We start from the raw sequence: 56056 nt of genomic DNA on the forward strand, positions 1-56056 counted from the left end.
CGTTCCCGAACCTGTCGGACGAGTCGTGGTGGAGGTGGGTCGATGAGCCTGCGAGTTGAACGCGAGAAGAAGACTGACGACGCGGAGGCGACCGTGAAGACCTCGAGCCCCAGCACGATCGAAGACGAGGAAGCCGACGTCGTCGATCTCCCGGACGGCGACGACGAGCCCGACGAGGACGCCGAAGCCGGGCCGGAGAAACCGAAGACCGGCCTGAAGGACGTCATCCGGGCCAAACTGCCGAAAACCCGCAAGGTGCGCGTCATCCTGCTCGTGGTCCTGCTGCTCCTGGTCGGCGGCGGGGTAGGCGGCTACGTCTGGTATGACTCCCAGCGGCTACCGGACGACGCGGCCTTCCGCGTCGCGGGCCGAACCGTCACCGCCGACCAGCTCAGCGGTGTCCTCGAGACCTGGCGGGCCATGTACGGGGTCCAGCCACCACAGGACGAAGCGACCCTCGGCAGGTTCCGCAAGGACTCCGCCAAGGCGTACGCGGTGAGCTTGATCCTGCAGAAAGCCGCGCAGGACCGCGGGATCGTGATCGGTGACAAGGTGGCGCAGGACGCTCTGGCCAGGTTGATCTCGCAGCAGCTCGGCGAGGGGACGGAAGCTCACGACAAGTTCGTCCAGCAGCTGGGCAACGTCGGCACGTCCGAACCGGCCGTGATCGGGGAAATCAAGCAGCAGCTGGCTCTCTCTCAACTGTTCGACGCGGTGACCAAGGGATCCGGCGACGTCAGCGAGCAGGAAGTGAAGGACGCCTTCGCGACGCGAAAGGACCAGCTGGGCACCCCGGAGCAGCGCAAGATCGGCAACATCGTGGTCCGGACGAGGGAAGAGGCCGACCAGGTCATCGCCGACCTGTCGCACGGAGCCAAGTTCGAAACCGTGGCCCAGCAGCGCAGCATCGACACCGCGACGCGCGACAAGGGCGGCGACCTCGGCGCGCTTTCCCGTGGCCAGCTGCAGGACGACTACGGGAAAGCGGCTTTCGGCGCAGCGACGGGGACGGTCTTCGGTCCGGTGCAGAACCAGTTCGGCTGGAACGTCGGGCGGGTCGATGAAGTGACGGCTCCGGTGCCGGCGACCTTCGAAAAGGTGCACGACAGCCTCAAACAGCAGCTGCAGGTGGAAAAGATGCTCGCCGTGTGGCGTTCCTGGCTGGGAGACCAGATCAAGGGCGCCGGCGTGGAGTACGCGGACGAGTACCGGCCGGACGATCCCGACGCCGCACCGGACGTAAAGCCGGGCGAGAGCCCGGTGACCGGTCAGCAGGGCGCGGCGAACCCGGGCCGGCCTTCACCAGGACAGCCGGTTCCTTCGCGATGAGCACGGCTGCCCCGTTCCTCGTCTTGGCGGTTCTGCTTGTCCTTTTGGGACGGTGGGGCAGCAGGCGCTCAGTGGAGCTCGTTCCGGCGAACTTGCCGATGGCCGAGCGCGAGCGGCGCGCGAAAGTCGTCCGCCGAGGCGCCGTCAGCGCCTACGTGGTCGCGGCCGTCTTCGTCGTCGTGTCGGTTGCCGCGTTCTTCTAGCCGGCGGGCGCCGAGCCTTGTCAGCCCGGGCTCGGCGCCTGCTTACCAAGCAAGCCGTAGTGACCGGCCATGCCGGCGGCGACGATCCGGTTCGGAGCCCCCAGCTTGTTCAGGAGCGAGGCGACCAGGCGCTTCGCGGTCCGCTCGGAAACCAGCATGCGTTCGGCGATTTCTGCGGTCTCCAAGCCGCGGGACAGCAGTACCCACAGGCGAATCTCTTCCACCGCCAGCTGACCGAAGATCTCCTCCGGCGGGTGCCGCACCGCGTCGAGCAACGCGGTGAACAAGGTGTCCTCGACCACTCGGAAGCCGGCGGCCACGGACAGCAGGGGAGCGACCAGCACATCCGGATCAGCCGACTTCGGCAGGAATCCGTCGGCGCCGGCCCTCAGAGCTTCTTCGGCGAGCTTCAGGTCCGACGTGCCTGACAGCGCGACGACTTTCGTATCGGGATGGCGGGACTTGATGTGGCGGATCGCCGGAATCCCGTTGACAGGCGGCATGGCGAGATCGACCATCGCGATGTCGGCGCCGCACGAGCCGACGAGCGAGGCTGCTTCCTCCGCGCGGTTCGTCGTACCACCGATCTCGAACCGGTCGCCGGCTTTCGCCTTGAGCAGCAGAGCTAGGCCCTGGGTGAACAGGTCGTGGTCATCGACAAGCACCAGAACGAGTTTGTGGTCTTGCATGGCTCTCCTCGTCGGAAGATGACAAAATCACTATACGAGGCCACCGGCAGAGGCGCTGGCGGCAGCATCGTGGAGGCACCGATGTCGACCGTACCGTGGTGGCGTTCCGTGCGGTCGAGCACGATCCTCCAGACGGATACGTTCCGGGAAAAGGACATCCGGATCGTGGAACGGGTGCCCGCCAGCGTCCGGATCGGCGTCGTGATGTCCGTCGGGCTGCTGCTCGCGCTCGGGCCGGACTCCGTGCGGCACCACCTCGCGATCGGGTTGGTGTGGCTGGCTGTCGGCAGCATCTACGCGCTCATCGTCTTCTGGGATCCCTCGATCGAGTTACGCAGCATCCGGTCCGCTTCGGTGGTGACCGGCCTGGACTCGGTCCTGTCGCTGGCCGTCATCACGTTCACCGGAGGTGCGAGCAGCGTCGCGGTGTCGCTGCTGTTCCTGGTCATCGCGGCCGCGGCGATGCGACTGTCCTTCGTGGCCACTGTGGCCGTGTCGATGGCCCTCGGTGGCGCCTACTTCCTGGTCGCGATGCTGATGGACGCCGATCAGACGTCGTCGGCGATCCGCATGCAGTCCGGGTTGTGGTGGCCGGTCTACCTGGTGTTCACCGCAGCCCTGACAGGCGGCTTCGCGCTGTTGACCGAACGGGCGACACGAGCACACAGCGCCGCCCGGGCACAGGCGATCGCGGAACGGGCGGCGGCGGAAGAGGAACGGGACCTGCGTGCCCGCCTCCTGAAGTCCTACGAGGCCCAGGAAACCGGCTTGCACGTCATTCTGCACGAGTTCCGCACTCCCATCGCCTCTCTCAAGGCGCTGACCGACAACCTGGTCGAGCGAACCGGTACGGCGGCGGCCGAAGACGACGACAGCTGGACCAGCCTGCGGCTGCTGGCGGCCCACGCGGGCCACCTTTCGTCGATGATGGACGCGCTCGGCGACGTCGCCGCGAGCCGGCGGCCCACCTTCAGCACCGGGCGTCGCAGGGTCGTCGACATCAAGGAGTTCTTGTACGCGGCCGGAGACGCCGCCGGCCTGGCGGACTCCGAGCTGCAGATCACCGTCACGCCGCCGGGTGCACAGTCCCGCCTGGACGCACAACTGCTGCGACGCGTCATCACCAACCTCGTGGAAAACGCCGGACGGCACAGCCGGGGCACGCCCGTCGAGGTCGTCGCGCGGCTGGGACGAGGACAGCTCCGGGTCATGATCCTCGACCGGGGGCCGGGTTTCCCGGCCGAACTCGCGCCCATCGTCACCGAGCGGTTCGTTTCCGTCGGCGAACGCCGTGGCACCGCGGGCCTCGGACTGTGGATCGCCGACCAGATCGTCCAGTCGCTCGACGGCCGGATCCGGTTCCGGCCGCGTTCGGGTGGCGGCTTGGTCGTCTGCCTCGAAGTGCCGGTCGACTGAGCACATCTCGCCGTTCCGGCCGGGTACTTCTTTTTTTCTGACGTCTTTGGCGTCCGTTTCCGTGTGCGTGGTCCGCGCGGTTCGGCGGGGTTGGCACGCGCGGGCCATCGATGGCTCGCGCGATCGGTGTGCGTCGCGCCGGATCTTGTGATGATGACACGAGTCCTTCACCTATGAGGAGTTGACGTCAATGAAGACGAAGGCTGCGGTCCTTTGGGGACAGCACGAAAAGTGGCAGGTCGAGGAAATCGACCTTGATCCACCGAAGGACGGCGAGGTCTTGGTCAAGCTGACCGCCAGCGGGCTGTGCCACTCCGACGAGCACCTCGTCACCGGAGACCTGCCCTTCCCCTACCCCCTGGTCGGCGGCCACGAAGGCGCCGGTGTGGTCGAGGCCGTCGGCCCCGGCGTCACGGACATCGCCGAGGGCGACCACGTGGTGATGACCTTCCTTCCCGCCTGCGGCCGGTGCTCGTACTGCGCGCGGGGTCTGGGCAACCTCTGTGACGCCGGCGCCGCCGTGATGCTCGGCCCGCAGCTGGACAACACCTACCGCTTCCACGCCCGCGGCGAAGACGTCGGCCAGATGTGCCTGCTCGGCACGTTCTCCGAGTACACCGTCGTGCCGGCGGCGTCGGTCGTGAAGATCGACGACGGCATTCCGCTGGACAAGGCCGCGCTCGTCGGGTGCGGCGTGACGACCGGTTTCGGCAGCGCGGTCCGATCCGGCGAAGTGCGGGCCGGTGACGCGGTGGTCGTCGTCGGCGTCGGCGGGATCGGCGTCAACGCGATCCAGGGTGCCCGGATCGCCGGCGCCCGGCTCATCGTCGCGATCGACCCCGTCGAGTTCAAGCGCACCAAGGCTCTCGAGTTCGGGGCCACCCACACGGCCGCGTCGATGGACGAGGCGTGGAACACCGTCAGCGAGCTGACCCGCGGCCAGCTGGCCGACGTGTGCGTGATCACCACGGACGTCGCCGAGGGCGCGCACATCACGCCCGCCCTCTCGCTCGTGGGGAAGCGCGGCCGGGTCGTCGTCACGGCCATCGGCCACCCCGAGGAAACGTCGATCACGACCAGTCTCATCGAGCTGACGCTGTACGAAAAGCAGCTCCGTGGTTCGTTGTTCGGTTCGTCCAACGGCCAGCACGACGTGCCGCGGCTGCTCGAGCTCTACAACGCCGGGCTGCTGAAGCTCGATGAGCTCATCACCACCGAGTACTCCCTGGAGGACGTCAACCAGGGCTACGAGGACATGCGCAACGGCAAGAACATCCGCGGCCTCATTCGCTACTAGTTCACCCGGTCCGCCCGCAACGGCTCAAATTCGTGATGAGAGACATCCCAGGAGCGTAGATGTCAAGCAGCGATGTTCTCGGGGTGATGCGACCAGGCGGTTGTCTCGTCGTAGAGGGTGCCGGTTTTGAGGCAGCCATGCAGGATCCCGACGAGGCGGTTGGCGAGCTGGCGCAGAGCGGCGTTGTGGCCGGCGCCGCGGGCTCGGTGCCGGTCGTAGCAGGCGCGTGCGCCGGGCGAGCGTCTGAGCGCGCTGAACGCCTGGGTCAGCAGGGCGTCGATGAGCCGGTCGTTGTGCACGAACCGGGCCAGCGCGACCTTCTTCTTGCCCGAGGCTCGGGTGATCGGAGAAGTCCCGGCGTAGTTCTTGCGGGCCTTGGCGGTGGCATAGCGGTCGGGGTCGTCGCCGAACTCTGCGAGCACCCGGGCGCCGAGGATCGGCCCCAGACCAGGCTGGGACGCGATGATCTCAGCGGCCGGGTGCTGCCCAAAATAGGCCTCGACCTGCCCCTGCAAGGTCTTGACCTGAGCGTCCAAGACGGTCAGGACCGCGATCAGCGCCTGGACCGAGGCGGCGTGGGCAGCGGCCACGACATCCGGCTGGGTGAGGTGCTCGGCGCGCAGCGCGGCCTGGATCTCCGCCGCTTTCCCGGCGATGCTCTTGCGGCGCGCCCGCTTCAACGCGCCGCTGATCTGCGCGATCGTCAGCCGGGCGGCCTGAGCCGGGGTGGGGGCTTTGGCCAGCAGTTCCAGAGTGTCGGCGGCGTCGAGGTCGGTGAACGCGACCAGCGCGGCGGGAAAGTAGTCCCGCAGCGCGTGCCGCAACCGCTGGGTGTGGCGAGTCCGTTCCCAGATCAGGGTTTTATGGGTACGGGTCACGACCTTGACGGCCTCGGCCCGCGCGGAGTCCCCGGCGACCGGCCGCAACTCGTGGCCGTGGGTGCGCACCATGTCAGCCAGCACGTGCGCGTCGCCGGCGTCGCTTTTAGCGCCCGAGACTCCCAGCCGGTCGCGGAACCTGGCCGCCTGCAACGGGTTGACCGCCAGCACCGTGTAACCGGCAGCGACCAGCGCCGCGACCCAGGGTCCTCGGTCGGTCTCGATACCGACCAGCACCTCGACCTCATCGGCGTCGTCTCCGGCCAGCTCACCGATCATCGTGTGCAACCGAGTCATCCCCGTCACGCCTTCGGGCAGCCGGGCCTTGACCAGTCTGCGGCCGGAGCCGTCCATCACCTCCACATCGTGATGGTCTTCAGCCCAGTCGTCTCCTACGAACAGCCGCAACGATCCTCCCGATCTCGATCACCCTTGAGCAGCCGGCGGGAGAACCATCAGCGACCTAATCAAACAGTGCTCCCGCCGGTAACACGCGGGGCACGACATCCCAGTAGCGATCAACTCTCCCAGCCAACCAGCAGGGGCACGGTCTCTCATCAGGACTCACGCGTCCAGGACTGTCGAGTGCTCACCTGCCGGCCGGCTACCGACCAGGAGTCTGCCGGATGGCTCACTCCCAGAACTGATTAGGACAGTTTCATGGCTATCGAACGCAACATCGAGCACGGCAAGCGCACGGGCTTCGGCAGTCTGAGCGAGGGCGGTCTCCGCATGGAGTCGTTCCCGATGCGCTTGTTCCGCAAGGGGAACAAGAAGTTCTGGAACCCCGAAGACATCGACTTCTCCCAGGACGCCAAGGACTTCGCGGCGATGAGCCCCGACGAGAAGCGGCTCACGTCGATCCTGGCCGCCCAGTTCATGGCCGGCGAGGAGTCCGTGACCCAGGACCTGCAGCCCTTCACGACGGCGATGGCCGTCGAAGGCCGGCTTGCCGACGAGGCCTATTTGACGCAGTTCACCTTCGAAGAGGCCAAGCACATGCAGGCGTTCCGCCTGTGGTTCGACGCGGTCGGTCTCGGCACCGACCTCCACGAATTCGTCGAGTACAGCGGGGCGTACACGAAGATCTTCACCGAAGAGCTGCCGAAATCGCTGTACGCGCTGACGACGGACCCGTCTCCGGCCGCCCAGATCCGCGCGTCCGTGACCTACAACCACGTGGTCGAAGGTTGTCTCGCCCTCACCGGCTACTTCGCGTGGGCCAAGGTGTGCAAGAGCCGCAACATCCTGCCGGGCATGCAGCAGGTCGTGAAGTACATCGGCGACGACGAGCGGCGTCACATGGCGTGGGGCACCTTCACCTGCCGGCGCCACGTCGCCGCCGACGACCGCAACTGGGACGTCGTCGACGAGCGGATGCAGGAGCTGCTCCAGCCGGCGCTGCAGCTGATCGTCGGGCTGTTCGACGCTTTCGGGGACAACACGCCGTTCGGCATCAACATCGACGAGATGACCGACTACGCGCTGGACAAGGTCAACCGCAGGCTCGAGTCGATCGAGAGCGCGCGGGGCTGCCGGGTCGAGGAAATCGACGAGGACTACTCCCCGATGCAGCTCGAGGACAAGTTCGCCGCGGAAGACGAAGCGGCGGTCGAGCAGGCGCTGACGGCCGTCGGCTCCTGACCCGTCGAGTTCTCACCGGTAACCAGGTCGACGCCGACCTCGAACCCAAGGAAGCACCGGCATGCTGCAGGACACCTCTGCGCAAGAAGCGAACACGAACGTCGACCTGCTCTTCATCGGCGCCGGGCCGGTGGGTCTCTTCGGCGCGTACTACGCAGGATTCCGCGGCCTGAGCATGGCGGTGGTCGACGCCCTTCCCGAGGTCGGCGGCCAGGTCCAGGCGATCTACCCCGAGAAGAAGATCTACGACATCGCCGGTCTGCCGGGCGTGCCGGGGCAGGAGCTGATCGGCAATCTCGTCCGGCAGGCCGCGCCGTTCACCCCGCAGTACCTGCTTTCGCAGCAGGTACTGCGGCTCGAGCGCCGTGACGGCGGGTGGCGGGCCACGACGTCGGCCGGCGTGGTGGTCGACGCACGCGCGGTCGTGATCACCTCCGGCGTCGGGGCGGTCACCCCGCGGCCCATCCCGGCAGGCGAGGACTTCCTCGGCCGAGGCCTGTGCTACTTCGTCCCGCGGCTGGACGTGCTCGACGGTAAGGACGTCGTGGTGGTCGGCGGCGGGGACTCCGCGGTCGACTGGGCGCTGGCGGCGTTGCCGCGTGCGCGGTCGACGACACTTGTGCACCGCCGACGGCAGTTCCGCGCGCACGAGCACTCGGTCCAGTTGCTCCACGAGTCCGCCTGCACCGTGCTGGTCGACGCGAACGTGACCGAACTGCGTGGGCAGGACCGGGTGGAGAGCGTCGCCATCAAGGTGGCCGGTGAAGCCGAGGTCCGCGAGACCAAGGCGCAGGTCGTCGTCGCCGCGCTCGGGTTCCTGATGGACCTCGGCCCGATCAAGGATTGGGGGCTCGAACTCGAGGGCCGCGCGATCCGGGTCGACAGCAGGATGCGGACCAACCTGCCCGAGGTCTTCGCGGCCGGCGACGCCGCGACCTTCGACGGCAAGGTCAAGCTCATCGCCGTCGGCTTCGGCGAAGTGGCGACCGCGGTCAACAACGCGGCCGTGGCGCTCGACCCGCAGGCCGGGCTCGCGCCGGGGCACTCGAGTGACTTGACGATTCCCGCCCAAGTCGGCGCCTGAAGCACACCGACACCTATCGAACGACCCCGAGGAGGTGGAACTGATGGCTTTCGTCATCGGAGAACCGTGCGTGGACGTGAAAGACATGACCTGCATCGAGGAATGCCCGGTCGACTGCATCTACGAGGGCGAGCGCATGCTCTACATTCACCCCTCCGAGTGCATCGACTGCGCGGCGTGCGAACCGGTCTGCCCGGTCGAGGCCATCAAGCCGGCCCAGCACGTCGACGACCGCTGGCGGCCGTTCCAGGAATCGGCGAAGTCGGCGTTCGACGTACTCGGCAGCCCGGGCGGGTCCACCAAGGTCGACCGCCCGATCGAGGACACGGAGTACGTGAAGAACTTCGAAAAGAACTAGCCGCGACACTGCGCGCTTCGGACCGGTGTCGGCGGCGAGCGGGTCACAAAGGAGTTCCGGATGACGTCAACGGCGACGATTGACTGCGAACGTGTGGACGAGGCCAGAGGGCACGGCCAGGCCTCCTTGGCGCGTTCCGAAACGGATCCATGGTCTCTGGTCCGTGCCTCGCAAGAGGGTGATCACCGGGCGTTCGGCCTGCTGTACAGCCGCTACTCGGTGGACGTGTACCGCTTCGCGCGAGGACGGCTGCGCGACGAACACGCTGCCGAAGACGTGACCAGCGAAACGTTCCTCCGTGCGCTTCGCAGCATCGGCACGGTGCGGTACTTCGGGTCCAGCGTCCGGGCTTGGCTGCTGACGATCGCCAGGAACCTCATTCTGGACCACGTGAAGTCGGGACGCTTCCGGCACGAGGTGATGGTCTCGGAGTTTTCCGAGCAGGAGCAGGCCGTCGTGATTCCGGAGTTCAGCGTCTTCGCGCAGCCCTGCCGGGACGAAATCGCCCGGCAGATGTTCGAGTTGAGTGAGGACCAGCGGATCTGCCTGCGGCTGCGGTTCTTCGACGGTCTGTCCGTGTCGGAAACCGCGCAGGTCATGCAGCGGAAGAGCAGCGCCGTGCGCGCACTGCAGCACCGCGCCGTCCGGCGGCTGGCAGAGCTGGTCGACCCGGTCGCGGTGGATTGAGACCCGAGGTGGGAACAAAAGTTGCTTCGTGAAGAACCCAGTCAGAAAGGCGTTCGCTGATGACGATGGTGTCAGTCGAGATTCCGCCGGCGGTGCGTCCCTTCCTGGAGAACGCGGCCGCGAGCATCGTCATCGGTGCCGAGAAGACGACGGCGGCCGGAGGGGGCACGATCCCGACCACGGACCCCGCCACGGGCGCACTGCTGGCCAACATCGCGGCCGGCGGCAAGACGGACGTGGACCGCGCCGTCGAGGCCGCGCACAAAGCCTTCGCCGGTTGGCGGCGCCTCAGCCCGGCTGCGCGCGGCCGCGTGCTGCTGGACGTCGCCGACGCGATCGACGAGTACGCCGAGGAGCTGGCCACCCTCGAGACGCTGGACAACGGGAAGCCGCTCACCGAGTCGACCTACCTCGACGTCAGCCTCTCCGCGCAGATCTGGCGGTACTTCGGCGGGTGGACCACGAAGCTCGGCGGTCAGACACTGCCGGTGTCGCCCGCGGTGGGCGAGGCCCTGGTCTACACCCAGCGTGAGCCGCTCGGCGTGGTCGGCGCGATCGTGCCGTGGAACTTCCCGTTGATGATCGCGTCGTGGAAGGTGGCACCGGCGCTCGCCGCGGGGAACACCGCGGTGCTCAAGCCTTCCGAGTTCACGTCGTTGAGCGCACTGCGGCTGACCGAGGTCGCACTCGAAGCGGGGCTGCCTCCGGGCGTGCTGAACTTGGTGACGGGTCTGGGACCGGAAGCCGGCCAGGCCCTCATCGACCACCCGGGCGTCGCGAAGATCTCGTTCACCGGGTCGACCGAGACCGGGCGGCGGATCGTGACCGCCAGCGCCGGGAGCCTGAAGAAGCTCACGCTCGAGCTGGGCGGGAAGTCCGCGAACATCGTCTTCCCGGACGCCGATGTCGAGGCGGCGGCGCAGGGTGCCCTCAACGCCATCTTCCTGAACCAGGGTCAGGTGTGCTGTGCGGGCTCGAGGTTGTTCGTCCACCGCGACATCCACGACGAGGTCGTGGCCGCCCTCGCCGCGGAGGCGCGGGGAATCCAGCTGGGCCACGGCCTGGACGACGACACCCAGATGGGTCCGTTGATCTCGGCGCGGCAGCTGGATCGGGTGGAAGGCTTCGTCGGCGCGGGTGTCCGCGACGGCGCGACTCTGGTGTGCGGCGGCGAACGGCCCGGAGGCGCGCTGGCCGGTGGGCACTTCCTCGAGCCGACGATCTTCACCGACGTGCGGGACGAGATGTCCATCGCCGCTGACGAGATCTTCGGCCCGGTGCTCTCGGTCCTGAAGTTCGACGACGAGGACGAGGCGGTGCGCCGCGCCAACTCCAGCGTCTACGGACTCGCCGCGGGCGTGTGGACCAACGACCTGAAGCGAGCTCACCGCGTCGCGCGTGATCTGGAGGCGGGCACGGTCTGGGTGAACATGTACAACATGATCGACCCGGCGGCTCCCTTCGGTGGCTACAAGTCCTCGGGCTACGGCCGTGACCTCGGCGAGGAGTCGCTGCTGGGGTACACGCAGATGAAGTCGGTCTGGATCGGGATGGACTGAAACCGCCGTCCGTCCACATTCCACAGTTTTCCGCAAGAAACTCAGCGAGGAGTGCAAAATGGGTGCGTTCAAGGACGACTCCGAGGTCTACAAGTACATCGGCGGTGTCTTCGAGAACGGTCTGGCCGACCCGGAGGTGGGGCCGAAGCTGAAGGGCTCCGGCGTCGTCCTCCAGATCACCTACACCGACCCCGACTCGGTCCTGACGGTCGACTTCCCCTCCGGTGAGGTGCACACGGGCCCGAGCGACCTGACGCCGCACGTCGAACTGTTCATGACGGCCGACACCGGCAACCGGTTCTGGCTGGGCAAGGTGAACCTGTCCGTCGCGATGGCCAAGGGGCAGGTCCGAGCGAAGGGTCCGGTCTCGAAGATCCTGAAGCTCGTGCCGGCGGCGAAGTCGCTGTTTCCCGCCTACGAGTCGTTGCTCGAGCGTGACGGCCGTGACGACCTGCTGAAGGCGTGAGCGGCGGACAGAGTTCCGATGACGACGTCGTCGGCGTGACGGAGGTCAAGTAATGCGCAGCACCATGCAGGGCACGCCGCTCACGGTCGCGTCGATCCTGCGGCACGGCGCGGAGGTCCACGGCGACCGGCGGGTGATCACCGCGACGGGTGACGGGTTCCGCCGGTCGAGCTACGAGCAGGTGGGCCGGCGGTGCGGTCAGCTCGCCAACGCGTTGCGCCGCCTCGGGATCGCCGGCGACGACCGGGTGGCGACGTTCCAGTGGAACAACCAGGAGCACCTGGAGGCGTACGCCGCGGTGCCTGCCATGGGCGCGGTGCTGCACACGCTCAACATCCGGTTGTCCGCCGAGCAGATCCGCTTCATCGCCGGGCACGCCGAGGACAAGGTCGTCATCGTCGACTCGTCGCTCGTGCCGCTGCTGGCCCGCGTCCTGCCCGGGCTCGATACGGTCAAGGTCGTGCTGGTCACCGGCGACGACGGTGACCTGGCACCGCTGGAGGGCAGCGGCAAGGCGGTGCTCCGCTACGAAGACGTCCTCGGCGCGGAGTCACCGGAGTTCGCGTGGACCGACGCGGACGAGGACGCCGGGGCAGCGATGTGCTACACCAGTGGCACGACGGGCGATCCGAAGGGTGTGGTGTACAGCCACCGTTCGCTGTACCTGCACTCGGTGGCCGCCTGCACGGGCAACGGACTGGGCATCGCCGAGCAGGACCGGATCCTGCCGATCGTGCCGATGTTCCACGCCAACGCGTGGGGCCTGCCGTACGCGGCCTTGATGGCCGGGGCGGAACTGCTGATGCCGGACCGGTTCATGCAGGCGGCCCCGCTGGCCAGGATGGTCCACACGGAACGGCCCACCGTGGCCGGCGCGGTCCCGACGATCTGGAACGACGTGCTCCTGCACACGGAGAAGGACTCCGGCCTGGACTTCTCGTCGTTGAGGCTGGTCGTCTGCGGCGGGTCCGCCGTGCCGCGCGCTCTCATGGAGGCCTTCGAGAACCGGCTCGGCGTGACCATCCTGCAGGCGTGGGGCATGACCGAGACCTCCCCGATGGCATCGGTGGCCCGCCCGGCGGTCACCGCCGGCCCAGCCGACGCGTGGCGGATGCGGGCGACGCAGGGACGCCCGGTCTGCGGTGTCGAGATGCGGATCGTCGGCGACGACGGCACGCCTCAGCCGCGGGACGGGCAGGCCGTCGGCGAGCTGGAGGTGCGGGGGCCGTGGGTGACCGGTTCGTACTACCAGGTCGACGACGACGCGCGCTTCCACGACGGATGGCTGCGCACGGGCGACGTCGGGCACATCAGCGCCGAGGGCTTCCTGACGCTGACCGACCGGATGAAGGACGTCATCAAGTCCGGCGGTGAGTGGATCTCGTCGGTCGAGCTCGAGTCGGCCCTGGCGGGGCACCCCGACGTGTTCGAGGCGGCGGTCATCGCCGCACCGGACGAGCGCTGGCAGGAACGTCCGCTGGCGGCCGTCGTCCTTCGCGAGGGAGCGACCGTCTCGCCGGGGGAACTCCGATCCTGGTTGTCGGACAAGCTGCCGCGGTGGTGGCTGCCCGAGCGGTGGACCTTCGTCGAGGAGATCCCCCGCACCAGCGTGGGGAAGTTCGACAAGAAGGTGCTCCGCGGGGACCACGCGGACGGCCGGTTGAAGGTGGAGACCCTCGACTGACCTTCTGCGCCATGAAGTTCGCGGTGTAGCCGGCTGTGAGGAGGTGAACGCATGGAGAGTGCCCCCGGCGCCTCGAAGATCGAATTCGACGGCGTGACGACGGTTCTCGGCGACGAACCGGTGCTGCACCGGCTTCGGCTGTCGGTGCCGGACGGGCAGGTCACGGTGATCCTCGGACAGTCGGGGTGCGGCAAGACGACTCTCCTGCGTCACCTCGTGGGCCTGCTGCCGCCGACGGGCGGCAGCGTCCGGCTGGACGGACGTGACGTCTGGTCGCTGACCTCGGCCGAGCTCGTCAGCGCTCGTGGCGGGATCGCGGCCGTCCTCGGCGGGTCACACCCGTTCGACAGCTGGCTGTTCTCTTCGATGAACGTCTACGAGAACGTCGCTTGTGTCCTGCGTCGTGCCGGTGCGACGGACGATGAGGTGCACGCGACCACCGCGCCGTTGATGCAGGAATTCGGCCTGGCGGCCTTCGCGGGTTCCTTCCCCGAGGAGATCCCCGCGCACGCGAGGCGCAGGGTGCTCCTCGCGCAGGCGTTGGTGTCCGGCATGCCGCTGATCGTCCTCGACGACGTCGACACCGCGTTCGATTCCCGCTACACGGGCGCCATCGTCAGGGCGATCAAGTCGGTCAACGAGAAGGCGCGGGCCACGGTACTGATCACGACGCACGACCTGGACTTCGCGCGGGAAGTGGCTCACGAGGTCGCCGTGCTGTGGAACGGCAAGATCGTCTCCCACGGGCCGCCGGACGTCCTCCTGCGCGGCGTGCGGACCGGCGAAGAGTTCGGCAGGCGGTTCTTCCGGAGTGACCTCGCCGGGCCGCTGTGCAGGGACGTCGTCGAAGGCGGCTTGCGAGGCGGCGAGCCGGCGAGGCGGTTCTTCGCGATCGATCCCGACCTGCCGGTGTGGTGCGTGGTCGCGCTCCTGCTGCTGGTGATCGTCTTCGTGTTCTGGTCCAGCGCGGGCACCGTCTTCGGCGGGTCGTGACGATGGGTGATCCGTACCTGCGGTGCGTCCGCACGGCCGAGCTGGCGGCCTTGGCCCATGCGATCAGGATCGTCGACGACCACGGCGATCTCAACCACCGCTACCAGGCACTGATCGACGACTCGCAGGTCGTGCTGGAGGGCAACCGGATCCGGTTGACCCAGGCACGGGGCCTGGCCAAACGGCTGGTCGTCCTGGCCAAGGCGGCGGGAAACGCAATGCGAGCCCAGCTGACGAGAACCGAACGAGACGTGCTGGACGCGGGCCTTGCCCAGGCGGACGGGCTCATCCGGACCGCCGATTCCGGCGCGTAGTGGCGAAGGGCCGGGATCGGCCGGAGTGTCGAGGAGTGGAAATGACGAATACCGAATGCCGGTGCCGGTGCGCTCCCGCGGGGCACCAGGCGAGCAACTGCGCGGGTCTGGCGCGCCCGGGCAAGTTCGTGCCGTTGGCCGGCGCGCAGCCGTCGGCCCGCGTTCCCGCCTGTGGCCCGTGCCACCGGGCGACGGTGACCGCCGCGGTCGGCTTCGTTCCGGTCCCCGCCCGGGGCCGGATGGTCGCGCGGCTGGGAATCCGGTCCGGCACCGCGTAGCGCCGGCCCGTAGCCGATGTCCGAATCCCCAGTATCGAAGGAGTCATGATGGATGAGAACACCGTGGGGCAGGCCACCCTCGCCGAGGATGTCGTGGTGGCCGAAGACCTGCTGGTCGAGGAGGTTTCGATCGACGGGATGTGCGGTGTCTACTGACACCGGCACCTTCGATCTGGACACGGCGTGGCGGTTGGACGACCGGGTGTCGATCCGGCCCGAGCGGTTCGGGGCGCTGCTGTACCACTTCGGCACGCGTCGCCTGTCGTTCCTGAAGAACCCGGCGCTGCTGACCGTCGTCCGGTCCCTGGCCGACCACCCCAGCGCCCGCGCCGCCTGCGCGGGCGCCGGGGTGGGCCGGCCCGAGCTGCCGCGTTACCGCGCCGCGCTGGCCGCACTGGCCGAGTCGCGGATGATCCAGCCGAGGAGTCTCTGATGTCCCTTGTGGACGAATTCCAGTACGGGCTCGACGCGCCCATCTGCCTCACCTGGGAACTGACCTACGCCTGCAACCTTTCCTGCGTGCACTGCCTGTCCTCCTCCGGACGGCGGGACCCGCGCGAGCTCAGCACCGCCGAGTGCAAGGCGCTGATCGACGAGTTCGAGCGCATGCAGGTCTTCTACGTCAACATCGGCGGCGGCGAACCCACCGTCCGCCCCGACTTCTGGGAGCTCGTCGACTACGCCACCGAGCACCACGTCGGGGTCAAGTTCTCCACCAACGGCATCAAGATCACCCCCCACGTGGCGCGGCGCCTGGCCGGCAGCGACTACGTCGACGTCCAGATCTCCCTCGACGGCGCCACCGCCGAGGTCAACGACCACGTCCGCGGCCCCGGCTCCTACGCCACCGCGATCCGCGCGATGGGCAACCTCGCCGACGCCGGCTTCGAGAACTTCAAGATCTCCGTGGTGATGACCCGCCACAACGTCGGCCAGCTCGACGCGTTCCAGGCCATCGCCGACCGCTACGGCGCCCAGCTGCGGATCACCCGCCTGCGCCCGTCCGGCCGCGGCGCCGACACCTGGGACGAGCTGCACCCCACCGCCGCCCAGCAGCGCGAACTCTACGACTGGCTGGTCGCCCACGGCGAGAACGTGCTGACCGGCGACTCGTTCTTCCACCTCGCCGGCTACGGCGACGGCGGGCTGCCCGGGCTGAACCTGTGCGGCGCCGGGCGGGTGGTGTGCCTGGTCGACCCGGTCGGCGACGTCTACGCGTGCCCGTTCGCCATCCACGACACCTTCCTCGCCGGCAATGTCCGCGGCGGTGGCGGATTCACCAGTGTGTGGCGGGAATCCGAGCTGTTCACGTCGTTGCGGAGCCCGCAGAGCGGCGGCGCCTGCACCTCGTGTTCGGCGTTCGACGCCTGCCGCGGCGGCTGCATGGCGGCGAAGTTCTTCACCGGCCTGCCGCTGGACGGCCCGGACCCGGAGTGCGTACGCGGCCACGGCGAGCTCGCGTTGGCCGGGGTTGCGGCGGGGAGCGTCCCGAAGCCGTCGCTGGACCACTCCCACCGGCGGCGCCCGATCCCGGTCACCATCGGGATGCGCCGCCCGCCGGAGCGGGCCTGCGACGAGAACCCCCTCGCCGGATTCCGGCGCTGACCGTGCGGCTCGCGGACCTGTCCTGGCCGGACGTCGCCGAGCGCGCGGCAGCGGGCGCGGTCCTGGCCGTGCCGGTCGGCGCGACCGAGCAGCACGGCCCGCACCTGCCGCTGTCCACCGACACCGACATCGCGCTCGCGCTGTGCGACCGGCTTTCGGACGAGCGCCCGGACGTCCTGGTGGCGCCGGCCGTGGCCTTCGGCTCCAGCGGCGAACACGCCGGGTTCGCCGGGACGCTCTCGATCGGCCAGGCCGCCACCGAGCTGCTGCTGGTCGAGCTGGGCCGGTCCGCGGCGGAGACGTTCACGCGGCTGCTGTTCGTCTCCGCGCACGGCGGCAACGCCGCGCCGGTCGCCCGGGCCGTCGCCCGGTTGCGGGCGGAGTCCCGGGACGTCGAGGTGTTCCAGCCGCACTGGGACGGCGACCCGCACGCCGGACGACCGGAAACCGCACTGCAGCTGGCCTTGCGGCCGAACGCGGTGCGGATGGACCGGGCCGTCGCGGGGGACCGCAGGCCGCTGGGCGAGGTGCTGCCGCTGCTGCTGAACGGCGGGGTGCGGGCGGTGACGGCGACCGGCGTGCTCGGCGACCCGACGCCCGCCACGGCGAGCGAAGGCGTGGCGCTGCTGGACCGCTTGGTCGTGGATCTCGCGTCCCGGGTGGCCCGCTGGTGCTCCGCCACCGGAAGCGAACTGAGCACTCCGGGCGAGGTGGTGCCGCGATGACCGCGCGAACCGCCCTCGTCACCGGTGCGGCCCGGGGGATCGGCGCCGCGACCGTGCTGGACCTGGCCCGACGGGGCTACCCGATTCTCGCGGTCGACGTTGCAACCGACGACCCGGCGCTGCCGTATCCGATGGGAAGCGGGGCCGAGCTGTCCGCCGTCGTCGAGCAGGCAGGCGGGAACGTCGAGCCCTTCGTCGCCGACGTCCGGGATCCCTCGGCGATGGCTGCCGCCGTCGCCGAGGCAGAACGCCGGTGGGGCGGGCTCGACGTGGCGATCGCGGCCGCGGGCGTCGTCGCCGGGGGAGTTCCGGCGTGGGAAGTTCCACTCGAACAGGAACAGGCGGTCCTGGACGTCAACCTGAACGGCGTCGTCAACTTGGCTCGCGTCGCGGTGCCCGCGCTGCTGCGGCGGCCGCGGCCACGGTCCGGCCGGTTCCTGGCCGTCGCGTCGGCCGCCGCCACCCGCGGCCTGCCGATGCTCGCCGCCTACTGCGCCGCGAAGGCCGGGGTCGCCGGGCTGGTCCGCGCGCTCGGGGCCGAGCTGGGGGCGACCGGGGTGACCGCCAACGCCGTCAGCCCCGGGTCCACCGACACCCCGATCCTCGCCGAAAGCGCCCGGCTCTACGCCCTGCCCGAGGCCGCCGCCTTCGCTGCCCAGCAACCGGTCCACCGGCTCCTCGACCCTGCGGAGGTCGCCGCGGTGCTGGCGTTCCTCTCCGGGCCGGACAGCAGCGCGATGACCGGCGCGGTCGTACCGGTGGACGGAGGACTGGCCCTGTGACGCCCCTCCCGACCGGCTTCCGGCTCGAACTCGATCAGAACACCCGCTGCCTGACCGGCGACCTGATCTTCGGCGGTTCCCCCGCGCGCGTGCTCCGGCTGACCGCGGCCGGGCAGGCCGCCTGGCGAGAACTCGCCGAAGGACGGGTCTCGACGGCCGCAGCCGGGACGCTCGCCCGACGGCTCACCGACACGGGGCTCGCCCACCCTCTTCCGCCCGAACCGGACGCGCCCGCCGACCTCACAGTCGTGGTGCCCGTTCGCGACCGCGCAGAGCTGCTGGACCGCTGCCTGGCCGGGCTCGACGGCCGGCACCCGGTACTGGTCGTCGACGACGGCTCCCGCGACTCCGCGGCCGTCGCCACAGTAGCGGCCGCGCACGGGGCGAAGCTTGTCCGCCGTGACGTCAACGGTGGCCCCGGCGCCGCGCGGAACACCGCCTTGGAGCACGTTTCCACCGAGCTGGCAGCCTTCCTGGACAGCGACTGCGTGCCGACCACGGGCTGGACCGACCGGCTCGCGGCGCACTTCGCCGACCCGCTGGTCGCCGCGGTCGCGCCCCGTGTGCGCGCCTTGGCGCCGGACACCTGGGCCGGCCGCTACACCCGGGTGGCGAGCAGCCTCGACCTGGGCGACCGCCCCGCGCGGGTCGCGCCCGGCACGCGGATGTCGTACGTGCCCACGGCCGCGCTCGTCGTTCGCCGGGCCGCGCTGACCGACGTGGCCGTCGATGGCGAGGTCTTCGATCCGGACCTGCGCGTCGGTGAGGACGTCGACCTCGTCTGGCGGCTCCACACCGCGGGGTTCAGGGTTCGCTATGCGCCGGACGTCTCGGTCGACCACCACGAACCGGAAACCTGGCGCGGCCTGCTCGGCCGCCGGGCCCGCTACGGCACCTCTGCCGCGCCGCTCGCCAAACGGCACCCGGGCCTGGTGGCGCCGCTGGCGCTGCAGCCTTGGCCGGCGCTGGCCGTCGGGGCGTTGCTGGCCCGCCGTCCAGCGCTCGCCGCGCTGGCGTTCGGTGGATCAGTGGCCAGTACGGCCCGCACGGTACGCGCCCACGACGTGCCGACGGACGGCGTCGTGCGGGCGATGGCCACCGCCGTCCACCAGACGTGGCTCGGCTGCGGCCGCTATGGCACCCAGTTCGCGGCGCCCCTGCTCGCGGGACTGCTGGTACCGCGGGGACGAGGGCGCCGGGCCGCCGTGGCGTCCCTGCTGCTCGGCCCGCCGCTGACCGCGTGGGCGAAGAACAGGCGCGACCTCGACCCCGTCCGGTACACGGCGGCGGCGATCGCCGACGACATCGCCTACGGCGCCGGGGTTTGGGCCGGTTGCCTGACCCACCGCACTCTCGAGCCGGTTCGCCCGGTCCTCGTCCGGCGCACCCTGCGCTTCGATCCGAAGGGAAAACGATGAGCACCACCTGGTTCGAGTCCATCGCCGAGGCGCAGCGGCGCGCCAAGAAACGGCTTCCCGGCTCCGTGTACTCCGCGCTGATCGCCGGCTCGGAGAAAGGCCTGACGCTGGCCGACAACCTGAGCGCGTTCGACGAGCTGCGTTTCGCACCCCGGACCGCGGGCCTTTCCGGCACTCGCGAGCTGGGTACGCACGTGCTCGGCCGGGACGTCGCACTGCCGGTGCTGATCTCCCCGACGGGCGTGCAGGCCGTGCACCCGGACGGTGAGGTCGCCGTCGCCCGCGCGGCTGCGGCGCGCGGGACGTCGATCGGGTTGTCTTCATTCGGCAGCAAGCCGATCGAAGAGGTCGTCGCCGCCAACCCGAACACGTACTTCCAGGTCTACTGGACGGGCACCCGCGACGACATCCAGCGCCGCCTCGACCGCGCCCGCGCCGCCGGGGCCGTCGGTATCATCCTCACGTTGGACTGGTCGTTCTCGCACAGCCGCGACTGGGGTAGCCCGCACATTCCGGAGAAGCTGAACTTCCGCGAACTGCTGCGGTTCGCGCCGGAAGGCATCACGCACCCGCGCTGGCTGCTGGACTACGTGCGCACTCGTCGGCTGCCGGACTTGGGTGTGCCGAACATGGTGGAGCCCGGAGAAAAGGTGCCCACGTTCTTCGGGGCGTACGGGCAGTGGATGCAGACCCCGCCGCCGACGTGGGACGACGTGGCTTGGCTGCGGTCGCAGTGGGACGGCCCGTTCCTGCTCAAGGGTGTGATCCGGGTCGACGAGGCCCGCCGCGCGGTCGATGCCGGGGTGAGTGCGATCTCGGTGTCCAACCACGGCGGCAACAACCTCGACGGTACCCCGGCGACCATCCGTGCGCTCCCGGCGATCGCCGACGCGGTCGGCGGGCAGGTGGAAGTCCTGCTGGATGGCGGGATCCGCCGCGGCAGCGACGTCGTGAAGGCGCTGGCACTGGGTGCTCGTGCGGTGCTGATCGGCCGCGCGTACCTGTGGGGCTTGGCGGCAGGTGGGCAGACCGGTGTGGAAAACGTCCTCGACGTGCTGCGCAACGGGATCGACTCGACACTGCTGGCGTTGGGCAAGCGCAGCGTCCACGATCTCGGCCCCGAGGACGTCGTCGTGCCGGGCAGCTTCGAAGCCGAACTCGGCGGGAGCACGGCGGCTCGCGCCGAGGACGCTTTGTCCCACCTGGCTTGCAGGCCTTCGAGGAGGCGTTGTTCGACTGCGGCGGCGACGTGGGAGTAGGTCTCTTGGACTTTGTCTTGGAGGACGTGGCCGAGGCGGAGGGCCTGGGCGGCTTCGGGGATGCCGTCGTCGATCATCCAGGTTTTGTGGCTGTGGCGTAGGCCGTGGAAGGTGAGGCCGGGCTTGGCCGGTTGGAGGCGGCTGGTTTGCGTGCTGTAGTTGATCATGATGGCTGCCGTTGTGATCTTGCGTGGGCTCTCGGTGAGCCCGTGATGGGCCGGGGGGCGCAGTGGCGGGGCCGAGGGGGCGCGGCGGGGTGGGAAGTGGCTTTTGGACAGGTTACGGCCAGGGCCGGACGCGTCGCCGTCGCGGATGAGGTCGGCCAACACCGCCTGGATCGGTCCGCGGTCAACTGCCGGACATGGAGCTCCCACTGGCCGCCGTGTCAACGCGCTTGCCCAGTTCCGTTCACCTCGGGACATGAATGGGACGAGTGGCGGCTGGGCGTGCTCTGCTGGCTGCTTGAGCAGCGGATCGCGGAGGGTGGCTGGGTAGAACCGGCCACATTCTTGGTTCGGACCATGGGGATCGGCCGAGCTGATCCTGGCGACCGAGAAGCGCTGGCGCGGCAGCTCCGCCCGCCGTGCGCCGACGGCACCGTCGCGTTACCCATCGACGGGTGCGCTCCGTCGTGGCGGACAATAACTGCCTGAATCGTTGCCCTGTAGGGAAGTTGGCGTGCAGTGATGGCGTTTTGTCCCCGGTGCACCAGTTAGCGGGGTGTTGGGCGTGAGTACGTCTGCCCGTCACCGAGCCGCGCTACGGCTGTGTCTTTCGCAGTCTTGGCTCTCGGTGTTCCTGAGGACTGGAGGGTCCAAGATGAGACCGAGCAGACGAACGACGGCCAGGACGGCTCTGACAGCCGCGGGCGGGCTCGCCCTGGCGGTAACGGTGGTGGCGGGTGCGCCGGCGCAGGGGGTCGACCAGCACGGCGGGGGCCGCGACCTCGCCCTCACCGGGGTACCGGCGAATGCCAAGGCCGCCGGGCTCACCGTCCCGAACACGTTGTCCCCGGAGCTGGCCGGGTGGATCGCCGCCCAGGGCTCGAACCGGCTGGAGAATGCGACCGCGGACATCCCGTTCTTCGGGTACCGCGGCGACGGCCCGCTGCTGCCGGCCCCCGGTGACCTGCCCGCGGCCGGGCACCTGGTCGAGGCGTCGAAGACCGAACCGGACAAGAACACCTACCTCGTACTGCACGGCCAGCGCGGCGCCGACCCGCACTACGACTACGGCACCCACTTCGTCTTCCAGGGGCACGAGGCGGGCGCGACCGGCTACATCACGCGCGTCAATCTCGACGCCGACGCCGCCCACAAGGTCACCCTGCTCTCGACCGCGACGACCGACGGCAAGCCGCTGCCGGACTTCGACGGCTCGACGTGGGACCCGTGGGCGCGGCGGCTGCTGTTCACCGCCGAGCTCGGCGCCAGCGGTGGTGTCTGGCAGTCCACCTTGGACGGAAAGCGGACCGAGGACATCTCCGGCGCGCTCGGCCGCGGCGGCTACGAGGGCATCCAGAACGACTCCGCGGGCAACCTGTGGGTCGTGGAGGACTCCGGCGGCGCCACCGTGCCCGGGACCAACGCCAAGCTGCCCAACAGCTTCGTCTACCGGTTCGTGCCGGAGGACAAGGGCGACCTGAAGCACGGCAAGCTGCAGGCCCTGCAGGTGCTTTCGCGGCGCACCGGGGCGCCGATCGCGTTCCAGCCGATGGACGCCGCGCACCCGAAGGGCAACGCCTTCAGCGACGACACCAAGGACCTGCACACCTACGGCCTGTCGTTCGCCACGAAGTGGGTGACCATCCACGACACCGCCACCGGTCCGGCCTCGGCCGGGTACGACGCGAACGCGCTGGCCAAGGCCGCCGGGGCCACCCCGTTCAAGCGGCCGGAGAACGGCCAGTTCCGGCCGGGCACCGGCTTCCGCGAGTTCTACTTCGACGAGACCGGCGACACCAACGCCACGAGCACGGCCAATGACGGCTACGGCGGCTGGGGCTCGGTGCTCAAGCTCACCCAGGCCGATCCGAAGGCCGACACCGGCACGCTGTCGCTGGTTTACAACGGCGACGAGGAGCACACCGGCCTGGACAACGTGACGTTCCTGGACGCCGACCACGTCGCGTTCGTCGAGGACGCGGGCGACGCCCTGCACACCCAGCGCGGGCTGCTCGACTCGGCGTACCTGTTCGACCTGCGCGTGAACTACGCCCACGGCGCGCAGCCGGTGCGGTTCCTCGCCGAGGGCCGCGACCCGTCGGCGACGCTGGATTCGGCGTTCAGCGGCCGGACCGGCTTCCAGAACGACGGCGACAATGAGATCACCGGCATCCACGCTTCCGATGGCGACCCGTCTCCGCAGGGCATCCTCGGTGCCCAGCGGCCGACGCCGTTCGCCGACGGCTGGCGGCTGTTCTGGACCCAGCAGCACGGCGACAACGTGCTCTGGGAGATCACCCGGCGCTGAGCCCCAGGGCGCGGCGGGCCCGCGGCCCGCCGCGCCCCCAGGCCGAGCCCGAGCCGGCGTGGTGGCTGAACCTGCAGGCCCATCCCGAAACGACGGTGGCACCAGTCGATGGCCGGCGCCGAGTCCGGGGGCGAGCGGCCGACGGCGAGGAACGGGACCGGCTCTGGGCCCGGTGGCGCGAGCTGGACAAGAATCTCGACGCCTATGCGGCGCGACGGCCTGGCCGGACCGCGGTCGTGATCCTCGAGCCGTCACCGGGCGCGGCCGCGGAATGAACAACGACTTCAGGTGCATCGTCGCGGAGGTGCCGCGGCGGTGGGGCTACCGATCGCTGCTGTGCTGTCGGCCGCTTACGAACGCCGACAACGCGGCTTCGCTGCCGGGACCGGTCAGGGGTGTGCCGTGCCCGCCGGCCAGCACGGTCGGACTGAGCGCGGCCAGCCGACGGATCGATTCGGCGGCCAATGTGGGGTCCCAGGTCGTGTACCACGGTGGTGCGGACAGGCCCGGCCGGGCCGTCAGCAGGCCTCTGACGGTCCTGATGCGCAGGGTCACCAGGGCGTCGCCGCTGAGCAGAACCCGGTCCGCGGGCCGGAAATAGGCCAGGTGGCCCGGGGTGTGCCCGGGGGTGGAGACGCACTCCCAGTCGGGCAGGCCAGGCAGCCCGTGGCCCGGCTCGACGGGCCGCGCGAGCGCACCGAGGGTGGATCGCTCGAGGGCCGCTTGGCGCCGCCGCCTGCCCATGGCGCGCAGCAACGGCAGCACCACCCAGCGATCCAGCGGGCCGGCGACGGCCACCATCGTCTCGAAGTCGGCGTTGGCGATCGGCAATTCGTCCGGGTGCAGGTGAACCGCGCAGTCCCAGAGGCGCGCCAGGTACCGGGCTGAACCGGCGTGGTCGGGGTGGACGTGGGTGAGCAGGATCGCGGCCGGAGGGCCGGTGGTGGCGCCGAACAGCGCCTTGGCCGTGTTTTCGATTCGCCGGGCGTCTTTTGCCCAGCCGGCATCCACCAGCACCCATGCCGGACCCGATCGTATGAAGTAGACGTTGGTGCGCGTGCGTCCGGGCAGGCCCAGCCAGAACACGTTCGACGCGATCTCGCGCAGCCCCGCGGTCGCACCGATGCTCTTTCCTCCGGTCATCACCAGCACCCGGTTCGATGTCGTTTCTGCGGCTTCACCGTCGATGGGACCTGCACTCCGCGTCGGCCGGTCCGGGGTCGGCGATGCGGAACACCGGATAGCGCTGTGCCACCGCGGCGACTTCTTCCGAGGAGGCCTGGGCGCTGACGCCGAAGTAGTGGCGGGCCTCGGCCGCGCGTCCCCATGAACGGCCTGTTCGGCCGGCCCGGGCGAGGTATGCCTGGATCACCGGTGGCCGCTCTCCGAGAGCGACCTCCTGCAGCGTCACCGCGCGGCGTTCCCGGCGGCCGAGCACCGCCCGGCCACCGGCCGCGCGAACGTTGCGCACCCAGTCCGATTCACCCGCCAGCGACACCAGGAAACGCTGCTTCCCGACGACGACCTGGACCAACGTCGTCCGGCGGATGATCGAGCTCCGGCGCCCCGGCACCTCGAGGGTCACCACATACGCCGGACTGAGCCCGTGCCTGGTCAGCCACCACCCCAGCGGTTGCAGCCGCTGATACAGCCCGGGCGTCCCGCGGTAGCGGGTGCGTGCGGTGTAGTCGACCGGCCCGATGATGCCCTCGGTAGTCCGGTGCTGGCGAACGGTTGGCATCGCGCGACCTCCCCGCGTTGGCGTGAAGGTTCGAGCATCGACGGCAAGCACCTCGGCAACGAGAGTCGAAAGTCCTCCGGCAACCGCCTTTCGGCAGGAAAGCGGTCAGCCGACGCTTCGTCGGCTACTCGTGTCGGGCCGATCGGCTTCGCTGCCAGGCGTGTACCCGGTCGATGAACTCGATCGGCCGTTCCTCGATCAGTTCCAGCGCGCCGGCGTAGACGCGGCCGTCGCTGCCGTCGACGGTGATCGGGTCGCCTTCGTGGAGCTCGTGGGTGCCGATGCGCACCGTGCGGGCCTCGGCGTCGATGGTGAGGGCGGTGCAGTCGACCAGGCAGACGAGGCCGAGCTGGCGGGCGACGACGGCCGCGTGGGACGTTCGGGTACCGCGGGCGGTGAGCAGGCCGCCACACACCGCCAGGGCGGCCACGTCATCGGTGGACGCCTCGGGCCGCACGAGGATCGCCGGCTCACCGTGTTCTGCGTGGCTGGCCGCGGCGGTCGCGTCCAGCGCGACCGGACCGGTGGCGCAGCCGGTACCGGCGGGGACGGCGCGCCCGAGTGACGGCTGCGCGCCCCCCGGCACCAGCCGGTGTCTGGTGATGTGGTTCAGATCGTATCCACGAAGGCGGTCCAACGCGGTGCGGCGATCGATGATTCCTTCGTCGACGAGGTCGCAGGCGATGCGCAGGGCCGCCCAGGGCGTGCGTTTGGCGTCGCGGGTCTGCAGCAGCCAGAGGGTGCCTTCCTCGACGGTGAACTCGAAGTCCTGGGCGTCGGTGAACACCGCTTCCAGGGTGCGGCTGACCTCACCCAGCTGTCGGGCGAGGGCCGGTGGTGGGTCGGCGGCCATGCCGCCGTTGTCGATGCGGGTGCGGCCGGCGACGACGTCCTCTCCTTGGGCGTCGAGGAGGAAGTCCACGTACAGGCGGTGTTCGCCGGTGGCGGGATCGCGGGTGAAGGCGACGCCGGAGCCGGACCCCAGTCCTCGGTTGCCGAACACCATGGCTTGCACGGTGACGGCGGTGCCGGGAAGGCCGGTCAGCCGTTCCAACCGGCGGTACGTCACGGCCCGGTCGCTGTTCCAGGACCGGAACACCCCCTCGATCGCGCCGGTCAGCTGAGCCACCGGGTCCTGCGGGAACGGCCGCCCCACGACGGTCCGGTAGGTGTCGAGCAGCCTGGTGGTCAGTTCGCGCAGGGCGGCGACGTCGAGTTCGTTCGCGGCGGGAACCCCGTGGCGCCGGATCGCGTCGTCGACCAGTTCGGTGAACGGGGTGGGCGAGCTGCCGCCGACGACCTCGGCATAACACTGGATCAACCGCCGGAAGGAGTCCCAGACGAAGACCGGGTCACCGGTCGCCTGCAGCAGCCCCGGGAGCGTGGTCTCGGACAGTCCGACGTTCAGAACGGTGTCGAGCATGCCGGGCATGGACACCGGTGCGCCCGAGCGCACCGACACCAGCAGCGGTTTGCGGCGTGCGTCGAACCGCCGGCCGGTGCGTTGTTCGAGATGCCGGATGCCGCGCGCGATCAGCTTGTGGACGTCGGCGTCGAGCCGTCCGCCGCGCGCGTGGTAGTCCGCGCAGAGTGCGGTGCCGAGCACGAACGCCGGTGGCACGGGCAGTGCCGCGTCGGCCATGCGCATCAAGCCGGCGGCCTTCGCGCCGACGATTTCGGCGTCGGCGTCGGCCGAACCGCCGGCGCTCAGGAGGAACAGGCTCATCGGCTGGCCACCAGACCGAGAAGGTGGTCACCCAATCCGAGAGCCGAGCGCAGCAACGCGTCCGTGGCGTCCTCCACGGCCCGCGACACCCCGTCGGCGACGTAGAGGCTGCGGAAGTCGGGGGCGTCGGTGACCAGCGCGGCGCGGGTGGCCCGGTCAGCGGAGTCGGCGTCGTGTTCCAGCACACCGACCTGCTCGATGGCCAGCAGGAAATCCTCCAGATCTTCCGGCTGGGCCCCTTCGACCACCGCCCGGGCGAGCTCGACGGCCTTGAGGTGTTCCCGGGCCGCCCGCACCGCCACCGCCGCGACTGGTTCGAGCAGGGGCCGCACCGCACCGATCGCGTCCGGGGGCACCAGGGTCAGCTGGAACACCGCTTCCTCCAGGGCGTCGATGGCGTCGTCGGCGTCGGCGATCAGCCGGGCCACGGTCGCGCCGCCGTCGACCCGCCGGGCATCCCGGCGCTGCGCGATCACGAATTCGTCGGCCCGGTGTTCCCAGCCGGCGGCCCGGCTCGCCGCGCGCCGCAGGAAGTCGGCGCCGCCCGGCGTGCCCAGCCGCTGCAGAGCGCTGTGCAGGGCTTGCGCGCACTCGACGATCAAGCCGGCGTGCTCGGCGCTGGTGTCCAGCAGTTTCTGGTGGGACGCCTGGACGTGCCGGCGGACCTCGACGCGCAGCTCGTCGTGGATCAGCCGCGCGGACTTGCCGGCCAGCCGGCCGAGCGCTGCGGCCCGCAGCGCGAATTTCGTGATCGCCACGGTGGCTTCCCGGCCGAGTACCTCGACCAGTGGCTCTCCGTAGCGGGCCCGGACGGTGACGGCGGCCTCGACCGCGTCGTAGATCAGCCGTTCGCCGCCCAGGGACAGCCATGCCATGTGCCCGACATTCTCCTCGGCGGCCCAGCTCAGCACGGCGATCGCGTCGTCGCGGCCCAGCAGCGGCGTCAACCGCTTGCGTGCCCGGTTCCAGTCCAGCACGAACACCAGCCGGGAGCCGACCCGCCGCAGGTACGTCGTGAGCGCGGCGGTGTCCGGCGCCACGAACCGGCCGACGGCCACATGGTGCTCGCCGAGGATTGCCCCGCCGTCGCGGCGCTGGACGTCGGACCAGTCGATGGCGTAGCCGGCCAGCATCGACTCGAAGAACCGCAGCCGTCGCGGGTGCACGTCGGTGTAGGTCAGCGTGGCCACCAGTCCCTCGACCGCCAGCAGGACCACGTGCGCGTCCGTGGTGCCGAGGTCGTTCTGGATCACCAGCCGATCACCGGCCCGGGTCGCCGTGGTCGCCAGACCGGGGTGGTCGAACTTCAACGCCTCGGTCTCGTGGACACCGGCCATGAACGCGGCCACCAGCTCCCGGTCGCCGGCGCCGAGCTGGTAACAGGCCGCACCGTCGACCGACTCGGTGGCAAGCCGGCTCTGCAACCGGTTCAGCGCACGGTGGGCGTCCATCACCAGCAAGTGCGGCGAGTCACCGTCCCGGCGGTCGGTGGAGGTGATGGCGTCCAGGTAGTCTCCGGCGACCACGTCGCCGGAAAGCTCGGGTGCCGCTGCCGACAGCGCGGCCAGGCGCGCCGCGTCCGGCTCGTGAACATCGGCCGCTGTCAGCGGCGCCAGCATCTCCTCGATCGCGGCGAACAGTTCCCGGTGAATCCGGGAAGCGCCAGAGATCAGATACCGGCCGTCTTCCGCTTGCCGGGCGGTGGTGGCCACCTCGTCATAGCTGGGCTCGCGCACTCCGGCGGCGAGCCGTTCCGCGCGCAGGACCGCGAACGGTTCGGCCGGGTGGTCGGCTCGGGTTCTGGCCGCCTGCAACAGGCTCAGCAGATACTTGGCCCGCTCGTTGGCCACCAGCCCGCGGTTGACCAGAAAGGGCATCAGCAGCGTCGACTCGCCGAGTTCCTCGACGATATCGGTTTTGGCCGACGGTGCGGTCATCGTCGGGACCTCCAAGCCTCAGCGCCGTGACCGATCAGCAGGGTGGCCGCGTGGGCCGCTATTTCCCGTTCCCCGCGGCTCCAGGGTTGTCACTTGCAGGTACGCCGGGTCAGGGTCGTTGGGCCCGGGTCAACGGGCCGTCCGTCGCTACGTGCCGGCATGTGCCGCAGCCGGCTGCGATGTCACCGATCCGCCGGAAGGACCATCGTCAGCTGTTGCAGGCCTTCCGACCGCAGACGTCCGAGGCCACCGCTCGTAGCGTCGCAGACATGCGGGAAGAGGAACTGAAATTCTCGGTGAACGCCGAGTTCGTCCTGCCGGCATTGGCTACGCTCGCGCCCCAGGGCGGTGCGGTTGTCCGGGCGGGCACCCGCCGGTTGTCGGCGACCTACTACGACTCCGCCGATCTGCGGCTGGCCCGTTCCGGCGTGACGCTGCGCCACCGCACCGGCGAGGACGGCCCTCCCTGGCATCTGAAGCTGCCGACCGGGACCGCGAACGTACGCGAGGAGCTGACCGCGGCGGGGCCGGCGGGCGAGCCCCCGCCGGAACTGACCCGGCTGGTCACCGGGTGGCTGCGCACCGCAGCGTTGGTTCCGGTGGTGTCCCTGGACACGCTCCGCGACACGTGGGAGATCCGCGGCCGGACCGGCGAGACGCTGGTCGAGCTGGTCGACGACACCGTCACAGTCCGCGACGGCCGCGAGACCGTCGACCGGTTCCGCGAGCTGGAGGTCGAACGCAAGGCCCGCGGTGACGTCGCCGCGGCGGCCATGCGGCGGGCCGCGAGGTTGCTCACCGACGCCGGGGCGCGGGGTGGCGAGTTCGTGCCCAAGGCGATCCGGGCGCTCGGCCCGAAGGCGCTGGAGCCGTCCGACATCACCCCGCCTGGCACCCTCGGGCACCGGCCGACCGGGGGCGAGGTCGTCACGCGTGCCCTCCGCCGGACCGTGGTGCGCATGATCGACTACGACGTGCGGGTACGGCGCCTCGAACCCGATGCCGTACACCAGATGCGGGTGTGCTGCCGCCGGCTGCGCAGCGACCTGCGGGTCTTCGCGCCCCTGGTCGACCCTGCATTCGCCGCCCCGGTCATCGAGCACGTCCGCTGGCTGGGCGGCGTGCTCGGCGAACCCCGGGATGCCGAGGTCCTGCACGCCCGGCTGCACCGCACCGCGAACGCCGACCCCCTGGCACCACTGGACGAGCGGGCCATCACCGTCCTGGACACCGACTTGACCGATCGGGAGCGCTGCGCACTGCACGCGCTGGCCGAGTCGATGAACACCCGCCGTTACGCCGAGATCCTCGACGCCCTCGTCGAGGCCGCCCGGTATCCCCGGCTCACCGCGCAGGCGCGGCGTCCCGCCACCCACACCCTGCCACGCCGGGTCGCCAAAGCCTGGCACCACCTTGAAACCGCCGCGCAGCTGAAACCCCTCGACTCCGACGAATCCTGGCACGCCGCCCGCATTCAAGCGAAACGCGCCCGCTACGCAGCCGAAGCCGTCGCCCCGGCCATCGGCCGGGAGGCCTCCCGACTGGCACACGCCGTCGCCGGAGTCCAGGACGTCCTCGGCGACCACCACGACGCCGTCATCGCCGCCCAGCAGTGGGCCGAACTCGCCGAACGGCACCCGGAAGACCCGGCGGTGACACTCACCTGCGGCCGGCTCATCGAACGTGAACGCGCCGCCGCCCGCGCCGACCGAGCCCAATTCGACCACGTCTGGGCCCGGGCAACCCGTTCCGGGTTCACTCACTGGCTTCGAAGCCAACGATCGTAGCCACAGAAGTGAACTGCCTCAGAGCTGGACGAGCCCATGCGCTGGCGGTGACCCGCAATCCGCGCCGGAGCGGTGACATACCGGCCCGCACGGCCTGACTACCCGATGGAGCCGGATCCAGGTGTGATCGACTTCGTCACAGACCGTGACTCCTGGAGAGGTGAACGTGCTGGTTGTTCCGGCGACGAAGGCGATGCGGCGCTGAGCGGTGCAGCTTGACGACACCGACGCGGTTTTCACCTGTGCGCCGTCCGTCGAGGACCACACGGCGGCCCGCGTGTTGCCGCGGGTCTGGCCTGGGCGCGGTCTCGGGCTGCCGAAGCAGGACATACCCGGCTTCGTCGCCGCGCTGGGCGAGGTGATGAAGACCCGCCGCTATTGGCAGGAACGCCAGGCCAAAGGAACCCGGGCCGATCCCGACGACGGGTTCGGGTACGTGAGCGGTCCCTGCTCCCGCTGGGAGAACACGGCCGGCTACCGGCCGGTCTACAGTTTCAGCGCTCCGTTGCCGGATGTGCGGGGGCTGCGGATCCGGTTCAGCGCCTATCTGCGCAATCGCGACGAATCCCAGGCCTCGCTGCACTGACGGCGATGGGTCGCCCGTTGTCAGGCCGGGCTGACGTCGGCGCAGCGGCGGCGGTGCTGCTGCAGGAACAGCTTTCGCCTCTCGTGACGGGGGACGAAGTGCCTACAGCGCGGGTGCATAGGCCCCTGGGCGCGGCGGTAGACGGTGTCTACCTTTGGGGGTGAGACCGAGAGGACTTTCGCCGAAGGAGACGGAAGCATGTCCACTCACCCCTCGCCCCGCGAACGCCTCGAAATCCGGTCGGTCATCCAGCGGCTGACCGTGAAGTTCGCCACCGCCCACAGCGCCGGCCACATCCAGGACGTGGTGGACGAGAGCTACCGCACCTTCGACGACGCCCGGATCCGCGATTTCGTCCCGCTGCTCACGGAGCGGCGAGCCCGTCGCGAACTGGCGAAAGCGAACTCGTGATGACCCTGGGATCCGGTCAGGAGTGGCGGAAGGATGATCATGGTCGCGATTTCCCGGCCGTACAGGCAGACGGCTCACTGAACCGAGCACAGGGGCTTTCAAGAACGCAGGCCGTCTTCGGGCGCGGCCGTGTCCCGGCAGTCGGCCGTGGGCGGGGTCTTTGGTCCCTCGCGCCAAGGCGATGTGCCCCTCGTCGCGGGCGGGCCGGCGAGCGCAGGGTGGAGTGGTGCGCGTCAAGTGTCCGCCAGGGCGTCCGGCCGGAATCGGTACCGGCGCGCCGGTCCGTGCTCCTGATCATGGGGTTCCTGGTCGCCCGTCGGCCGAGTCCGCTCCGCTCGCCGCCCGTGTCCAGGCACTCGGCGCAGTGGTGTTCCCGGGTTCCTTGCTTGCGCACGAGCCGAGTCACGCTCCCACCCGCCGCCAAGGCTTCACCGTCGGCCGAATCACGGCGTGGCTGCCTGGCGGCAGCACCCCCGGCCGCTCATTCCGTTCCACAACCTCGGAGGACCCATGCGTACCGCCTACCATGCCGAACTCGACAGCTACACCAGCGGGCTCGCCGAGCTCCTCGACCTCGCCCGGTCCGCGATCACCCGGGCGACCACCGCGCTGATGGAGACCGACGACTCCGTGGCCGCCGAAGTCATCGCCGGCGAGGAGGCGATCCACCGACGCCACCACCGGCTCGACGACGAAGCACTCACGTTGCTCGCCCGCCAGCAGCCGGTGGCCACGGATCTGCGGCTCCTTGTGGCCGGTCTGCGGGTGAGCAGCGATCTCGAGCGGATGGGCATCCTCGCGCGGCACATCGCGGAGCTCGTGCGCGAGCGGTACCCGCGGCCCGTCTTGCCCGATTCGATGAACGGCATTGTCTCGGCGATGGGCGATATCGCGCAACGGCTCGCCAGGGAAGCCCGCAGCGCCCTCGAATCCCTCGATGCCACAACGGCCACCGCGCTGGCCACCGAGGACGACGAAATGGATCGGTTGCAGCAGGCCCTGTACCGCCAGGTCCTCGAATCCGGCGAGGGCACCGATCTCCGGACCGGAATGGACGTCGTCCAGCTCGGACGGTACTACGAGCGATTCGCCGACCACGCGGTCTCGGTCGGCAAACGGGTGGCCTTCATCGTCGGCGGGCACGCGACGAAATCGCCCGCATGACCGAAGGACCATTGGCGACACTCGGCCCTTGATCGCCCTGTCGCTGACGAGCCTGCCAGCCACGAGGAGGTCACGCCCGGAGGGTGGTGTGAGGCTGGACTGGTCCGCTCCTGTGGCCTGACCTGTCCCATTTCGTCGCGCACGATCTGATAGCCGCCTTGCGTTCGTGCAAGACACCTCACCGGCCGGCTTTCGACGGGAGTTTGTCGGGGTCTCGCGATGCCAGCCGGGCTGGTAGTCCTTGAACGGAGCGGACTACGGTCGCCGGCGGCAACGGCCGACGGGCCGGTCAGCGTCCAAATGCGACGTTCGTCATCGACCTGATCCACTCGCGAGACGTGCGAATTAGGGGCATCGCTTAGTGGTGGCTCGTGGTCGCGGATGAGCGCCAGCTGAGTCGGCGGATGCGACTCGAGCTCAGCTATGCGGTGGGGTTGACCCGTTTTGACGGACAGGGTCGTTGAGGCCCTCAGGCTACCCGGTGGCTGGCTTCGGCCGGTCGGGCCGACGTCGCTGCACCGGATCAAGGAGACGCTGCGCGCGGTCCTCCGGCCTGCCATGGACCAGGGCTTGCTGACGTACAACGTCGCGAAGCTGGTCGAGCTGCCGCCGGCGGTGCGGCCGAAGCCGAAGCTGTGGACCCCCGGAACGGATCGCGAAGTGGCGCCGGACCGGCGAGGTGCCCTACTCGGTGATGGTGTGGACCGGCGACCTCACCGGGCAGTTCCTCGACTTTGTCGTGAACCACCCGCTGTATGCGCTGTTCCACCTGATCGCTCACACCGGCCTTCGTCGGGGTGAGGGGTGTGGCCAGCGCCGCTCGGACACCTACCCGGATGCGGCGTCGCTGGAGGTGGCGAACCAGATCGTGCAGTACGGCTGGGAGACCGGGCAGAGCAAGCCCAAGACACCCTCTTCGGAGGGCATCGTGGCCCTCGATCCGAACACCGTGCTGGTCTTGCGGGCGCACTTGGCCCGTCAGGACGAGGCCAAGGCGCGGCTCGGCAACGACTGGGAGGAGCACGACTTGCTCTTCACCGAGCCCGACGGCAGTCCGCTGCACCCGGCCGACGTGGCCGACGAGTTCGCGCGGCTGATCAAGCTGGCCGACCTGCCCCCGATCACGCTGCATGGCCTCCGGCACGGTGCGGCCACTCTGGCCTTGGGCGCCGGGGTGGATATGAAGGTGATCCAGCACATGCTCAGGCACTCGTCGATCAAGGTGACGATGGACCTGTACACGAACGTCGCCGAAGAGGTCGCCGCGGATGCGGCGCGGAAGCTGGCTGGGGCGATCCCGCGGAGGGTGTTGCACCCGGCTTGCGCTCTCGGGCTCCCCTCGGGCTCGCAGGAGACCACAATGGACAGAGAGGAAGCGGAAGCAATGATTCCGGATACCACAAAACCCCAGGTTGAAGAGATCTTCAACCTGGGGAGTGGGGGTGCGCCATCAGGGACTCGAACCCCGAACCCGCTGGTTAAGAGCCAGCTGCTCTGCCAATTGAGCTAATGGCGCCGGTGTCTGCCGGAGGTTTCCCTCGGCGACGTGGAAAACATTAGCACCCGGTTCAGAGGCCTGTTTCAGGGGGGTCCCGTTAGCGAGTTCCGGCGTTGCCGCCCCGGTGTCGCGGCTGGTCGGGCACACTGGGGTCGGACATCGACGGCGAAACAGGCGGGTGGGCATGACGAGTGCGGGGGTGCGGCTGCTGGTGGCCGCGGTCGTGATCGGCCTCACGGTGGCCGGCTGCAGCGGTAGCCCTTCGAGTGAACCTCCGAAGGAGACGGCGTCCTCGAGTGCGGCGAAACCCGCGCCGAAACCCGCCGTGGTCACGCTCAGTCCTGCGAAGGACGCCAAGGACGTCGCGCCCGGTGAGCCCGTCAGCGTCAGCGTTGCCGACGGGAAGGTCGGCGAGGTGAAGCTGACCGGGGCCGACGGCAAGGTCGTCGCCGGGAAGCCGCGTGCCGACGGTTCGGGGTGGGACTCCGCCGAGCCGCTCGGCTACAACAAGGCCTACAAGCTGACCGCGACCGCGACCGGCTCCGACGGCAAGCCGGTGACGCAGGAGTCGTCGTTCACCACCGTCAAGCCGACGCGGCAGCTCGGCGTCTCGGTGAACCTCGAAGAGGGTGAGACCGTCGGGGTCGGGATGCCGCTGATCTTCACCTTCAGCGGGAACGTCGCCGACAAGGCCGCCGCCGAGAAGGCGCTCAAGGTCACCGCCGAGCCGGCCACCGAGGGGGCCTTCCGCTGGTCCGGCGACAAGCAGGTGACCTGGCGGCCGAAGGACTACTGGAAGAGCGGCACCAAGATCAAGGTCGACGCCGCCGTCTACGGCAAGGCGCTCGGCAACGGCAGCTACGGCCGCGAGGACAAGGCGATCACCGGCGCGATCGGCGACAAGCTCGTCGCGGTCGCCGACGGCCAGACCCACCAGATGACGGTCACGATCAACGACAAGGAGGTCAAGACCATGCCGACCTCCATGGGCAAGCCCGGCCACAACACCCCGGCTGGGAACTACACCGTCATGAGCGAGCACAACGGCTACACCATGGACTCCAGCACCTACGGTGTCCCGGCCGACAGCCCCGGCGGGTACCGCACCTTCATCCAGTACGCGGTGCGCCTGTCCTACAGCGGCATCTTCTACCACTCCGCGCCGTGGTCGGTGCGGCAGCAGGGGCACAGCAACGTCAGCCACGGCTGCCTCAACCTGTCCACCGCGAACGCGAAGTGGCTGATGGACACGTCCAAGAAGGGTGACATCGTCACCGTCCAGAACAGCGGCGGCCCGAAGCTCGAGGCCACCGACGGCTGGAGCGTCTGGCAGATGTCCTGGGACGAGTGGCGGACCGCCGCGAACTAGCGGCCGTCGTACTCCGCGCGGGCGGCCGCGATGAGCGGCAGGTGCGTGATGCTCCACTCGAGCAGCGGCGCGGTGGCTTCGCGCAGGGTCCGGCCCATCGGGGTCAGTTCGTAGCTGACGTGCGGCGGCATGACGGCGAAGACCGTGCGCGTCAGGATCCCGTCGCGCTCCAGGTCACGCAGGGTCACGGTGAGCATCCGCTGGCTGATACCGTCGATGGACCGCTTGAGCTCGGTGAAGCGCCGCGGGCCGTCCTTGAGCATCCGCACGACCAGCAGCGCCCACTTGTCCCCGACGATCCCGAGGACTTCCCGGGCCTGGCACGGGTCCTCCATGGTTACCTCCTGAGAACCGGGGCACCAATTAGTGCCGTATTGCCCGGTGCGCGCCGAGTGGATCACGATGGTTCCGGTTACCGAATGGTACCGAGGAACCGAAGAGAACCGAGGCGTACATGTCAACATTCCTGCTGGTCCACGGCGCCTGGCACAGCGGACGCTGCTGGGACCGGGTGGTCCCGCGCCTGGAGTCCGCCGGGCACCGGGTGCTCGCGCCGTCCCTGACCGGCTACGGCGACCGGGCCCACCTGCTGAGCCCGGAAGTCGGGCTCGGCACCCACGTCGACGACGTCGCCGGTCTGCTCGGGGACGAGCACGACGTCGTGCTCGTCGGGCACAGCTACGCGGGGATGGTCATCTCGGGAGCCGCCCACCGGGTGCCGGAGCGGATCGCGCACCTGGTGTTCCTCGACGCGATGGTCCCCGAAGACGGCGAGACCGCGGCCGACGTCATCCCCCTCACGAAGCAGCTGGTCGACAGCGCCGTGGACGGTTGGCGGGTGCCGCCGATGGGCCTGTTCGGGGTCACCGATCCCGACGACGTCACCTGGCTGCGGTCCATGTTGTCCGACCAGCCGGTGCGGTGCCTGACCGAGCCGGTCCGGCTGGACAACCCGGCGGCGAAGGCGATCCCGCGCACGCACATCCACTGCGTCGGCGGAGAGCCGTCGGGCATCGCGAGGCGGCCTGTCCCGGCCGGCGAGCGGGTGCGGGAGCTGCCGACCGGGCACGACTGCATGATCACCATGCCCGCCGAATTGACCGAACTCCTGCTCGAGACGGCTTAGGACTTCGACTCGCGCACCAGTTCGCGCGCCTCCTCTTCGGTCGCCACCGCGGGCCCCGAACCCCAGAGCGGCTTGTTCGCCGTCTCCCGGCTGAAGTAGACCGCGACGGCGCCGATCGCACCGGCGGCCATCAGGTACCACGCGGGCCAGAAGTCGTGGCCGGTGGACGAGATCAGCGCCTGCATGACCAGCGGGGTCGTGCCGCCGAAGAGCGACACGGAGATGTTGAACGCGATGGACAGCGCGCCGTAGCGGATCGCGGTCGGGAACAGCGCCGGCAGCGCCGCGGGCATCGAGACCTCGAAGCAGAGCAGCAACAGGCCGAGACCCATCAGGCCGAGGAAGGTGAGCACCAGGCCGCCGTCGTGCACCAGCAGCATCAGCGGCCAGGAGAGCGCGAGGAAGCCGAGGCAGCCGGCCATCATCACGGGCTTGCGGCCGACCTTGTCGGTGATCCGGCCGCCGACCAGGATGATCAGCATCATCACGACCATGACGACGATGATCAGCAGCAGGCCGTGGGTGGCGTCGAGGTGCAGCTGCTCGGACAGGTACGTCGGCATGTACGACAGCAGCATGTAGTCGGTGACGTTGAACACGAGCACCAGGCCGACGCAGATCAGCAGCGCCGGCCAGTAGTCGGTGAACATCTTCCAGAACGGCTCGCCGGAGCGGCCGCGCTTCTCGGCCTCCTCGGCGTGCTTCTGGAACGCCGGCGTCTCCTCGAGCTTGAGGCGCATGTAGAGGCCGATGATGCCGAGCGGGCCGGCGACCAGGAACGGGACGCGCCAGCCCCAGTCGAGCAGGGTCTCGTGGGGGACCCAGGCCTTCATCCCGGTGACGACGGACGCGCCGAGGACGTACCCGGACAGTGTCCCGAACTCGAGCCACGAGCCCATGAAGCCACGGCGTTTGTCGGGTGAGTACTCGGCGATGAAGGTCGTCGCGCCGCCGTACTCGCCGCCGGTGGAGAAGCCCTGCACCATCCGCGCGACGACGAGCAGGACGGGCGACCAGACGCCGATGGAGGAGTAGGACGGGATCAGCCCGATGCACAGGGTCCCGATGGCCATCATGATCATGGTGACGGCGAGGACCTTCTGCCGCCCGATCCGGTCCCCGAGGGGCCCGAAGACGAGCCCGCCGAGCGGCCGCATGAGGAACGCGGCGGTGAAGGCGCCGAAGGTCCCGATCAGCCGGACCCCGGGCGAGACGGTGGGCGGGAAGAAGACTTCGGCGATGGTGTCGGCGATGTAGGCGTAGACGCCGAAGTCGAACCACTCCATGGCGTTGCCGAGGGCGGCGGCCCCGACCGCCCGTTTGAGGAGCGATCGGTCGACGACGGTGATGTCCTCGTACCGCAGCTTCTTCGTCCGCCTGGTCTTCGGTGTTGAACGTGCCACCAGGACACGGTGCACCGCCGATCGGACGCTCGCACGCTGAGCCATCCGGTCGTGAGGGGCGCCACCCATGGCCGCGGACGGCAAAAACCCCAGCTCGGAAAGATCCAAACTGGGGTGTTGGGGTGAGCGACGGGTTTCGAACCCGCGACCTCCTGGACCACAACCAGGTGCTCTACCAGCTGAGCTACGCCCACCATCAGCGAGGGAACCGCGTGCGATCACCTCGATGGCAGTAATCGTAGCGGGTGCCCCCAAGCGGATTGCAGGGGGTTACCTCTGCTGCCGTTCCTGCACTTCAGCGGCCGCCGCCTTGGCTTCGTCGCTGGTCGGGCCCGGCTGGGGGACGAAGGCGACGCGCCGGTAGTAGTCGAGTTCGCCGATGGATTCCTTGATGTCGGCGAGCGCCCGGTGCGCGAGGCCCTTCTCCGGCTTGGCGTAGTAGATCCGCGGGTACCAGCGCCGGACGAGCTCCTTGACGGAGGAGACGTCGACCAGGCGGTAGTGGAGGTGGGCGTCGAGGGCCGGCATGTCGCGCGCGATGAAGCCGCGGTCCGTGGCGATGGAGTTGCCGGCCAGCGGCGCGGTGCCGGACTCGGGGACGTGCTCGCGGATGTACTCGAGGACGCGGCGTTCGGCTTCTTCGAGGGTGATGCTGGAGGCGCGGACCTCTTCGGTGAGGCCGGAGTGGGCGTGCATCTCGCGGACGACTTCGGGCATGCCGTCGAGTTTTTCCTCGTCGGCGTGGATGACGATGTCGATTCCTTCGCCGAGCACAGTCAGCTCCGCGTCGGTCACGAGGGCGGCGATTTCGATCAACGCGTCCTTGCCGAGGTCGAGCCCCGTCATTTCGCAGTCGATCCAGACTAGGCGGTCGGTCACCTGGTGACCCTAACCCGACACGGGGATAAGAGGGGCGTTACCTGCGCGTACGGCGCGTTACGCTCGCCGCTGTGGTGCAGGACACAAGATCGGGGAGCTGCGAGTGACCGAGCAGGGGTCGCCGGCGAGCGAGATCGCCGCTGGTTATGCGAGTGAGGGTGCCGCGCTGGAGCTGGGCGCGGTGGTGATCGACGGCAAGACGGACGCCGCGGCCGCGGTGCGCCTGCCGCTGGCGACGCTGAACCGGCACGGCCTGGTCGCGGGCGCGACCGGGACGGGCAAGACCAAGACGTTGCAGCTGGTCGCGGAGCAGCTTTCGGCGGCGGGAGTGCCGGTGGTGCTCGCGGACGTGAAGGGCGACCTGTCCGGCCTGGCCGCGGCCGGCGAGGCGAACGACAAGGTCGGCAAGCGCTCTCAGGAGCTGGGCGACGACTGGGCGGGCACGGCCTACCCCGTGCAGTTCCTGTCCTTGGGCACCGGCGGGAAGGGCTCGCCGATCCGGGCGACGATCACGAGCTTCGGGCCGGTGCTGCTGTCGAAGGTGCTGGGCCTGAACGAGACGCAGGAGTCGACGCTCGGCCTGATCTTCCACTGGGCCGACCAGCGCGGTCTCGCGTTGCTGGACACGAAGGACCTCCGGTCGGTGATCACGCACCTGACCAGTGACGAGGGCAAGGCGGACCTCAAGGGCATCGGCGGGGTGTCGGCGGCGACGGCCGGGGTGATCCTGCGCGCGCTGTCCAACCTGGAGGCCCAGGGCGGCGAGGACTTCTTCGGCGAGCCCGAGCTGGACGTCCACGACCTGATGCGGCAGAACGAGGGCAAGGGCGTCGTCACGCTGCTGGAGCTGGACAACCTCCAGTCGAAACCGGCGTTGTTCTCGACGTTCCTGATGTGGCTGCTGGCCGAGCTGTTCGAGGAACTGCCCGAGGAGGGCGACCTCGACAAGCCGAAGCTCGTCTTCTTCTTCGACGAAGCGCACCTGCTGTTCAACGACGCGTCGAAGGCGTTCCTCGAGCGCATCGAGCAGACCGTGAAGCTGATCCGGTCCAAGGGTGTCGGCGTGTTCTTCTGCACGCAGCTGCCCACGGACATCCCCAACAACGTGCTCTCGCAGCTGGGCGCGCGGATCCAGCACGCGCTGCGGGCGTTCACGCCGGACGACCAGGCGGCGCTGGCCAAGACGGTCAAGACCTACCCGAAGACGAAGTTCTACGAGCTCGACACGGCGTTGACGTCGCTGGGCATCGGCGAGGCGATCGTCACGGTGCTGTCGGAGCGGGGCGCGCCGACGCCGGTGGCGTGGACGCGGCTGCGCGCACCGCGGTCGAAGATGGGCTCGATCGGTGCCGAAGCCGTGGCCGCCGCGGTCGCTTCGTCGGACCTGCACGCGAAGTACGCCGAGACGATCGACCGGGAGTCCGCGTACGAGAAGCTGGCCGCGAAGATCCCCTCGGCTCCCGCACCGGAAGCTCCGCCTGCCGAGGCTCCGCCGGCTCCCGCGGCTTCCGAGAAGGAGAAGGACGAACCGGGGTTCATCGAGTCGGCGATGAAGAACCCGGCGGTGAAGTCGTTCATGCGGTCCGCGGCCAGTGCGCTGGGCCGGGAGATCACGCGCGGGCTGTTCGGCAACCGCAAGCGGTGAGGAATACCTGACGCGAACTGTCAGGTATGGCTGCGAAGCTCGGCTCACCTTCGAGACAGGGGAAACCAGCCATGACCAGCACTGCCACCGCGTCGTTCGTCCTCGACAAGTGGGAGCCGCAGGCGACCGACGAGGCCGCGGGCACGGAGTTCGCCCGGGTGGCGATCGCCAAGACGTTCACCGGAGCGGTCGAAGGGACCAGCACCGTCGAGATGCTGACGGCGTCCAACGCGACTTCACGCGCGTACGTCGCCTTCGAGCGTCTCGCCGTCTCGGTCGACGGCCGCAAGGGCGCCTTCGTCCTGCACCACTCGGCCGACGAGTCCGGCCTGACGCTGAAGATCCTCACCGGTTCGGGCTCGGGCGAGCTGACCGGGATCTCCGGCACGGCGAAGATCGAGAGGGACGCCGAGCAGAACCACACCTTCACGCTCACGTACGACCTGTAGGCAGTGCGAAGGCCGTTTCGAGAGCCCCCGATTGACTCTCGAAACGGCCTTCGCCGCCCCCGCGCCCCGAAGCGGGTGGTGGACGGACCGCCCCGACCGCGGCCCGTCCGCGTCCTAGTTGTTCACGATCTGGTCGACGATCTTCTTGGCGTCGTTGATCGGGATGGCGAAGCCGATCCCGACGCTGCCGGCCGAGCCGTTGGCCGAGGCCGTCGGGCTGTAGAGGGCCGAGTTGATGCCGATGACGTTGCCCTGGGCGTCGACCAGCGCGCCGCCGGAGTTGCCCTGGTTGATCGAGGCGTCCGTCTGGATCGCGGTGTAGCTGGGCGAGTCCTGGGTCTGGTTCGAGGTCCGGTTGAACGGCGACTGCTGCCGCTCCTGGCCCTGGCCGATGTCCGACAGGTTCCGGTTGAGCGCGCTGACGATGCCGGTGGTGACGGTGTTCTGCAGCCCGCCCGGCGAGCCGATCGCGACGACCTCCTGGCCGACGACCAGCTTGCTCGAGTCGCCCAGCGTCGCCGCCGTCAAGCCGCCGGCGTTCTGGGCCTGGACCACCGCGATGTCCGCCTTGGTGTCCGCACCGACCACGTTGGCCTGGTACTTCTTGCCGTCGGAGGTGGTGATCACGACGTTCTGGGCGCCGTCGACGACGTGCGCGTTGGTCAGGATCCGGCCGTCCGAGGTGAGGATGACGCCGGAGCCGATGGCCTCGCCCTGGGCGGTGGTGACGTTGATCTGGACCACGCTCGGCGTCACTTTCGCCGCGACGCCGCTGACGTCGCCGGTGGTCGAGTTCGAGACCGTCTGCCCCGTGGCCGCCGGCGTGCTCACCGACGTCGTCGCGCTGCCCGCCGAGTTCGTGGTGAGCCCGACGATCGCGGCGCCGCCGACGCCGCCGACCAGAGCGGCGCCGAGCGCGGTCGCGCTGACGATCATCGCGACGCGGCCGCCCTTGCGCGGTTTGGTCTTCACCGCCGTGGGCGCCTGCTGCGGCTGCTGGGTGAAGAGCGGATTCGGCGCGGCCTGCTGCTGGTAGCCGTACTGCTGGTGCGCGTACGGCCCGTACTGCTGGGTGCTCTGGTGCGGCTGGTGCCCACCGGGTGAGGCGGGGCCGGGCCGACTCTCGTTCTCGGTCATGGATCCAGATTCGCGCCCGTGCTTGTGAGCAACCTGTGGAAATACCTCAGGCTTTGCTGAGAAGAATCAGCTGAGAAAACTCAGGCGATCCTCAGGCGTCAGGCGAAGAACGACGGCACGTCCAGTGCGCCTCCCGCGGCTTCGAACTCGTCGTGGACCGCCTGCCGCAGCTCGGCGTCGCCCAGGTAGTCCGCCGCGGTCAGGGCCAGGCCCAGCGCGCCGTCCCGGACTCCCGCGTCACCCGTCTCCGAACCGGCCGCGGCCGCGAACTCCTTGGTGTGCAACGCGACCGTCGGACCCGAGACGGCCAGCATCGGGTGCAGCGCGGGCATCCGGTACGACAGGTTGCCCAGGTCCGTGGAGCCGGTGAGCGACTCCGGGACGACGCCCGGCGGCAGCGGCTTGCGGCCGGTGCCCAGCTGGTTGGCCGTCCACCGCCCGGCGAGCGCCGTGTTGAACCGGATCGGCAGGTAGGCGGCCTGGGCGTCCCAGGTCAGCTCGACGCCGCAGCCGGTCATCGCCGCCGCGCCCTCCGCGATCGACGTCATGCGCGCGGCGAGGTCGCGCAGTGTCTCGGGATTCTGGGAGCGGAGGTAGAACAGCAGCGCGGCGCGGGCCGGGATGACGTTCGGGCGGGCGCCGCCGTCGGTGAAGACGCCGTGGACGCGGTCGCTCTGCGGGAGTTGCTGGCGCAGCGCCGAGACGCCCTGATAGGCCGCCACGGCGGCGTCGAGCGCGTTGCGGCCCATGAACGGCTGCGCCGAAGCGTGCGCGCCGACGCCGTGGAAGACCATCTCCAGCTGACGGCGGCCGAGGAACGGGTGGAGCGCGATGTCGTGGCTGAACGGGTGCAGCATGATCACCGCGTCGACGTCGTCGAACACGCCGGCGCGAGCGAGGATCTCCTTGCCGCCACCGCCTTCCTCGGCCGGGGTGCCGATCAGGCTGACCCGGCCGCCGAGCCGCTCGGCGACGGTCGCGGCACCGAGGAAGCCACCCGCGGCGGTGGTGCAGATGACGTTGTGACCGCACGCGTGGCCGAGGCCCGGCAGGGCGTCGTACTCGGCGAGGACGGCGATGTGCGGACCCTCTTGCCGCGGAGTGCTGACGCGCAGCGCGGTGTCGAGGCCGCCGACGCCGACGGTCGCTTCGTGACCGTGGCGCTTCAGAAGCTCCGCCAGAGCGCGCACCGAGCGGTGCTCGGCGAACCCTTCTTCGGGGTGGGCGTGCAGATCTTGGCTCAATGCCACCAGATCGGGTGAACTGCGCTCGACCGCGGCGGTCACCTCGGCCCGCGTCGCCTCGTCCGCGCCGGTGTGCGGCGAGGACAGCGGTTCGGCGGCCGCGACGGCGTCGGCGGTGGCCTCGACCAGGGAACGCAGGTAGCTGTCGTCGGGCGGGACGGGATCGTGGTGGGTCATGGGGCGATGCTAACCGCAGGCTCCGACAACCCGCGGCGCTCAGCTCAGCCGGCCCGCCACGATCTGCGTGACGCCGGCGTACCGCTCGGTGATCCCGGCGAAGCCGCGGGCGCGCAGGCTCGCCGCGATCTCGCCCCGGTCGAACATCCGCTGCCCGCTCAGGATCCCGCCGACGGACTCCGCGACCCGCGCGGGTTGCCAGCTACGCCGGGCGCTCGTGAGCAGCACGACCCGGCCGCCGGGCTTCAGCACCCGCGCGAAGGAGTCCAACGCGGTTTCGGGCTCGGCGAACATGTGAAGGGCGGCGAAGCAGCAGACGCCGTCCACAGTGGACCCCTTCAGCGGGAGGTGCACCGCGTCGGCGCGCAGGTAGGCGACGGAGGCCGGGCCGTCCTCGGCGACGGCTTCGGCGAGCATCGTGCGCGCGCCGTCGAGGCCGATGGCGAGCCCGTCCGGGCCGACGGCCGCGCCGAACGCGCGCGTGAACCGGCCGGTGCCGCACGCGACGTCGAGCGCGGTGTCCCCGGGCTTCAGGTCGAGGAGCTTCGTCGCGAGCTCGATTTCGCCCGCCATGCTCGGTCCGAACGGGCCCTTGAACGCGCGGCCGAGGGCGGGGCGCCAGTACCGCTCGTAGACCCGGGGGAGGAGGGTCGTGCGCATCAGGCGTTGCGCGACGCCGGTCGGCGGGCCGGCCTGGCTCGCGGCGCCCAGCAGGTCGAGGTAGCCGTCCTCGGTCTTCGCGGGCTTGTCGAGCAGGCCTTCGAGGCGTTCGGTGGCGGTCTTGGTCGGCATTGCGCTCCTCTCGGATACCGGCAGTATGTCAAATCCCGGCCACTCGAACGAGTGAAGAATCCGCGGGATCAGGCGTTCGAGACCCGGAATTGTCGGTGGTCCTGCCTAGCGTCGCAGGCGAGGTTCCGATCCGAGGAGGACAGATGACGATTGCCATGCTGGGCAGTGAAATCACGGTGCGAGGAGAGTTCGACCTGGCCGCGGCGGCCCGGTTCCTGACCGGCTTCGGCCCCGCGGGCCGGCCGGAAGCGGAGTCCGGCGCGCTGCGGGTGGCGTTCCCGCTCGACGGCGAGTGGACACCGGTGGGAGCGGTGCTGCGGCAGAGATCGCCCGGCGAGGTGGCGGTCGAGGTCCACGGGCCGCCGTCGCGGGCGGACGCGGTGGCGACGCAGGTGCGGCGGATGTGCTCGCTGGACGTCGACGGCACCGGGTTCGGGGAGGTCGGCGCCCGCGATCCGGTGGTGTCCCTGGTGCAGGGGATGCATCCGGGGTTGAGGCCGGTCCTGTTCGCGTCGCCGTACGAGGCGGCGTGCTGGGCGGTGCTGAGCCACCGGATCTGGATGACGCAGGCGGTCCGGCTGCGCCGTCGCCTGGCCGAGCGCCACGGCACGGAGGTCGACGTCGGCGGCAGCGTGCTGACGTCGTTCCCGGCGCCCGCGGTGCTGGCGGAGCTGGAGTACCTGCCGGGCTTGTCGGGGCCGAAGATGCAGCGCCTGCGAGGAATCGCCGAGGCGGCGGCCGATGGCCTGCTCGACGCGGCGATGTTGCGGGCGATGCCGGCGGAGGAGGCGCTGAAACAGCTTCAGCTCCTGCCGGGAGTGGGCCGCTTCAGCGCGGAGCTGATCCTGATCCGCGGCGCCGGCCACCCCGATGTGTTCCCCCGGGCGGAGACCCGCCTGCACGAGATCATGCGCGACGCGTACCACCTCCCGGACGCGGGAGCCGAGGAGCTGACGGAGATCGCCGACGCGTGGGCACCGTTCCGGAGCTGGGTGTCGTTCCTGTTCCGCGTGGAAGGCGAGGCGCGGATGAGGGAGTCCCGGTGAACTGACCAGCGGGTGGCCGAGGCGCGGGTCCGGCCTGCATGTGCCCTGTCCCAGCGGCTGTCGGCACCCGCCGAGGTCGCCGCTCGTCGGCCGGAAGCGAGCGCCGCCGGCCCGTTCGCGGGCCCCTCGGATCCCCGGCACCTGATCGCCGCCGACGGTCGCAGGGGCGCCCCGTCGACCACGCCACCAGGAAGGAGACCGCATCGACCCGATACCGGAACCGCCGGAACCCCCAGCGGTGGGGACTCACAGTAGCCAGATCTCGCCTGTGGTGAGGTGTCCGGGTGAACTCGCCCGTTCAACTCGCGCTCGGCGGTCCGGCCGGCACGGCCCTCCGCGCGGCCGCCACCACTCCGTCGCTGCTCGACCAGGCCCAGACGCCGGCCGTGATCACGCTGGTCGCCGGTGGGCTGGCGCTGCTGGTCGTGCTCGTCGGCGGGTCGCCTTGGCGGCTCGCGCGCAACGGCATCACCATCGTGCACGAGGCCGGGCACGCGCTGGCCGCGGTGCTGGTCGGGCGGCGTCTGCAGGGCATCAAGCTGCACTCGGACACTTCGGGCGTCACCGTCTCGCGCGGCAAGCCCGAGGGGCCGGGGATGGCCTTCACGGCGATGTCCGGGTACCTGGCGCCGTCGGTGCTCGGGCTGCTGTTCGCCAGCCTGCTGGGCGCCGACCTGGTCGGCCCGGTCCTCGTCCTGATCGCGCTGCTGCTGCTCGGTGTGCTGGTGATGATCCGCAACGCCTACGGGGTGTTCTCCGTCGTCGTCAGCGCCGTCGTGCTGGCGCTGGTCGCGTTCGTCGCGCCGGTCGAGGTGCAGGCTCCGTTCAGCTACCTCGTGACGTGGTTCCTGCTGTTCGGCGGTGTGCGACCGGTGCTCGAGCTGCAGGTCAAGCGGCGGCAGGGCCGGGCCCGCGACTCCGACGCCGACCAGCTGGGCCGGCTCACCGCGGTGCCGCCGGTGCTGTGGGTGCTGGTCTTCGCCGTGGCGACGGTCAGCTGTCTCATCGCCGGCGGGCTGTGGCTGCTGGAGCCCGTGGCCGCCTAGTCGCGCCCATGCGGCAAACTGGTCTCTCGCTGGTTCGCGCGGAGGGAGACGAACGATGGACGAGGTCGCCAAGGCCGTGGAGGAGTGCGCACGGGCGGCGAAGCTGGCCGCGCCGTCGCTCGCCGCTGCTTCCGCCGAGGCCGTCGACGCCGCGCTGACCGGGATGGCCGAGCGGCTGCTCGCGCACCGCGAGGAGATCCTGGAGGCGAACCAGGCCGACGTCGAGCGAGCGAAGGCCGGCGGGATGAGCGCCGGTCTGCTCGACCGGCTCACCATCACCCCGGAGCGGCTGACCGGCATGGCCGAGCAGCTGCGGCTGCTCGCCGGGGCCCCGCACCAGGAGCGGTCGGTCGACGTGTCCACCCTGGACGGCGGGCTGAAGCTGGTCGAGCGGCGCCGCCCGGTCGGCGTGATCGGCGCGAACTACGAGGCGCGGCCGAACGTGACCGTCGACGTGGCGTCGCAGCTGGTCAAGTCGCGCAACGCCGGCGTGCTGCGCACCGGCTCGGCCGCGCTCGGCTCGGCTCAGCGGCTGCGCGAGGTCGTCATCGCCCCGGCGCTGACCGAGGCCGGCATCGACGCCGACTGCGTCCAGCTCGTGCCGCGGGTGGAGCGTGAGGCGGCGTCCGCGCTGGTGCGGCTGCCGAACCTGGTTCCGCTCGTGATCCTGCGCGGCAGCGGCGACAGCACCCGGGCGCTGGCCACCGAGGCGGCCGTCCACGGCGTGCGCACGCTGGCCCACGCCGACGGCGGCGGCGTCCTGTACGTCGACCGCGGGGCGGACGTCACGAAGGTGCGCGACCTCGTCTACGCGAGCCTCGACCGGCTGGGCGTCTGCAACCGGCTGAACCTGCTGCTCATCCACGAGGGCATCCACGACGACGTGTGGCCGGCCATCGCCGAGGCGCTGGCCGAGCGGGGCGTCACGCCTTCGCTGGCGCCGCACGAGCACGCCATCGGCTACGAGTGGGCGCTGGACTCCGACCGCGAGGCGACCGTCACGGTCGCCAAGGTCGGCGCGCTCGCCGATGCCGTCGAGATCGCGAACGAGAAGACCTCGGGCCTGGCGGCGGGCATCGCCACCGACGACGCGGCGGCCGCCGACGCCTTCTTCGACGGCTACACCGGCACGGGCGTCTTCTGGAACGCCCCGACCCGCCTCCTCGACGGCTTCAAGCTGCTCGCGGTCCCGGAAACCGGCATCAACCTGGACAAGGTCCCCGGCCCCCGCGGCCCGGTGACGTACACGGACCTGTACGTCCGCCAGTACGCGGTCCTGCCCGCCTGAGCCCCGGGGACCAGCGCGCCTGCCGGTCGATGCGGCGGACATCCGCCGTGGAGGGCGCGACCGCGCCCTCCACGGCCACGGCTAGATCGTCGGTCCCATGCTCGCGAGCCGGCGGAGCTCCTTGACCGTGTCCGCCGCGTTCGTCACCAGCTCGGTGTCTTCTCCGACCTCGCCCGAGTAGCGGTAGATCGCGGTCGGGCCGTCGCTGATCGCGATCGCCGCGACCAGGCGGCCCTCCGGGTCGCGGGTGAGCCCGGTCGTCACCGACACCTCCCGGCCGACTGTGTCGACCGTGGTGAGCGTCCGCTCCTTGTACCAGCCTCGCGTGGTCATGTTCAGGAAACTCCGAAGGGGGTTGGGCTTGACGGGGATACGTCGTGAGACGCCCGGACCGCGCGAGGCGTTACGGCATACTGGGCCGGTGATCACCCGGCCGCACGTCCTGCTGTCCGCCGCGCAGTCGCTCGACGGCTTCCTCGACGACACCTCGCCCGAGCGGCTCGTACTGTCCACAGAGGACGATTTCGCCGTCGTGGACCGGTTGCGCGCCGAGGCCGACGCCATCTTCGTCGGGGCCGGAACCGTCCGGGCCGACAACCCGCGGCTGCTCGTGCGCTCTCCCGAGCTGCGGCGAAAGCGGCTGGAGCAGGGAAAGCCCGAACAGCCCGTCAAGGTCACCGTGACCACGCGCGGGCTCGACCCGGACGCGCAGTTCTTCACCGTCGGGGACACCGAAAAGATCGTCTACGCGCCGCCCGGGGCCGCCGACGCGCTGAAGCACGTCGCCACCGTCGTCGACGCCGGGGATCCGTCCGACTTCGGCCGCGTCCTCGACGACCTCGGGGCGCGCGGGATCGAGAACCTGCTGGTCGAGGGCGGCGGCGGGATCCACACCCGGTTCCTCACCGAAGGCCTCGCCGACGAGCTGCGGCTCGCGATCGCGCCGTTCTTCGTCGGGCAGCCGGACGCGCCGCGGTTCGTCGGGCCCGGCCTCTACCCGCGGCCGCTGACCCTGGTCAGCGCCGAAGAACTCCAGGGGATGGCGATCCTCCGGTACCGGGCCGCGGCCGAGCCGGATGGGCGGGACGTCCGGCGCCTGCGGGAAGCCATCGCGCTCGCCGCCGAGTGCCCGCCGAGCCACACCTTCCGGGTCGGGGCCGTCATCACCGACGCCGACGGCGAAGTCGTCGCGACCGGGCACTCCGGCGAGGGCGACCCCCTGAACCACGCCGAGGAAGCCGCGCTCGCGAAGTGTGCCGGTGACCCGCGCCTGGCCGGGGCGACGATGTACAGCTCCCTGGAGCCGTGCAGCAACCGCAGCTCCCACCCGCGCAGCTGCACGCAGCTCATCCTCGGCGCGGGGATCCCGCGGGTCGTCTTCGCGTGGCGCGAGCCGCCCGTCTTCGTCGACGCCCGGGGCACCGAGCTGCTGCGGGAAGCCGGGCGGCACGTCGTCGAGGTGCCCGCGCTGACCCCGGAGGTCCAGCGCGAGAACACCCACCTCGACTGGAAGTAGCCCGCGCGAGCCGGAGCTCGCGCGGGCCAAGCGGCTCAGCAGGCGCCGTTGTCGGTCCAGACGCCCCATTCGCCGGTCGTTCCCGGCTCCTCGCCCTGCGTCCACCACTTCGCGGTGAACTTGTGGCTGTTGTGCGCGACGACGTCGTCCTTGACGTAGACCTTCGTCCGGTCCCACTCCGCCGCGGTGCAGGAGCCGCCGCCCGGGGTGGTCGGGGTCGTCGTCGCGGTCGGGGTCGTCTGCGGCGGGGTCGCGCCGGCGAACCGGACGCTGAACTTCGTGAAGTCCCAGTCGTTCTGCGGGACGTTGCTGCAGACGCCGTTGTCGGTCGTCCCGACGCAGGCGCGGTCGCGGTTGACCGACCAGAACGTGAAGCGGCCGAGGCCGTGGCTGGTCGCGTAGTCGTAGACCGTCTGGAAGTCCGACGTGTAGAACATCTCCGAGGCGTCCGACTTGCCGTTCATCCCGGAGAAGCCTTCGTGCGAGTACGCGGTCGCGCTGTCCCAGCCCATGTGCGACATCAGCAGGCCGTGCAGCGCTTCGAGTGCGGACACCTGCGACGAGCCGCCGTTGAAGCCGCCGTCGAACGGCATGATCGAGAAGTTGTTGGGCGTGAAGCCGATCGACTTCGCCTGGTCGAGCAGCTGCGTGCCGAACCAGCCGGTGCCGGCCGCGGTGCCCGGCATGGTCACCGACACGAACAGGCCGGGGTTGTTGGCCTGCAACGTCTTCGCCGCGCCGAGCTCGTTCGCGATGGCCGCGGTGTTTTCGTACTCGGGCTCTTCGAGGTCGAAGTCGATCGCCTTGAGCGAGTACTTGGTGATGACCTGCTGGTACGCGGCGGCGGTCGCGGCCACGGTGCCGCAGGTCTGGCCGAGCTTCGTGCCGCCGTAGCCGCCGACGGACACCGAGACGTCGCCGCCCGCACCGCGGATCCGCGAGATCACGTTCGCGACGGCGGTGTCGGACGAGACGGCCGAGGTGCCGTCCCAGGTCGGGCTGCAGCCGCCGCCGTTGGGCGCGAGGATGAACGCGAGCTGGAAGGCCTTGAGGCCGGTCGCGTTCATCACGGTGATCGGGTCCGGTGGGTTGTTGCTCTGGGGCATCAGGTAGGGCGCCGCGGCGTACCAGTTGTTGCTCAACGCCGCGGTGGCCGAGGGCGCCCCGAGCACGAGGCTGACGGCGGTGGCGGCGAAAGTGGCGGCGGCGAGCCCGATGGCGGCCAGTCTGCTCCTGCGCATGATCTGTCCTCCCGGTGGGGTTCGAGTGGACAAACTATTGGACTAGACCATTGATTAAGTCAAGACGCGAAGGTCGGGTAGGGGGAATCGCCGGGCGAAAAGCGCCGGAATATCCGATATTGGTCCAGGAATCGAGCCGCGCGGGTGAGGCCGGGACGGGTCGACGCGGCAGAGGAAGCGGGAGAGTGCGGCGGCGGCCGGATTCGCGCGCGCGCCGAGACGAGGTTCGGCTCACGCCCATCCCACGGCAGCGAGGCGGCCGAGCCGGCGCACCGCGAGCGAATGGCGCGGATGGTCGGCACGAGCGGGCGGGGCGAGGGGTGAGCCGGTGACAATGCGGGCGAGCGGAACTGGTTTGCGACGGGCGGCCGGCCGCCGTGACGGGTGGGCAAGCGATAAGCAGCGCGGGCAATCGAGGGACGCAGGTGGGCGAGGTGGGCGCGGGTGCGGGCGAACAAGGGACGCAGGTGGGCGAGGCGGGCGCGGGCGTGGGCGTGGGCGTGGGCGTGGGCGATCGAGAGGTGCAGGTGGGCGGCGGGCGGTCAAGGGACGCAGGTGGGCGGCGGGGGGCAACCAAGAGGTGCAGGCAGGCAGCGGGGCGCGGGCGGTCGAGGGACGCAGGTAGGCGGCGCGCGAGGCGAGCGGCGCACGCGGCCCGGCAAGCGGCGAGACGCCGGCCCCCAGCGATGCGACCCTGCGAGCCCTCAAGCCCCCGGCAGCGACACGACCACCACCAAACCGCCTTCCGGCCGGGCCGTCGCCGCCACCTCCCCGCCGTGTGCGTGGGCCACCGAGCGGACGATCGACAACCCCAGCCCCGCTCCCTCCGCCGCCACCCGGGCTCGCCGGTGGAACGGGTCGAACAGGGCCGGGACCTCCGCCGGCGGGATCACCGGGCCGCTGTTGGCCACCTCCAGCTCCACCCGGCCCGGCAACGACCGGGTCGCCACCCGCACCCAGCCGCCCTCCACGTTGTGGCGGAGGGCGTTCTCCACCAGGTTGTGCGCCAGCCGCTCCAGCATCAGCGCGTCGCCCAGTGCCGTCGCCTCGCCGAGGTCCTCGGTCACCCCCGGTGGCACCACGTGCGCCACCACCGCCGCCAGGTCCACCGGGCAGCGCTCGGTCAGCGCGCTCTCGGACCGGGCCAGCAGCAGCAACCCGCTGATCAGCTTCTCGTGCCGGGAATTGATCTGCAGCAGCTTGCTGCCGAGCTGCCGGACGTCGTCCGACGCCGTGCGGCGGTGCATCGCCACCTCGACCAGCGAACGGTTCAACGTCAGCGGCGTGCGCAGCTCGTGCGACGCGTTCGCGACGAAGCGGCGCTGGGCGTCGAACGAGCGGTCGAGGCGCTCGACCATCACGTCGAACGCGTCGGCGAGGTCTTTCACCTCGTCGTCCGGGCCGCTCAATCCGATGCGCTCGTGGCCGCCCGGGTCGGCCGCCGCGGCGATGTGCCGGGCCGTGTCCGTCACCTTCCGCAACGGCGCCAGCGCGCGGCCCGCCACCAGCCAGCCCAGCCCCGCCGCCAGCACCGCCACCGCGCCGAGCGCGATCGCCCCCTGGGTCAGCAGCGACGTCGCCGCCGCCGCGCGCACCTGCCGCGCCTGCTCGTCGAGGGACTCCGGCGACGGCAGCGGCGGCAGGCCGGGCGGCACGGTGCCCGTGATGAACGTGACCCGCCGCCCGACCTGCTGCGTGAACAGCAGGTACGTGACGCCCAGCAGTGCCCCGCCCGCCAGCAGGAACAGGCCGCCGTAGAGCACCGTCAGCCGCAGCCGGAGACTCATCGGAGCCGGTAGCCGACCCCGGTGACCGTCTCCACCAGCGGTGGGTCACCGAGCTTGCGGCGCAGCTTGAGGATCGTGAGCCGGACCGCGCCGGTGAACGGGTCCGCGTGCTCGTCCCACGCCTTCTCCAGCAGGTGTTCCGCGGACACGGCGGCGCCTTCCGCGCGCAGCAGCTCGGCGAGCACGGCGAACTCCTTTTTGGACAGGGGGAGGTACCGCCCGTCGCGGAACACCTCGTGCCGCGCCGGATCGAGCGTGACGCCGGAGCGGCGCAGGACCGGCGGCGCGGCCGGGCGGCAGCGCCGCCCCAGCGACTGGATGCGCGCGGCCAGTTCGGGGAAGGCGAACGGCTTCGTCAGGTAGTCGTCGGCGCCGAGGGACAACCCGGCGACGCGGTCGGTGACCTCGACCGCCGCGGTGAGCATCAGCACCCGCGTCGCCGCCTCGGACGCGACCACCCGGCGGCAGACGTCGTCGCCGTGCACGACCGGCAGGTCCCGGTCGAGCACGACGACGTCGTAGTCGTGCACGGCGATCCGCTCGAGCGCCGCGCCGCCGTCGTGGGCGATGTCGACGGCGTGCGACTCGTCGCGCAGCCACTCCGCGATCGCGTCCGCGAGCATCGGCTCGTCCTCCACCACCAGCACCCGCATGCCCCGATGATCGCCGCGGTCGTGTTTCCTCGCCGTTAGCGGCACCGGTAGAGCGTGTCGGCGCCACCGATCCGCACCGGGCCGTCGCCCGGGGTGGATGCAGGCCGGCCGCCGTACGCGGCGGGGTCGACGGTCGTGCAGTGCTGCTCGATCCAGCGTTGGCGTTCGCCCTGGACGGCGCTGCGCTGCGGCATGCCCGGCACGGCGCCCGCGCCGCTCAGCACGTACCGCAGCTTGCCTTCGGCGAGCCAGCCGTCCAGCTGCGTGGTCGACGGCGCGTTGTCGCGGCCGCCGAAGCCGCCCATGCCGATCACGGTCGCGTCCGAGTCGATGAGGAACGGCGCGACCGCGCTCGCCTCGGCGTTCACCGCGAGGGTGATCTCGGTGCCGTCGCGGCGGGCGTAGTCGAGGATGCGCCGTTGTTCGCTTGACAGTGTGGCGGTGCCGTCCCCGCCGCCGGCGAGCATCAGCCGGGGCTGCGGTCCCCGTCCGCCGCCCGACGGCGCCGGCATCGGCGAGGGCGCCGCGCCCGGGCCGGTGGCGGGGCCGGCGGCGGGCAGCGTCCCGGCCGACGTGCTCTGCGCGGCGGCGTACGACCACACGGCGGGCGTGAGCAGCAGCGGCACCAGCGCGGCGACGAGCGCGCGTCGATGCGGCGCGACGACCAGCCACGCGACCGCGGCGACGCCCGTGCCGGCCACCGCCCAGCGCGTCCAGCCGTAGAACGACGGGTCGCGCGAAGTCAGGACGAACGCCCAGGCCGCGGTCAGCGCGACGACCAGGGGGAGCAGCGTCCGCCGGTGCCGGCGCCACAGCAGCGCCAGTCCGGCGGCGGAGACCGCGGCGAGGGCGGGGGCCATCGCCGTCGTGTAGTACGGGTGCCAGATGCCGTCGGCGAAGCTGAAGACGACGGTCGTCACCAGCAGCCAGCCGCCCCAGAGCAGCCAGCCGGCGTCACGCCACCGGCGGCCGAGGACGACCAGGACGACGAGCGCCGGCGGCAGCAGCCACGAGATCTGGCCACCGACGAGATCGTTGAACATCCGGCCCGGCCCGGGGTCGCCGCCGAACGACGACATGGTCTGCTGCCCGTTGCGCATGATCATCACGCCGCCGCCCTCGCCGTTGCCGGAGAGACGGCCGAAGCCGTTGTAGCCGAAGACGAGGTCCCACGCCGAGCCGTCTTCACTGCCGCCCATGTACGGCTTGGCGCCGGGCCACCAGTCGTGGAGCGCGATCCACCAGAACGACGAGACGACCAGAACCCCGCCGGCGCCGAGGACGTCCAGCAGACGGCGCTTGAGCGGCCCGGTCGTCCCGGCGAGGTAGGCGAGGACGAGGGCGGGCACGACGATCCACGCCTGCAGCATCTTGGTCAGGAAGCCGCAGCCGACGAAGAAAGCGCACCACCACAGCCATTTCCGGCCGTCTTCGAGCGCGCGGGTGAGCGCGTACGCGGCGGCGACGAGGAACAGGACGAGCAGCGTGTCGGGGTTGTTGTCGCGGTCGATGATCACGGTGACCGGCGTCAGCGCCAGGATCGTCGCGGCGAGGAGGGCGACGTTCTCCCCGGCCCACCGCCGGACGGTGCGGTGCAGCAGGAAGACCGCCGCGACGCCTTCGAGGACCTGCGGTAGCAGCAGCGCCCAGCCGTGGTAGCCGAAGATCAGGACGGAGATCGCCTGCGGCCACAGGGCCATCGGCGGTTTGTCGACCGTGACGACGCCGTAGGGGTCGAAGGAACCGAAGAGGAAGTTCGTGAAGCCGCCGGTCATCGACTTGACGGCGGCCGAGTAGTAGGTGTTGCCGAGCTGGCCGTCGCCGATCTTCCAGGCGTAGAGCACGGCGGCGCCGAGGCAGACGAGCGGAAGCGCCCAGGAGCGGGTCTTCGGGGGTGCGGCGGTGATCATGCCCGCCACCCAACTCCGGCCCGCGTTTCCCGGGCGTTTCCGGTCAGCTGTTGTCGTTCAGGAAGTCGTAGTCCTTGCACTCGCCGGCGTGGTACCGGTCGTCTTCTTTCCAGTACCGGCAGAACTTGAAGCCGACGCGGCTCTCGGGCAGGTTGTAGACACCGCCGTCGGCCGCGCTCTTGGTGACGCAGTTGCCGTTGCCGCCGACGTGCATGCTGTAGAGGACGTAGCCGTCTTCCGGCGTTCCCTTGTAGACGTAGATGATGACGCCGCGGCCGTCGGCGTCGGTGTCACAGATGTGAACGCGGTCGCCTTCCTCGGTGAAGACGCCTTCGCCGCTCCAGCCGGTCACGTCGCCGAAGGCGTCCCCGGTGTGCATGTGCTTCGTGTGGTCGGCGGCCGAGGCCGGCGACGCGAACGAGAGCACGGCGATCAGTGCCGCGGCGGCTACGCCGAGTACCTTTTTCAAGTCTTCGTCCTTCCTGGGTGGGGAAGGGAAGCGTAGCCGTCGCGGCCTGCAGTTCGCTTGCAGTCACTCGGATTCGAGGTCGCCTTCCAACGACAGGTACACCTCGCGCATGCGAGCCAGCAGCTCCGGGTCCGGCTCCTCCCACAGCCCGCGGTCCGCGGCCTCGTTCAGCCGTTCCACGATCCCCCGCAAAGCCCACGGATTGGCCTGCCGCAGGAACTCCTGGTTCACCTCGTCCAGCACGTACGACTCGGTCAGCTTCTCGTACATCCAGTCGCCGACGACCCCGGCCGTCGCGTCGAAGCCGAACAGGTAGTCCACCGTCGCCGCCAGCTCGAACGCGCCCTTGTAGCCGTGCCGCCGCATCGCCGCCAGCCAGCGCGGGTTCACCACCCGCGCGCGGAACACCCGGGCCGTCTCCTCGCCCAGCGTCCGCGTGCGGACGGAGTCCGGTGAAGTGCTGTCGCCCACATAGGACGCCGGGGCCGTGCCCGTCAGGGCCCGGACCGTCGCGATCATCCCGCCGTGGTACTGGAAGTAGTCGTCCGAGTCCGCGATGTCGTGCTCGCGCGTGTCCGTGTTCTTCGCCGCCACCACGATGCGCTTGTACGAGTTCTCCATGTCCTCGCGCGCCGGGCGCCCGTCCAGGTCGCGGCCGTACGCGAACCCGCCCCAGACCGCGTACACCTCCGCCAGGTCCTTGTCGTCGCGCCAGTTCCCGCTGTCCATCAGCGGCAGGAGGCCCGCGCCGTACGCGCCCGGCTTCGAGCCGAAGATCCGCGTCGTCGCCCGGCGGGTGTCCCCGTGAGCCGCCAGGTCGGCAGCCACGTGCGCGCGGACGTAGTTCTCCGAATCCGGTTCGTCCAAGCCGGCCACCAGCCGCACCGCG

55 protein-coding genes, 2 tRNA genes and 1 pseudogene (2 of these 58 only partly in view) are annotated in these 56056 nt (G+C 70.3%); 37 read left to right on the forward strand and 21 right to left on the reverse strand.

The genetic code is table 11. The features are described 5' to 3' along the window. From QRX60_RS23345 to QRX60_RS23355, 3 genes are all read left to right on the forward strand, one after another. Positions 1-46: the 3' end of an RND transporter family protein gene (locus QRX60_RS23345; protein WP_286002898.1), read on the forward strand. 2243 nt of this gene lie to the left of the window's left edge; 46 of the gene's 2289 nt are visible here — the last part of the coding sequence; its start codon lies off the left edge, out of view; it ends in the stop codon at positions 44-46. Beyond that, a complete protein-coding gene (locus tag QRX60_RS23350) occupies positions 43-1329 on the forward strand; it encodes a peptidylprolyl isomerase (RefSeq protein ID WP_286002899.1) in 1287 nt (428 codons plus the stop codon). The genes QRX60_RS23345 and QRX60_RS23350 overlap by 4 nt, the downstream gene beginning before the upstream one ends. 71 nt (positions 1330-1400) lie before the next feature. After that, positions 1401-1532, forward strand: coding sequence for a hypothetical protein (locus QRX60_RS23355; RefSeq protein ID WP_286002900.1), 132 nt, complete (start codon positions 1401-1403; stop codon positions 1530-1532). 20 nt (positions 1533-1552) lie between these two features. Here QRX60_RS23355 and QRX60_RS23360 read toward each other — a convergent pair whose 3' ends face one another. Further along, positions 1553-2197, reverse strand: a complete 645-nt coding sequence (locus QRX60_RS23360; protein ID WP_332845839.1) for a response regulator transcription factor — start codon at positions 2195-2197, stop codon at positions 1553-1555. On the opposite strand from QRX60_RS23360, the gene QRX60_RS23365 reads away from it, so the two are divergent. Further along, positions 2180-3637, forward strand: coding sequence for a sensor histidine kinase (locus QRX60_RS23365; protein ID WP_286002902.1), 1458 nt, complete (start codon positions 2180-2182; stop codon positions 3635-3637). The two genes, QRX60_RS23360 and QRX60_RS23365, sit on opposite strands and share 18 nt — an antisense overlap. Positions 3638-3827: 190 nt before the next feature. After that, positions 3828-4934, forward strand: coding sequence for an NDMA-dependent alcohol dehydrogenase (locus QRX60_RS23370; RefSeq protein ID WP_286002903.1), 1107 nt, complete (start codon positions 3828-3830; stop codon positions 4932-4934). 62 nt (positions 4935-4996) lie between these two features. Here the strand turns inward: QRX60_RS23370 and QRX60_RS23375 are convergent, their stop codons facing one another. After that, complete coding sequence (locus QRX60_RS23375; RefSeq protein ID WP_286003676.1) at positions 4997-6214, reverse strand: IS110 family RNA-guided transposase; 1218 nt, start codon at positions 6212-6214, stop codon at positions 4997-4999. A 258-nt stretch (positions 6215-6472) separates the two neighbouring features. On the opposite strand from QRX60_RS23375, the gene QRX60_RS23380 reads away from it, so the two are divergent. The 19 genes from QRX60_RS23380 (at position 6473) to QRX60_RS23470 (ending at position 23415) form a co-directional block, all read left to right on the forward strand. Beyond that, positions 6473-7456 (forward strand): R2-like ligand-binding oxidase, encoded by a 984-nt coding sequence (locus QRX60_RS23380; protein WP_286002904.1) that lies wholly within the window; start codon positions 6473-6475, stop codon positions 7454-7456. A 61-nt stretch (positions 7457-7517) separates the two neighbouring features. Continuing rightward, a complete protein-coding gene (locus tag QRX60_RS23385) occupies positions 7518-8540 on the forward strand; it encodes an NAD(P)/FAD-dependent oxidoreductase (RefSeq protein ID WP_286002905.1) in 1023 nt (340 codons plus the stop codon). A gap of 43 nt (positions 8541-8583) precedes the next feature. Continuing rightward, complete coding sequence (gene fdxA, locus QRX60_RS23390; protein WP_286002906.1) at positions 8584-8898, forward strand: ferredoxin; 315 nt, start codon at positions 8584-8586, stop codon at positions 8896-8898. Positions 8899-8958: 60 nt separating this feature from the next. Beyond that, positions 8959-9585: an RNA polymerase sigma factor gene (locus tag QRX60_RS23395; protein ID WP_286002907.1), complete on the forward strand. Its 627-nt coding sequence runs from the start codon at positions 8959-8961 to the stop codon at positions 9583-9585. A 59-nt stretch (positions 9586-9644) separates the two neighbouring features. Further along, positions 9645-11144 carry an aldehyde dehydrogenase family protein gene (locus tag QRX60_RS23400; RefSeq protein WP_286002908.1) on the forward strand — a complete coding sequence of 500 codons (1500 nt, stop codon included), beginning with the start codon at positions 9645-9647 and terminating at the stop codon, positions 11142-11144. 58 nt (positions 11145-11202) lie between these two features. Further along, positions 11203-11610 (forward strand): SCP2 sterol-binding domain-containing protein, encoded by a 408-nt coding sequence (locus QRX60_RS23405; RefSeq protein WP_286002909.1) that lies wholly within the window; start codon positions 11203-11205, stop codon positions 11608-11610. Between the two features lie 52 nt (positions 11611-11662). Further along, positions 11663-13294, forward strand: coding sequence for a long-chain fatty acid--CoA ligase (locus QRX60_RS23410; protein WP_286002910.1), 1632 nt, complete (start codon positions 11663-11665; stop codon positions 13292-13294). A gap of 51 nt (positions 13295-13345) precedes the next feature. After that, positions 13346-14287: an ATP-binding cassette domain-containing protein gene (locus QRX60_RS23415; protein ID WP_286002911.1), complete on the forward strand. Its 942-nt coding sequence runs from the start codon at positions 13346-13348 to the stop codon at positions 14285-14287. A gap of 2 nt (positions 14288-14289) precedes the next feature. Next, entirely contained in the window at positions 14290-14601 is a 312-nt protein-coding gene (locus tag QRX60_RS23420; protein WP_286002912.1) for a hypothetical protein, read from the forward strand. Positions 14602-14642: 41 nt separating this feature from the next. Next, positions 14643-14879 carry a hypothetical protein gene (locus tag QRX60_RS23425; protein WP_286002913.1) on the forward strand — a complete coding sequence of 79 codons (237 nt, stop codon included), beginning with the start codon at positions 14643-14645 and terminating at the stop codon, positions 14877-14879. A gap of 48 nt (positions 14880-14927) precedes the next feature. Beyond that, on the forward strand, positions 14928-15035 hold the full coding sequence (gene mftA, locus QRX60_RS23430; RefSeq protein ID WP_183127956.1) for a mycofactocin precursor MftA: 108 nt from the start codon (positions 14928-14930) through the stop codon (positions 15033-15035). Continuing rightward, a complete protein-coding gene (gene mftB / locus QRX60_RS23435; RefSeq protein ID WP_286002915.1) occupies positions 15025-15312 on the forward strand; it encodes a mycofactocin biosynthesis chaperone MftB in 288 nt (95 codons plus the stop codon). Before mftA ends, mftB begins: the two co-directional genes overlap by 11 nt. After that, positions 15312-16484 (forward strand): mycofactocin radical SAM maturase, encoded by a 1173-nt coding sequence (mftC, locus tag QRX60_RS23440; protein WP_286002916.1) that lies wholly within the window; start codon positions 15312-15314, stop codon positions 16482-16484. The genes mftB and mftC overlap by 1 nt, the downstream gene beginning before the upstream one ends. Positions 16485-16486: 2 nt before the next feature. Next, positions 16487-17209, forward strand: coding sequence for a mycofactocin biosynthesis peptidyl-dipeptidase MftE (gene mftE, locus QRX60_RS23445; RefSeq protein ID WP_286002917.1), 723 nt, complete (start codon positions 16487-16489; stop codon positions 17207-17209). Then, positions 17206-17991, forward strand: a complete 786-nt coding sequence (locus QRX60_RS23450) for a mycofactocin-coupled SDR family oxidoreductase (RefSeq protein ID WP_286002918.1) — start codon at positions 17206-17208, stop codon at positions 17989-17991. The genes mftE and QRX60_RS23450 overlap by 4 nt, the downstream gene beginning before the upstream one ends. Next, positions 17988-19409 carry a mycofactocin biosynthesis glycosyltransferase MftF gene (mftF, locus tag QRX60_RS23455; protein WP_286002919.1) on the forward strand — a complete coding sequence of 474 codons (1422 nt, stop codon included), beginning with the start codon at positions 17988-17990 and terminating at the stop codon, positions 19407-19409. The genes QRX60_RS23450 and mftF overlap by 4 nt, the downstream gene beginning before the upstream one ends. Further along, complete coding sequence (gene mftD / locus QRX60_RS23460; protein WP_286002920.1) at positions 19406-20668, forward strand: pre-mycofactocin synthase MftD; 1263 nt, start codon at positions 19406-19408, stop codon at positions 20666-20668. Before mftF ends, mftD begins: the two co-directional genes overlap by 4 nt. 894 nt (positions 20669-21562) lie before the next feature. Continuing rightward, positions 21563-23140 (forward strand): alkaline phosphatase PhoX, encoded by a 1578-nt coding sequence (locus QRX60_RS23465; protein WP_286002921.1) that lies wholly within the window; start codon positions 21563-21565, stop codon positions 23138-23140. After that, positions 23137-23415: a nitroreductase/quinone reductase family protein gene (locus tag QRX60_RS23470; RefSeq protein ID WP_286003677.1), complete on the forward strand. Its 279-nt coding sequence runs from the start codon at positions 23137-23139 to the stop codon at positions 23413-23415. The genes QRX60_RS23465 and QRX60_RS23470 overlap by 4 nt, the downstream gene beginning before the upstream one ends. A gap of 46 nt (positions 23416-23461) precedes the next feature. On the opposite strand, the gene QRX60_RS23475 is transcribed toward QRX60_RS23470, so the two are convergent. From QRX60_RS23475 to QRX60_RS23490, 4 genes are all read right to left on the reverse strand, one after another. Beyond that, positions 23462-24283 carry an MBL fold metallo-hydrolase gene (locus tag QRX60_RS23475; RefSeq protein WP_286003678.1) on the reverse strand — a complete coding sequence of 274 codons (822 nt, stop codon included), beginning with the start codon at positions 24281-24283 and terminating at the stop codon, positions 23462-23464. 34 nt (positions 24284-24317) lie between these two features. Further along, positions 24318-24881 (reverse strand): nitroreductase/quinone reductase family protein, encoded by a 564-nt coding sequence (locus QRX60_RS23480; RefSeq protein WP_286002922.1) that lies wholly within the window; start codon positions 24879-24881, stop codon positions 24318-24320. Between the two features lie 124 nt (positions 24882-25005). Continuing rightward, positions 25006-26607 carry a PEP/pyruvate-binding domain-containing protein gene (locus QRX60_RS23485; RefSeq protein WP_286002923.1) on the reverse strand — a complete coding sequence of 534 codons (1602 nt, stop codon included), beginning with the start codon at positions 26605-26607 and terminating at the stop codon, positions 25006-25008. Further along, a complete protein-coding gene (locus tag QRX60_RS23490; RefSeq protein WP_286002924.1) occupies positions 26604-28544 on the reverse strand; it encodes a hypothetical protein in 1941 nt (646 codons plus the stop codon). Before QRX60_RS23490 ends, QRX60_RS23485 begins: the two co-directional genes overlap by 4 nt. A gap of 26 nt (positions 28545-28570) precedes the next feature. On the opposite strand from QRX60_RS23490, the gene QRX60_RS23495 reads away from it, so the two are divergent. The 5 genes and pseudogenes from QRX60_RS23495 to QRX60_RS51615 form a co-directional block, all read left to right on the forward strand. Further along, positions 28571-30331, forward strand: coding sequence for a CYTH and CHAD domain-containing protein (locus tag QRX60_RS23495; protein ID WP_286002925.1), 1761 nt, complete (start codon positions 28571-28573; stop codon positions 30329-30331). A 208-nt stretch (positions 30332-30539) separates the two neighbouring features. Beyond that, on the forward strand, positions 30540-30917 hold the full coding sequence (locus QRX60_RS23500; RefSeq protein WP_286002926.1) for a hypothetical protein: 378 nt from the start codon (positions 30540-30542) through the stop codon (positions 30915-30917). 198 nt (positions 30918-31115) lie between these two features. Continuing rightward, positions 31116-31328, forward strand: coding sequence for a three-helix bundle dimerization domain-containing protein (locus tag QRX60_RS23505; protein WP_286002927.1), 213 nt, complete (start codon positions 31116-31118; stop codon positions 31326-31328). A 510-nt stretch (positions 31329-31838) separates the two neighbouring features. Further along, entirely contained in the window at positions 31839-32492 is a 654-nt protein-coding gene (gene phoU / locus QRX60_RS23510; protein WP_286002928.1) for a phosphate signaling complex protein PhoU, read from the forward strand. A 694-nt stretch (positions 32493-33186) separates the two neighbouring features. After that, a pseudogene (locus QRX60_RS51615) lies at positions 33187-33735 on the forward strand (site-specific integrase); the annotation flags it as partial. A gap of 200 nt (positions 33736-33935) precedes the next feature. On the opposite strand, the gene QRX60_RS23515 reads toward QRX60_RS51615, so the two are convergent. Further along, positions 33936-34008: transfer RNA gene (locus QRX60_RS23515), tRNA-Lys, on the reverse strand. A 166-nt stretch (positions 34009-34174) separates the two neighbouring features. Here QRX60_RS23515 and QRX60_RS23520 point away from each other — a divergent pair. Then, positions 34175-35359: a L,D-transpeptidase gene (locus tag QRX60_RS23520; protein ID WP_286002929.1), complete on the forward strand. Its 1185-nt coding sequence runs from the start codon at positions 34175-34177 to the stop codon at positions 35357-35359. Here the strand turns inward: QRX60_RS23520 and QRX60_RS23525 are convergent. Next, positions 35356-35694 carry a winged helix-turn-helix transcriptional regulator gene (locus QRX60_RS23525; RefSeq protein ID WP_286002930.1) on the reverse strand — a complete coding sequence of 113 codons (339 nt, stop codon included), beginning with the start codon at positions 35692-35694 and terminating at the stop codon, positions 35356-35358. The two genes, QRX60_RS23520 and QRX60_RS23525, sit on opposite strands and share 4 nt — an antisense overlap. A 119-nt stretch (positions 35695-35813) precedes the next feature. Here QRX60_RS23525 and QRX60_RS23530 point away from each other — a divergent pair, with 119 nt between their 5' ends. After that, a complete protein-coding gene (locus QRX60_RS23530; protein WP_286002931.1) occupies positions 35814-36485 on the forward strand; it encodes an alpha/beta fold hydrolase in 672 nt (223 codons plus the stop codon). Here the strand turns inward: QRX60_RS23530 and proP are convergent. The 3 genes from proP to orn all read right to left on the reverse strand — a co-directional run bounded on the left by proP (position 36482) and on the right by orn (position 38767). Continuing rightward, positions 36482-37888, reverse strand: coding sequence for a glycine betaine/L-proline transporter ProP (gene proP, locus QRX60_RS23535; RefSeq protein ID WP_286002932.1), 1407 nt, complete (start codon positions 37886-37888; stop codon positions 36482-36484). The two genes, QRX60_RS23530 and proP, sit on opposite strands and share 4 nt — an antisense overlap. Before the next feature lie 118 nt (positions 37889-38006). Continuing rightward, positions 38007-38082: transfer RNA gene (locus QRX60_RS23540), tRNA-His, on the reverse strand. Positions 38083-38158: 76 nt separating this feature from the next. Further along, positions 38159-38767 (reverse strand): oligoribonuclease, encoded by a 609-nt coding sequence (gene orn, locus QRX60_RS23545; protein WP_286002933.1) that lies wholly within the window; start codon positions 38765-38767, stop codon positions 38159-38161. 103 nt (positions 38768-38870) lie between these two features. On the opposite strand from orn, the gene QRX60_RS23550 reads away from it, so the two are divergent. Both QRX60_RS23550 and QRX60_RS23555 read left to right on the forward strand, forming a co-directional pair. Beyond that, positions 38871-40412: a helicase HerA-like domain-containing protein gene (locus QRX60_RS23550; protein WP_286002934.1), complete on the forward strand. Its 1542-nt coding sequence runs from the start codon at positions 38871-38873 to the stop codon at positions 40410-40412. A gap of 71 nt (positions 40413-40483) precedes the next feature. After that, positions 40484-40861, forward strand: coding sequence for a DUF3224 domain-containing protein (locus QRX60_RS23555; RefSeq protein ID WP_286002935.1), 378 nt, complete (start codon positions 40484-40486; stop codon positions 40859-40861). Between the two features lie 114 nt (positions 40862-40975). On the opposite strand, the gene QRX60_RS23560 is transcribed toward QRX60_RS23555, so the two are convergent. The 3 genes from QRX60_RS23560 to QRX60_RS23570 all read right to left on the reverse strand — a co-directional run bounded on the left by QRX60_RS23560 (position 40976) and on the right by QRX60_RS23570 (position 44211). Then, on the reverse strand, positions 40976-41998 hold the full coding sequence (locus tag QRX60_RS23560; protein ID WP_286002936.1) for a S1C family serine protease: 1023 nt from the start codon (positions 41996-41998) through the stop codon (positions 40976-40978). A gap of 98 nt (positions 41999-42096) precedes the next feature. After that, a complete protein-coding gene (locus tag QRX60_RS23565; RefSeq protein WP_286002937.1) occupies positions 42097-43419 on the reverse strand; it encodes a M20 family metallopeptidase in 1323 nt (440 codons plus the stop codon). A 39-nt stretch (positions 43420-43458) separates the two neighbouring features. Next, on the reverse strand, positions 43459-44211 hold the full coding sequence (locus QRX60_RS23570) for a class I SAM-dependent methyltransferase (protein ID WP_286002938.1): 753 nt from the start codon (positions 44209-44211) through the stop codon (positions 43459-43461). 143 nt (positions 44212-44354) lie between these two features. Between QRX60_RS23570 and QRX60_RS23575 the strand changes: the two genes are divergently transcribed. From QRX60_RS23575 to QRX60_RS23585, 3 genes are all read left to right on the forward strand, one after another. Next, a complete protein-coding gene (locus QRX60_RS23575; protein ID WP_286002939.1) occupies positions 44355-45257 on the forward strand; it encodes a DNA-3-methyladenine glycosylase family protein in 903 nt (300 codons plus the stop codon). 284 nt (positions 45258-45541) lie between these two features. After that, complete coding sequence (locus QRX60_RS23580) at positions 45542-46303, forward strand: M50 family metallopeptidase (RefSeq protein WP_286002940.1); 762 nt, start codon at positions 45542-45544, stop codon at positions 46301-46303. Positions 46304-46358: 55 nt separating this feature from the next. After that, positions 46359-47591, forward strand: a complete 1233-nt coding sequence (locus QRX60_RS23585; protein WP_286002941.1) for an aldehyde dehydrogenase family protein — start codon at positions 46359-46361, stop codon at positions 47589-47591. A gap of 81 nt (positions 47592-47672) precedes the next feature. Here the strand turns inward: QRX60_RS23585 and QRX60_RS23590 are convergent, their stop codons facing one another. After that, positions 47673-47924: a hypothetical protein gene (locus tag QRX60_RS23590; RefSeq protein ID WP_286002942.1), complete on the reverse strand. Its 252-nt coding sequence runs from the start codon at positions 47922-47924 to the stop codon at positions 47673-47675. Positions 47925-48012: 88 nt separating this feature from the next. Here QRX60_RS23590 and QRX60_RS23595 point away from each other — a divergent pair, with 88 nt between their 5' ends. Then, positions 48013-49107 (forward strand): dihydrofolate reductase family protein, encoded by a 1095-nt coding sequence (locus tag QRX60_RS23595; protein ID WP_286002943.1) that lies wholly within the window; start codon positions 48013-48015, stop codon positions 49105-49107. Between the two features lie 35 nt (positions 49108-49142). On the opposite strand, the gene QRX60_RS23600 is transcribed toward QRX60_RS23595, so the two are convergent. The 6 genes from QRX60_RS23600 to cobN all read right to left on the reverse strand — a co-directional run. Next, positions 49143-50348, reverse strand: a complete 1206-nt coding sequence (locus QRX60_RS23600) for a chitinase (protein ID WP_286002944.1) — start codon at positions 50346-50348, stop codon at positions 49143-49145. A gap of 704 nt (positions 50349-51052) precedes the next feature. Then, a complete protein-coding gene (locus QRX60_RS23605; RefSeq protein WP_286002945.1) occupies positions 51053-52135 on the reverse strand; it encodes a sensor histidine kinase in 1083 nt (360 codons plus the stop codon). Continuing rightward, positions 52132-52788, reverse strand: coding sequence for a response regulator transcription factor (locus QRX60_RS23610; protein WP_286002946.1), 657 nt, complete (start codon positions 52786-52788; stop codon positions 52132-52134). The genes QRX60_RS23605 and QRX60_RS23610 overlap by 4 nt, the downstream gene beginning before the upstream one ends. 35 nt (positions 52789-52823) lie before the next feature. Beyond that, the gene (locus QRX60_RS23615) at positions 52824-54698 is read right to left on the reverse strand and encodes an ArnT family glycosyltransferase (RefSeq protein WP_286002947.1); all 1875 of its coding nucleotides are present in this window, start codon (positions 54696-54698) and stop codon (positions 52824-52826) included. A gap of 43 nt (positions 54699-54741) precedes the next feature. Beyond that, entirely contained in the window at positions 54742-55167 is a 426-nt protein-coding gene (locus QRX60_RS23620) for a hypothetical protein (RefSeq protein ID WP_286002948.1), read from the reverse strand. 63 nt (positions 55168-55230) lie between these two features. Next, positions 55231-56056 carry the 3' end of a cobaltochelatase subunit CobN gene (gene cobN, locus QRX60_RS23625; protein ID WP_286002949.1) on the reverse strand. The gene runs 2756 nt beyond the window's last position, so the window shows 826 of its 3582 coding nt (coding positions 2757-3582); its start codon lies beyond the right edge, outside the window; its stop codon occupies positions 55231-55233.

This window comes from Amycolatopsis mongoliensis, assembly GCF_030285665.1.
GTDB classification, from domain to species: domain Bacteria; phylum Actinomycetota; class Actinomycetes; order Mycobacteriales; family Pseudonocardiaceae; genus Amycolatopsis; species Amycolatopsis mongoliensis.

Excerpts from the sequence above, each read along its gene's own strand:
- QRX60_RS23530 (WP_286002931.1), top strand. The coding sequence starts at position 35,814 with ATGTCAACATTCCTGCTGGTCCACGGCGCCTGGCACAGCGGACGCTGC.
- QRX60_RS23585 (WP_286002941.1), top strand. The coding sequence starts at position 46,359 with ATGGACGAGGTCGCCAAGGCCGTGGAGGAGTGCGCACGGGCGGCGAAG.
- fdxA (WP_286002906.1), top strand. The coding sequence starts at position 8,584 with ATGGCTTTCGTCATCGGAGAACCGTGCGTGGACGTGAAAGACATGACC.
- QRX60_RS23475 (WP_286003678.1), bottom strand. The coding sequence starts at position 24,283 with ATGACCGGAGGAAAGAGCATCGGTGCGACCGCGGGGCTGCGCGAGATC.
- QRX60_RS23350 (WP_286002899.1), top strand. The coding sequence starts at position 43 with ATGAGCCTGCGAGTTGAACGCGAGAAGAAGACTGACGACGCGGAGGCG.
- QRX60_RS23370 (WP_286002903.1), top strand. The coding sequence starts at position 3,828 with ATGAAGACGAAGGCTGCGGTCCTTTGGGGACAGCACGAAAAGTGGCAG.
- QRX60_RS23560 (WP_286002936.1), bottom strand. The coding sequence starts at position 41,998 with ATGACCGAGAACGAGAGTCGGCCCGGCCCCGCCTCACCCGGTGGGCAC.
- mftD (WP_286002920.1), top strand. The coding sequence starts at position 19,406 with ATGAGCACCACCTGGTTCGAGTCCATCGCCGAGGCGCAGCGGCGCGCC.
- QRX60_RS23615 (WP_286002947.1), bottom strand. The coding sequence starts at position 54,698 with ATGATCACCGCCGCACCCCCGAAGACCCGCTCCTGGGCGCTTCCGCTC.
- QRX60_RS23610 (WP_286002946.1), bottom strand. The coding sequence starts at position 52,788 with ATGCGGGTGCTGGTGGTGGAGGACGAGCCGATGCTCGCGGACGCGATC.
- QRX60_RS23480 (WP_286002922.1), bottom strand. The coding sequence starts at position 24,881 with ATGCCAACCGTTCGCCAGCACCGGACTACCGAGGGCATCATCGGGCCG.
- QRX60_RS23490 (WP_286002924.1), bottom strand. The coding sequence starts at position 28,544 with ATGACCGCACCGTCGGCCAAAACCGATATCGTCGAGGAACTCGGCGAG.
- QRX60_RS23400 (WP_286002908.1), top strand. The coding sequence starts at position 9,645 with ATGACGATGGTGTCAGTCGAGATTCCGCCGGCGGTGCGTCCCTTCCTG.
- mftA (WP_183127956.1), top strand. The coding sequence starts at position 14,928 with ATGGATGAGAACACCGTGGGGCAGGCCACCCTCGCCGAGGATGTCGTG.
- QRX60_RS23415 (WP_286002911.1), top strand. The coding sequence starts at position 13,346 with ATGGAGAGTGCCCCCGGCGCCTCGAAGATCGAATTCGACGGCGTGACG.
- QRX60_RS23590 (WP_286002942.1), bottom strand. The coding sequence starts at position 47,924 with ATGACCACGCGAGGCTGGTACAAGGAGCGGACGCTCACCACGGTCGAC.
- QRX60_RS23395 (WP_286002907.1), top strand. The coding sequence starts at position 8,959 with ATGACGTCAACGGCGACGATTGACTGCGAACGTGTGGACGAGGCCAGA.
- QRX60_RS23405 (WP_286002909.1), top strand. The coding sequence starts at position 11,203 with ATGGGTGCGTTCAAGGACGACTCCGAGGTCTACAAGTACATCGGCGGT.
- mftC (WP_286002916.1), top strand. The coding sequence starts at position 15,312 with ATGTCCCTTGTGGACGAATTCCAGTACGGGCTCGACGCGCCCATCTGC.
- QRX60_RS23570 (WP_286002938.1), bottom strand. The coding sequence starts at position 44,211 with ATGCCGACCAAGACCGCCACCGAACGCCTCGAAGGCCTGCTCGACAAG.
- QRX60_RS23425 (WP_286002913.1), top strand. The coding sequence starts at position 14,643 with ATGACGAATACCGAATGCCGGTGCCGGTGCGCTCCCGCGGGGCACCAG.
- QRX60_RS23575 (WP_286002939.1), top strand. The coding sequence starts at position 44,355 with ATGACGATTGCCATGCTGGGCAGTGAAATCACGGTGCGAGGAGAGTTC.
- QRX60_RS23450 (WP_286002918.1), top strand. The coding sequence starts at position 17,206 with ATGACCGCGCGAACCGCCCTCGTCACCGGTGCGGCCCGGGGGATCGGC.
- QRX60_RS23410 (WP_286002910.1), top strand. The coding sequence starts at position 11,663 with ATGCGCAGCACCATGCAGGGCACGCCGCTCACGGTCGCGTCGATCCTG.
- QRX60_RS23605 (WP_286002945.1), bottom strand. The coding sequence starts at position 52,135 with ATGAGTCTCCGGCTGCGGCTGACGGTGCTCTACGGCGGCCTGTTCCTG.
- QRX60_RS23485 (WP_286002923.1), bottom strand. The coding sequence starts at position 26,607 with ATGAGCCTGTTCCTCCTGAGCGCCGGCGGTTCGGCCGACGCCGACGCC.
- QRX60_RS23505 (WP_286002927.1), top strand. The coding sequence starts at position 31,116 with ATGTCCACTCACCCCTCGCCCCGCGAACGCCTCGAAATCCGGTCGGTC.
- QRX60_RS23420 (WP_286002912.1), top strand. The coding sequence starts at position 14,290 with ATGGGTGATCCGTACCTGCGGTGCGTCCGCACGGCCGAGCTGGCGGCC.
- QRX60_RS23525 (WP_286002930.1), bottom strand. The coding sequence starts at position 35,694 with ATGGAGGACCCGTGCCAGGCCCGGGAAGTCCTCGGGATCGTCGGGGAC.
- QRX60_RS23600 (WP_286002944.1), bottom strand. The coding sequence starts at position 50,348 with ATGCGCAGGAGCAGACTGGCCGCCATCGGGCTCGCCGCCGCCACTTTC.
- QRX60_RS23385 (WP_286002905.1), top strand. The coding sequence starts at position 7,518 with ATGCTGCAGGACACCTCTGCGCAAGAAGCGAACACGAACGTCGACCTG.
- QRX60_RS23555 (WP_286002935.1), top strand. The coding sequence starts at position 40,484 with ATGACCAGCACTGCCACCGCGTCGTTCGTCCTCGACAAGTGGGAGCCG.
- phoU (WP_286002928.1), top strand. The coding sequence starts at position 31,839 with ATGCGTACCGCCTACCATGCCGAACTCGACAGCTACACCAGCGGGCTC.
- QRX60_RS23520 (WP_286002929.1), top strand. The coding sequence starts at position 34,175 with ATGACGAGTGCGGGGGTGCGGCTGCTGGTGGCCGCGGTCGTGATCGGC.
- QRX60_RS23565 (WP_286002937.1), bottom strand. The coding sequence starts at position 43,419 with ATGACCCACCACGATCCCGTCCCGCCCGACGACAGCTACCTGCGTTCC.
- QRX60_RS23380 (WP_286002904.1), top strand. The coding sequence starts at position 6,473 with ATGGCTATCGAACGCAACATCGAGCACGGCAAGCGCACGGGCTTCGGC.